The following is a 57,671-nucleotide window of genomic DNA, read 5'->3' on the forward strand; positions in this document are numbered from 1 at the left end:
ATTGCACAGGCGATGGGTGAGCAGGGGGCAGCTACGCAGAATATCGCCAGCAATGCGGCAAAGGCCGCGTCGGAAGCCTTACTTGTGACGAATGAAATGTCGAAAGTCTCGCTTGCCACCGAAGAGACAGGCTCAGCTGCCGAACAATTGCAAAGCCTGTCGGAAGGACTGGCCGGTCAGGCGCGCTCACTGGAGTCGGAAGTGGGCCAATTTGTCGATCAATTACGAAGCGCGTGAGGCAATAGACAAGATGTGAGCCTGATAAGGGCAAACGGAGAGGATCCTTGGTTGCTTCTATCGGCTAATTCAACAGACGAGTATCAACTTGCCCATGTCGTGAGGATAATATTGACGGCTCCGACGACAAACCCCGCCCCAGTTGGCTCTGGGACGGGGTCAAACCGTTTGAACTGACTGATCAAAACAGACCCGTTCGACGAAACGCGTTACTTTACACCGAGCTTTTTCTGCAGGTCGGATGATGAGGTCGTGTACTGAAAGCGCAGCTTCTTGTCAGGGAAGACGTAGCGGAAGACGGCCTGCGCCGCCAGAGCGCCTTCGTGGAAGCCCGACAGGATAAGCTTCAGCTTGCCGGGATAGTAATTGATGTCGCCGATGGCAAAAATTTGCGGCGTCGAGGTTTCAAACTTTTCCGTATCTACCGGGATCAGATTTTCGTGCAGGTTAAGACCAAATTCCGCCACCGGGCCGAGCTTCATGGTGAGACCAAAGAACGGCAGGAAGGTATCGGCGTCGAGGTGGATTTCCTTGCCGTCATTGTCTTCGATGGTGACTCCCGTCAGCTTATGGCCTGTTTCACCTGACAAGGCTGTGGCCTGACCGATGATCAGGTCCATCTTTCCCTCTTCGACCAGCTTGCGCATCTGCGCCACACTGTGCGGTGCGGCGCGGAAGTCGTCGCGGCGATGCATCAGGGTCACGCGTTCGGCGATCGGTTGCAGGTTGAGCGTCCAGTCGAGCGCCGAGTCCCCACCGCCTGAAATAACGATGCGTTTGCCGCGGAAGGCTTCCATCTTGCGTACGGCGTAGTGCACGCCGATGCCCGCACCGATGTTTTCGAAGCCATCAATGCCGGGGATGGGTGGCTTTTTCGGCTGGAACGACCCGCCACCGGCGGCGATCAGGATGCAGCGCGCGATGACCGATGTGCCCTGATCGGTCGTCACCTTCCACTTGGTCGTGCCGTCATCCTGAGTGAGCTTTTCAACGGCCACGGCCATTTCACCAAGATGGTATTTGGCACCGAACGGTGCGATCTGCTCCAGCAGGCGGTCGGTGATTTCCTGACCGGTAATGATCGGCCACGCGGGAATGTCATAGATCGGCTTTTCCGGATAAAGCTCGGCGCATTGACCGCCCACCTTGTCGAGAATGTCGATCAGATGTGCTTTGATGTCGAGAAGGCCCAGTTCGAACACGGCGAACAGGCCCACCGGGCCCGCGCCAATGATCACGGCATCGGTTTCCCAGGCCTGACCGGCTTCGAGGACTTCGATAGCGGGGGACGGGTGCGCGTCACTCATTTTTGTCTCCGGAACGCAAAGATTAGATTTGTTAAACGATGGATGCGCTATATAGAGCGCAGGGTTTAGATTGGATAGTTTTCAATGTCGCGTGACCGTCTGCCGCCGCTGTCGGCGCTTCGGGTATTCGAAGCCGCCGCGCGCCACGAAAGTTTCAAGCACGCCGCCGAGGAGTTGTTCGTTACACCCGGCGCCGTATCTCAGCAAATCCGCTTGCTGGAAGAACATGTCGGAGTCGAGCTTTTCGTGCGCGATGGGCGCCGTGTCGTGCTGAGCGATGCGGGTAAGGCGTCGTCGATTATCCTGAAAGAAGCCTTTGAAAAGATGTTCGAAGCGACGCGTATCATGCGTCAGACTCAACAAAAGGGTCGTGTGACCGTTTCGGTTGCACCAAGCTTTGCCGCCAAATGGCTGATGCCACGTCTGGGTGACTTCTCGGCGGCTAATCCGGACATCGACGTCTGGGTGTCGGCCGATATGACCCCGACCGATTTCGCTGTCTCTGACATTGATCTCGCCATCCGCTACGGCACGGGCAATTACAATGGGCTGAATGTGGAGCATTTGCTTGAGGAAGCGGTCCTGCCCGTCTGCTCGCCGGCGCTCTTTGAGGCCGCACCGATCCGCAAGCCCGCGGACCTCGTCCATCATACCTTGTTGCATGACGTGTCCTCCGACCTTGACCCGTCCGATCCGGACTGGGCCATGTGGCTGAAGGCGCATGGGGCCGATGAGATCGATGCATCGCGCGGTCCGCGCTTTAACCAGAGCCACATGGTGATTGAGGCGGCTGTCGCTGGTCGCGGCGTGGCCCTGGCGAAACGCACGATTGCCGAGGCCGATCTGCGCGCCGGTCGCCTCAGAGGCCTGTTCAACGAGAAGGATGCGCCCATAAGCTTCGGGTACCATCTCGTCTGGCCGCAGACGCGTGAGCCTTCTATGGCGCAGATGCGCTTCATGGACTGGTTGCGGGCACAGGCCCGTGATCTCGGGAACGCCGCCGCACAACCCCAGGACAGACCGGTCTTTGCCGCTCAGGGAATTTAAGCGCCCTGCCCTCACCCCTCACTCCAGGGCGGAATGGGCAGGCCTTTAGATTTCAGGAATTCAGGATTGAAAATCTTGGATGCATAGCGGTTGCCATAGTCACAAAGGACCGTGACAATAGTCTTGCCGGGGCCAAGTGCTTTCGCCATTTTTATCGCACCGGCGACGTTAAGTGCCGCGGATCCGCCGACCAGCAGACCCTCGTGGCGGTCAAGATCGTAGAGAACGGGCAACCATTCTTCGTCCGCGACCTGACAGGTGTAGTCGGGCGTAAACCCCTCCAGATTGGCGGTTATCCGTCCCTGCCCAATCCCCTCGGTGATCGACGTACCTTCGGATTTCAACTCGCCGGTCGTATAGTAACTGAATAGCGCAGCGCCAAAAGGATCAGCCAGACCGATCTTAATCTTCGGATTAAAAGCGCGCAGGCCTAGCCCCATCCCGGCCAGGGTGCCCCCTGAACCCACCGAACAGATGAACCCGTCGATCTTTCCTTCTGTTTGCGCCCAGACCTCTGGGGCGGTGCCGTCGATGTGCGCCTGACGATTGGCGATGTTATCGAACTGGTTAGCCCAGATCGCGCCGCCAGGCTCGCTCTTGGCGAGGTCTTCGGCGAGACGCCCCGAATAACGGACATAGTTGTCGGGATTTGAATAGGGGACGGCATCAACCTCGATGAGCTTGGCGCCCAGCATGCGGATGGCGTCTTTTTTTTCCTGCGCCTGCGTGCGTGGAATAACGATCACCGCTTTATAACCCAGGGCATTGGCAACCATGGCAAGCCCGATGCCGGTATTGCCCGCCGTCCCCTCGACAATCGTACCGCCGGGCTTGAGGAGCCCTCTCGCTTCGGCGTCGCGAATAATCCACAGCGCAGCGCGGTCCTTGATTGATTGACCAGGATTAAGGAATTCCGCCTTCCCAAAGATCTCGCAACCGGTCTCCTCCGACGCACGCTTAAGACGGATCAGGGGCGTGTTACCCACAAGGTCGAGCACGGAAGAGACGGTCCTGGCCACGAAAAAGACTCCTGTTTTCGCCTTTGCGCCTATGGGATTTACCCGGCAATCCAAAGCGATAGATTCTCACCGGCGGGTTTAGCGCGGCTTACAGATGGGCGCGTTTCCTTATATGACAAGGCTTTGGCGCCGGTCAATGTGATGGCCATGGCCTCACGGTCTGGCGGTGAGAATTTGAGGGCCTATTGTCGAAGGGGCTTTGCATTGCGTATAGCAGGGCCTGCCTTTTCTCGCCTTCGGGCGAAAGGTGGGCAGATTAATCATGCGGGACTAAGGAATGGCCGTTTTTACCAAGGTATCTCTTGAAGAGGCCCGCGCTTATTTGAGCCGTTACGATATAGGCGAACTGGTCCATCTGGAAGGCATCGAAGAAGGCGTTTCGAACACCAACTTCAAGGTCGAAACGACGACCGGGCTTTATGCCCTCACCCTCTTTGAAGCCGCAACACCTGAAAAAGACCTCCCTTATTTCATGGACTACACGCTGCATCTGGATCGCAAAGGCTATCCGGCGCCCGGACCAGCCCTGATGAGAGACGGGACAACGATAGGGCGCATCAATGGCAAACCCTGCGCCCTTATTAAATGGCTACCCGGTCGCTGGCCGCGCAATCCTGATACACCCCACGCCGCCTCGGCCGGACAATACCTGGCCAAACTGCACATCTTTGGATCTGACTTCACCCAGACCCGCAATAACGAAATGGGAATAGCCTCGTGGGACGCGCTCATTGAACGCTGCGCGCCCCGCGCCGCCCAGTCAGCGAGGGCTGAGGCCGTCCTGGCCGATTTCCGGGACGAAGTGGCCTGGTTGAAATCACGCTGGCCGGCTGATCTGCCCTCAGGCGCCATTCATGCGGACTATTTCACTGACAATGTGTTGATGGATGACGACGGACAGGTCACTGGCGTCATCGACTACTATTATGCCTGCACGGATTTTTACGCTTACGATCTGGCCGTAGCCCTGAACGCCTGGGGATTTACACCAGGCGGGCAGCCTCTTCCCGGCATGATATCCGCCTTAATCGCCGGCTATCACAAGGAGCGTCCGCTATCAGAAGCCGAAATTGCGGCCCTGCCCCTGTTTGCCCGCGGCTCGGCCGTACGCTTCACCCTGACGCGGCTTTATGACCTTCTGAACCACGACCCGTCGTGGGTGGTAAAGCCTAAGGACCCTGAAGCCTTTTACCGCCGCCTCGACTATCACCGCGCCATAGATTCAGGTCAGGCCTACTTCTGAGTATTACCGCCCCAGCGCCGGATTAAGACCTTCTAAAAGGCGAGAGACGTCACTTAAGACGCGGCCAGAGAGAAATCTAATCCTCCTTCAGGGCCTGCATGACGTCTTTGGCGGATTTCCCGTCCTTGATGGCGTCAATGGCCTTTTGGAAACGCTCCGCAGACTTCCGGTCGTGGGGGTTTCCGACGAAAGGCGTGAGAAGCGTGATGGCTTCAGAGCGGTTCCCCTTTGCGAGGTTCACCTGGGCAGCAAAAATCGCGTATTCTTTGACAGCCGGTGCAAGGACATGGGCGCCGGTGGCTGCGTTCAATACGTTGGCGTCCGGGAAATCGGGGCGGTTCTCGTAACTGCGAGCCAGATAATAGAGGTTAGGGGCACTTAGCCTGTTGTTCTCATAAGCGGCGATGAAGAAGCCCTGCGAGGCTTCAATGAGGTCGTTACGTTCCTGTTCGCTCGCCGTCTGCGCCATCTTTTGGTAAACCCGCCCCATCAGATAGTTTGCCTCCAAGCTTTCCGGATGCTTCAGGACGACCGGGCCAACAATGGCCTCAGCATCCTGCGCGTTGCCGTAAAGCAGATGCGCACGGGTAAGGGCGAACTGATAGTCGATGTCGTCAACGAAACCACCTTTGGCCTTTTCGAGCCGCGACAGGACGACGCGACCCTGGTCAGGCTGCATGCAGGTCGTCAGTAATGACCGGTCGAGCAAATAACTGCTTGTCGCCGAGTTCAGTTTCGTCACTTTAATGCGGCTGTCCGGGTAAGACGGCACGGGCACGGTGAGGAAAGACAGCTGTTGGCGATATCGCTGCAGTGTTGACTCCAGCTGATTGACCTTAAGGCCTGTGGCGGCTTCGAAACTGGCGACCGGGTCGGCACCTTTGCCCACTTCGGCGAAATAGGTGTTCAGGTCCCGGGCGCGCTTCGGATCGCTCAGCATGTAGTGGGCCAGCAACCATGACTGGGCATAAAAACTCTCGACTTCCCAGGCATCGTTTGACTTGTCGCCAGCAAAGCCGAAGCTTGGCTTGAGGACCTTGTCGAATCCTATCCACCGGTCGGCAGACAGGGTTGAGCCACGCATTTTGGACGGTTCGCCCAGAGTGATTTTGCCATTTGCGGGGTAGGCGGTTGCGAGGTAATCGGCAAACCCTTCGACGTACCACGCCGGATAGTACGACTTGGCGTGCTGAAACATGATGTAATGGCTGTACTCATGAAACAGAACGATCAGGCCCTCGTCCTCTTCGGCCACCGAATCCCCATCATTTGAGACCGTGCCGTATGCACTGCTGCCTTCACCGCAATTGAAATAGACCCCGGCGACTCTTTTGGAGAAGCTCGGCCGTACGCGCTGAAGGTCGTCAGAATTTTGCAGCAGATAGACTTCAAAGCGAACCTTTGGCCCGCTATCGCTGCTGCCAAGGAGGAGGTTTGTCAAATTGCGGAAGACTTCCAGCTTCTTGATATATTCGCGCGTCGTCTTTTCCGGAGCGGTGCTGTAGATCGAAAAGTTGTCCGATTCCGCCCTGATCCATGTCTCCGCTCGCACGGGCACAGCGAGAAGGCAGGCGAGCCCCAGTGACAACAAGCCTGATGCGGCTTTACGCAAAAAGGTTGCGAAAATCATGATCTCCCCCCGGTATTTATAGTGTAAACGCGAGCCCCATTTCATTTTCTGAAGGCAAGGCTGACACCTCGTTCGTCTGACGATAACCGGTAACGGCAGCCCTGTGAAGCCCACAGGTTGGCACCCGTGCGTTTTCACCCCTGAGTTGCAGCCTCGCTTCTCTCAGGAAAGACAGGCCCTCAACCGGACCACGCCGCGCTTTACGCAACAGGTATCCAGATTTCCATTTCGCCGTAGCCGGTTTGTGGATTGAAAGTCTCTCCGTAGAATTCAAACTGTGGCGCGTCTGCCAGTTTGACATGCGAAGCCGGCAACCATTTACCAAAGATCGCTTTCCAGGTTTGCCTGATCTCCGAGACATGGCCCGAATGTCTGAAAACGGCGTAGGTCTGAGGCGCAAGGCGCAATACCTCAAGCCCAGATCCGTCCTTCTCATAGTTACTCACTTCCACGGCCGAAAAGTAGTCTATGTGCCCGGCCTGATCACTATGACACAGAACCCCATAAGCGGCACTGCCGCTCTGAAATCTGATGTGGCCGATAAAGGGTTGAAACTCTTGCCACTGCGCAGGAATCTGCGCGCTTGCCTCTTCGCCGTAGGGGCGTTTAAGGCCAACCAGCAAGATCGCCGGACGGTCTGTCATGCGCGGTTCGACGGCATCCGCAGGAAGGGTTTCATTCATCTTCAGGGCCCCCATGAGTTTAATGGCATCGGTTGAGCCGGCCTTTTGAATTGCCTCCGGGGTTACGCCGAATTGAGCTTTGAACGCCCGAGTGAATGCCTCGTGGGAACCATATCCGAACTGAAGCGCCACATCCAAAATGCCGGCGTCCCCCCTCGCCAGTCTTTTGGCCGCCTCGCTCAATCGGCGCATACGGACATAGTGGATCACCGAAATCCCGTAGCAGCTGCCAAATGCGGGCGTGAGATGGAATTTCGAAAGTCCGCAGGACCTGGAAACGTCGTCAAGCGTCAACTCACCCTCGAAATGAGTCTCAATGTACCAGAGCGCCTTTCCGAGAACATCCATCACAAACTCCCCTTTGCCCGTGAGTTTAGCACTCAAAGGCCAGGCTTCATTTGATCAAAATTGCGTCTTCAGATCTTTAGGCATGGGCACAGGCAGCAAGGATATCCGGAACGCCCTGAGTTTCAGTATCGAAGAGGTATCGCGGGCCCATTCTGTGGGCCTCTCAGCTGTGAGGCATCTGACCCCCGGTTTTTCTTTTCCTTCCCGGTATAAGGCAGGTATAAGCAAGACGTGCGCTTCGACGATCGTTTTCTGGAAGAACTGAAATCCCGCTTGCGACCTTCGGAGGTCATTGGCAAGGCGGTAAAGCTGCGCCGTAATGGCCGCGAATGGGTGGGCCTGTCGCCTTTTTCGAAGGAAAAGACACCGTCCTTCTACGTCAATGACGAGAAGGGGTTCTTCCACGACTTTTCATCTGGAAAGCATGGCGACATCATCTCGTTTCTTCAGGAGACAGAGCGCCTCAGCTTTGTGGAGGCCGTGGAGCGGCTCGCCTCGGAGGCGGGCATGGCTTTACCCGTCCAAACGCCCCAAGCCGCGCAGGCCGAGCAGAAGCGACAATCCCTGAACGACTGGATGGAGCTTGCGGCAAGATGGTTCGCTGCGCGTCTTAACGACAATACCCCTGGGGCGAAGGCCGCCCGGGATTACCTCAAACGGCGTGGCCTCAGCGATCAGGACGTTGCGCACTTCGGTCTCGGTTACGCGCCAAAGGAGCATACGGCGTTGAAAGACGCCCTTGTGCAGAAGGGGGCTAAGGTTTCCGAACTTGTCGAATGCGGGCTATTGATCGAGATCGAGGGTAAGGCCCCCTATGATCGCTTTCGCAATCGGCTGATGTTTCCGATCGAAGACGCGCGTTCTAAAATTGTGTCATTCGGGGGGCGCGCACTCGATCCGGATGAAAAGGCTAAATACCTCAACGGGCCGGAAACCCCGCTTTTTCATAAGGGTGCCCTCTTATACGGGCTGCCCAAAGCGCTTAAGATCCTGGGTTCGAGCCAGACAGGACCGGAACTGGTTGTCGTCGAGGGCTACATGGACGTCCTCGCGTGTCAGCGCGCACAGATAGCTGCCGTCGCCCCTTTGGGCACAGCGCTCACCGAAGAACAGATAGACATTTTGTGGCGGCGCCATCCTGAGCCTACGCTTTGCTTTGATGGCGACAAGGCGGGGATGCGCGCGGCCAATCGCGCACTTGATCGCGCCTTGCCAAAACTCAAACCTGGCAAGTCCTTCAAGGTGTGCCTGATTACGGGCGGGAAGGATCCTGACGACGTCCTTCGGGAAAAAGGCGCCCTGGCGCTTCGTGAAGCGCTGAGCGAAACTCAGCCCTTCGTCGAGGTGTTGTTCAAACGCGAATTTGAGCAAGAGCCTCTCGACACGCCCGAACGTAAGGCTGGTTTTCGAAAGCGCCTTCGAGCGCTTGCCGCAACAATTGAGGACAAGGATCTCGCCGAATCCTATCGGCAGGACCTGATGGCGCGCTATGACGCGCTGTTTCAACGCCAGCCCCAGAGCCTGCCGCAGGGCTTTCAAGCGGGTTCGATGCGCGGGCGCTATCCTCGTCGCGATGCCCAGGGGCGCTTGATTGAACCTCCGACCATTGCCACCCCCGAAGGTCAACAGGCCGCTCGCGCCTTGTCAAAGACCCTCGACCCCATGGCTGCCGCCCTGGCGCAGGGACTTCTCGATCACCCCGAATGGATGCACGACCATTTAGACGCGCTCGAATCCTATGGGCTGGGGGACCCTGCACTTGAGGGGCTGGTTCGTGTTTTGGTGGCGTTAAGTTTTTCCACAAGCCCTCTTGACTCAGGCGTTGTGAACCGCCATCTGCAAAATCAAGGTTTCGGCGCATTGTTGAGCGAGATACAAAAGGCGGCCCTCAGATCGGCCTCGCCAATCCTCGCACAGGACAAATCTCTCGCAGATGCGCAAGCCGGCTGGACCAAAGCGTTCAACGCGATCGCGCGTTTGACGGCATTGGACCGTGCGTTGAAGGCAGCTCGTGACGAAGCTTCGACAGAATTTGACGTCGAAATTTTCACACGGACCAAACAGGAACGCGACAGCTTGCGCAAAGCCTTGAAAAGCGGACAGATTTTTGAAGCGGAAAGCGACGTCTAGGTTAAGACTTCGTTGATCTTCTTCGTAAATATAGGTTTGGTGCGGCAAAAATGCCGCATCTGGTTCCAAGGTCTCATGACTGTTGCGTCATGGGCGGAGAGATAGATGAGCACAGCGACGGAAAAACCCGAAGCCGATACGCCCTCTGACGGCCCCCTTCTCGACCTGACCGATGCCGGCGTCAAGAAATTCATCAAGAATGCGAAGGCCCGCGGCTACGTCACGATGGACGAGCTGAACAAGGTGCTGCCGTCCGAAGAGTTCACTTCGGAGCAGATTGAAGACACCCTGGCCATGCTCACAGAGATGGGCGTGAACGTTGTCGATTCCGAAGAGGAAGCGACCGAAGGTGGCGAGATCGCGGTACGCGAGGAAACCGGCGGCGTGGTCGTCGCAGAAAAGACCTCGTCCTATGACCGCACCGATGATCCTGTTCGCATGTATCTGCGCGAAATGGGCTCGGTCGAGCTCCTGTCGCGCGAAGGCGAAATCGCTATCGCCAAGCGCATCGAAGCCGGTCGCGACACCATGATCAGAGGCCTGTGTGAATCGGCTCTGACCTTCGAAGCCATCATGATCTGGCGCGAGGAACTTGAATCGGGCCGCATCCTGCTGCGCGAAATCATCGACCTTGAAGGAACCTATGGCGGTGGCCCGTCCGAAGGCCCGCCCCCGGGCGCGCTTGACGATGAGGGTGAAGAAGAAGATGCCGACGCGCCGATCGCCATGCGCGCGCCAGAGCCTGTCGTGAAAGCTCCAGAGCCTAAGCCGGAGCCGAAGCCGGAGCCTAAGGTTGAGGCGAAGAAGCCGGAACCCAAAAAGAAGGCAGACGGCGAAGAGGACGATGACGATTACGTCCCGATGGATGAGGAAGAGAAGAAGCCTCAGCCGGAAGAAGAAGAGGAAGATGATTTTGACGACGGCGCCGGCCCTTCGGTGTCGGCGATGGAATCGGAACTACGCGAAGGCGTGATGGCGACGCTTGACGCCATTGCCGGTGAGTTCGAAACCTATCGCGGTCTTCAAGAACGCATTCTGGGCGCGCGCCTTGAAGGCTTGCCCGTCGATCCGGCGGATAAGGCGGCCTATGATGAGGTCACCTCGGCCATTACGCGCCACCTCAAGACCCTAAAGCTCAACAATCAGCGTATCGAAGCTCTGGTTGAGCAGCTCTATACGATCAATAAGCGCCTGATGTCGCTGGAAGGTCGTCTTCTGCGTCTGGCCGACTCCTACGGCATTTCGCGTCAGGAATTCCTGCAGAACTACTACCACCGCGAGCTTGATCCTCAGTGGACGGATAAAGTCCGCGAACTGGGTGTGCGCTGGCAGAAGTTTTCCGATAACGAAGCCGGTCCTATCGGCCGGATTCGCGCCGACATCATCCAACTGGCCACCGATATGGGCGTTGCGGTTGATGACTATCGCCGCATCGTCCAGACGGTTCAAAAAGGTGAACGCGAAGCGCGTCAGGCCAAGACCGAAATGGTCGAAGCCAATCTGCGTCTCGTGATCTCGATTGCCAAGAAGTACACCAACCGCGGTTTGCAGTTCCTCGATCTTATTCAGGAAGGCAATATCGGTCTGATGAAGGCCGTCGATAAGTTCGAATATCGCCGCGGCTACAAGTTCTCGACCTATGCCACCTGGTGGATTCGCCAAGCGATAACACGTTCGATTGCCGATCAGGCGCGCACCATCCGTATCCCGGTGCACATGATCGAGACAATCAACAAGATCGTTCGGACCTCGCGTCAGATGCTGCACGAGATCGGCCGCGAACCTACCCCGGAAGAACTGGCCGAGAAGCTGGCCATGCCCCTGGAGAAGGTGCGCAAGGTTCTGAAGATCGCTAAAGAGCCTATCTCGCTCGAAACCCCTATCGGGGACGAAGAGGATTCGCACCTCGGCGATTTCATCGAAGACAAGAACGCCGTCCTGCCTATCGACGCGGCGATCCAGTCGAACCTTCGCGAAACCACCACGCGCGTGCTGGCGTCTCTGACGCCGCGTGAGGAGCGGGTGCTGCGGATGCGGTTTGGCATCGGGATGAACACCGACCATACTCTTGAAGAGGTGGGTCAACAGTTCTCGGTGACGCGCGAACGTATCCGTCAGATTGAGGCGAAGGCCTTGCGCAAACTTAAGCACCCCAGCCGCTCGCGCAAATTGCGTTCATTCCTCGACTCTTAATCGGCGTAAACGCCCAAAACATTTGGCTCCGCTGGCGTCCAGCGGAGCCTTTTTGTTTGTCCCGGGCGTTTTATCTAACTACCCCTGATAGGTGGTCACGCCTGTGAGTTGTGTTACTCTGTGGAAAAAATGCAGGGGCTCAGGGTGGACAAGATAGAACCGCTTCGTAGCGAAGACTCAGACAGAGTGCGCTCAAATTCTCCTATGCCCGAGCCGAAATCTGCCGCATTTACGGCGTTCGCACTTCCCCTTTTGAGCGCATGTGGCGGAGGCGGGGGCGGCGGGAGTGCAACAACCGCCGCCCCCACACCCCCATCCCCGACGACCCTAAGTTACACGCCGTTCGGAGCCGCTCGATTTCTCCTTCAGGCTCAATTCTCGTGTTCGCCCTCAGATGTTCAAAGCGTTAGAAGCTTAGGCTTTGAGGGATGGCTGACCCAACAGTTTTCAGCACCCCAAAGCCAGTCAGCGACTGCGTGGCTAGACTCAAGAAACTTCTACGTGCCTGACGAAAAGGATAAGTATTTCAATCCTGTCCCAGGGGACTGGATGGCGTGGCGAATGCTGATGACGGGTGAGGACCAGTTTCGGAAACGCTGTGCTCTTGCCTTATCCGAAATGCTGGTTGTGTCTTTAAATCCCATTGACGGTTTTTGGCCCCCCTACGTCATCGCCGCATACTGGGATCTTCTGAACGCTCAGGCTTTTGGCAATTATCGCACGCTTCTTGAGGAGATCACCCTTAACCCGGCCATGGGCTTTTACCTTAATACCCGCGGAAACCAAAAGGCAGACCCAGCCACCGGGCGTGTGCCTGACGAGAACTACGCTCGCGAGATCATGCAGTTATTCACTATCGGGCTGACGCAGCTTAATAGTGACGGAACGCCTAAGCTCGATGCGCAGGGCAAAACGCAAGACACTTACAGCCAGTCCGATATTACCAACCTCGCAAAGGTCTTTACGGGCTACGACTGGAATTACGACCGCGTGACCTGGCAATCGGTCCCTTGGTTGACCTACAAGATCCCGTCCCCGGAATTCAGCCGCGACCGAATGAAACTTGATGCGGCGAAACACTCGAATGAGGCCATATCGTTCCTAGGCGTAACCATACCGGCAAATACTGCCGGCACAGAGGCTTTAAAAATAGCGCTCGACACGCTTTTTAATCACCCCAACACGCCGCCCTTTGTAGCGAAGCAAATGATCCAGAGGCTCATTACCTCAAATCCGTCGCCCGCCTATGTGGGCCGCGTGGCTGCCGCTTTTGTCAATAATGGAACAGGCGTGAGAGGCGACATGAAATCTCTATGGCGCGCCATTCTTCTCGATCCCGAGGCAAGAACCTTGTCCGGAGGCGTCACCGCCGGGAAATTGAGAGAACCGATTGTGCGCTTTGCGCAATGGGCCAGAACCTTCCAGGTGTCGAGCCTCACGGGAAAATGGGAAATCTATGACACCTCAAACGGTGATTGGGGCTTAGGGCAAAGTCCCTTGCGCTCGCCCTCTGTGTTCAATTTTTTTCGTCCCGGCTATGTTCCGCCGCAAACAGCTTTGTCCGCCAATCAATTGGTCGCACCAGAGTTTCAGATCCATAATGAAACAACGACGGCTGGATACCTTAACTTCCTGACTTCCATCATCAAGTCGGGATATCAAGACGTAAAGCCAGATTATAGTGCGATCATCGGCATCTCGCATCAGACCCGCGAACTGCTCGACTGGCTCAATCTCTATCTCGCCGCAGGCCAGGTCTCTGGCACCACACTCGATCTCGTTCAGTCAGCCCTTGACGCTCAACCCCTGACCTCAACCTCTTCGGAAACCGCCAAGCTTGATCGCATCTATAGCGCGATCTTACTTGTAATGGCCTCCCCCGAATATCTCGTTCAGAAATGAGCCCGCAGATGAACAGCTCGTCGATCCATAATGTCAGTCGTCGTGTTTTTCTGGCCCGCGCCGGCGCTTTAGGGGGAATGGGCCTTGCTGCGCCTATGGCTATGAGCCTCGCTGCCGCTGGAGAGGCGGCCGCATTCTCCGCTAGTGATTACAAAGCGTTAGTCTGCATTTTCCTCTATGGGGGCAATGACTGTCACAATACGCTTATCCCAACAGATATTCCAAACTATGATCGCTACAGCGCCATCCGCGGCGGGGCCAGTGGGCGAAAGCGAGGAGGGATCGCTTACGGTCTCGACGAGCTTGTGGCGCTAAAACCCGTCGTCAACCAGACTTTGACTGACGACCTCAGCTATGGACTTGCGCCATCGCTCATCAAAACGGCGGCGTTGTTCAACAGCGGCAAGCTCGCAATCCAGCTGAACGTTGGCCCCCTGGTCGTTCCCGTCACCCGCGTTCAGTTTCAGTCGGGCGCTGTGCCACTTCCGCCAAAGCTCTTCTCCCATAATGATCAGCAATCGGTATGGCAGGCTTTGGGCGCAGAAGGTGCAACCGTCGGGTGGGGTGGCCGCATCGGGGATCTCGCCCTTTCGAGCAACACCAATAGTCTTCTGACCTGTATATCGGCATCGGGAAATGCCGTGTTTTTATCAGGCAATGACGCGCTTCAATATCAGATCAGCCCGGGTGGCGCGATTCCGATATGGGCGGCAAAAGGGGCAAGCTTTGGCTCCTCCCGGGCGTCAGAGGTGCTCAAAACCCTCATAACAGAGCCCAGGGCCCACGTGCTTGAAAACGAGTTTACCAAGGTGACAAAGCGTTCGATGGTTATGGAGGACATCGTCAATACGGCCCTCAACCCCATAACGCTCACGACCTCATTCGACACGGATAACAAACCCAATAGCCTGGCAAATCAGCTGAAAATTGTGGCGCGCCTGATCGGTGCACGTAGTGCACTCGGCTCAAAGAGGCAGGTGTTCTTCGTTTCACTCGGCGGCTTTGACACGCATGACGGATTGATGGAAACCCATCCAAATCTTCTGGCGCTCATTGATGAGGCACTCTCAAGCTTTTACGCAGGCACTGTAGAACTGGGGGTTGAAAATCAGGTGACGACATTCACAGCCTCTGATTTTGGCCGGACTCTAACCTCCAATGGCGACGGCTCTGACCATGGCTGGGGTGGGCACCACTTTGTGATGGGTGGGGCAGTCAAAGGCGGACGCTATTTTGGCACCGCGCCCCAAGTGTCGATCACTTCCGATGATCAGGTGGGTCAAGGCAGGCTCTTGCCCTCCACATCCGTAGATCAGATGGCATCTACCCTCGCCCGGTGGCTTGGGGCCTCCGAAAGTGAACTGCCCACAATCCTTCCAAGGATTGGCAATTTCTCGTCGTCAAACCTCGGTTATTTCTCCACCTGAGATTAAACGCATTAGGACGGCCAGGTGTCCGGTGATAGGGCCAAGACATCTCCCGCGAGGTATAAAGAGCCGCAGATGAGGACGCGGGCAGGACCATCATTAATGTGCTGGACCGCCTCCGTCACGCTCGGCGCAGCCTGCGCCTTAAATCCGTTTACGGCCGCCCTGGCAGCCAGCTCAGCGGGAGGAATGACTGCTTCCGATGAAAAGCCTACACACGTGATCTGCGCATCAAGGCCTATAAAATGAGAGAAAAACTCAGTCGCGTCTTTTGTATTAATCAGCCCACAGATCAAATATAACGGCTTAGGATTTCGCGCCTGAAGCCGGTCAATATGGGCGCGCAAGGCGCGCGCCGCGTGCGGGTTATGACCGCCGTCGAGCCAGAGCTCCGAACCTTCGGGAAGCGCCGCTATCAGGGGCCCAGACTTTAAGCGCTGCATGCGCGCAGGCCACACAGCGCCTTTTAGGCCCTGATCCATGGCATCTGAAGACCAGCCCATGAGGCGTGCAGCCTTAATAGCGAGCGCCGCGTTGTCGATCTGGTGCTCGCCTGGCAAACGCGGCAGGCTCAGGTCCAGCAGGGCATCCTCATCCTGAAATACGAGGCGACCATTTTCTTGATGCGCCTCAAACCCCTGCCCGGCCGTATAGAGCGGGCTGCGCGCCTTCAGCGCGGTGCGTTCGATCACGGCTTCAGCCTCATCGGCCTGACGCGCGCTGATGACCGGGCAACCGGGTTTGATGATTCCGGCCTTTTGCTTGGCGATGGTGGTGAGATCGTTTCCTAAAAAGGCCTGATGATCATAGTCAACAGGCGCGATGATGGTCATCTTCGGTGCACGGATGATATTGGTCGCGTCCAGCAAACCACCCAGCCCGGTTTCAAGTAGCAGCACATCGGCCGCAACCTCTGCAAAGGCCATAAAGGCGGCAGCGGTCGTCGCCTCAAAAAAGGTCAGAGGCTCGCCGGCATTGGCCTTTTCGACGCGATCTAACACATCGGCCAGATAATCGTCTGTGATCAGATGACCGGCTAAACGGATGCGTTCGGCAAAGCGCACCAGATGCGGCGAGGTATAGACGTGCACTCGCAAGCCCTGCGCTTCGGCCATGGCCCGAAGGAGCGCCAGGGTCGACCCCTTGCCGTTGGTGCCTGCCACATGGATAACCGGCGGCAGGCGGTCCTGCGGATTACCCAGTGCCGAGCATACCCGAAGCATACGATCCAGCGTCAGGTCGATCTTTTTAGGATGAAGTGCTTTGAGCCGCTCCAGCGGCGCATCAAAGGGTAAAAGTCGGTCAGTCATATGTACTCCCTCCTCCCTACGCCGTGAGGAGGTGGATTGACGCAGAGCGACGAGACGGAGGGGTAAGCCGGTGCGGCTCTTGCGCATACCCCTGCCCCATCTGCGCCCTGCGGGCTGGATGCCCCCCCCACCTTCGGTAGGGAGGAGACGAGAGGCCAATTCTTAGCGGATAGGGGACCTAGAGACTATGACTTTTAGTCCGCGTTCCTATTATGCACCTGAAGTAGCGGCACCATTTTGCGTTGAAGCATACCATCCTTATCCGGACGGCGAATGAACCAGGCCACGGAGCCATAATAAACCCCGAAAAGAATGCCAGTCCCAAAAAGCTTAGGGTCAAAGCGCCAATGATAATAATCCCAGTCTTCGGTATCGAAATCTAGTGTATCAAGGATATAACCTATCCACAGAGCAAGGCCACCGCCCAGAACCATTGCCAGTAGTAGTGTGTGCAAATAGCCCGTCAATCGCAGCTTTTGAATTAGCGCCTGCAAGGGCACAGCGAAAAGCAGCATGAAAATAAAGGCAATCATCGCAAGCATGAGCGTTTCCGACCATAGCCATGAATTTGTCAGCGCCTCCAAAAAACCGGGCATGTGCTGATCTATAGGAAGGTGCTGTCGATCATGCAGTGCTATTCGAAAGGCTGAGACAAGCCCCCAAAGCACACTGCCTGTTATGGCACTGACGAGGCAGGCCATTACTGATTTAAAAAGTTTAAACCAGATACTGTCCGCGTCCATCCGAGGTTCACTCCCCCGTCCCTTGCACCCTGTTACGCGGACAGTGTCAATGACCCTGCCTTCGTTTACCATCCATCAGCATGGACATAAGGGCGCCCAGGACTTCGGGAAGCTCCGCACGCGGGACAACGCGATCAACCATGCCTTTGTCCACCAGATATTCGGCGCGTTGGAAGCCTTCGGGTAGCTTTTCTCGGATGGTCGTTTCGATCACGCGCGGTCCCGCGAAGCAGATCAACGCGCCGGGCTCAGCCAAATGGATGTCCCCCAGCATGGCGTAGGAAGCCGACACACCGCCCGTGGTCGGATCGGTGAGGACGACGATGTAGGGCAGCTGCGCGGCCTTCAGTTCCTGAATGGCCAGCGTCGTGCGCGCCAGTTGCATCAGGGAAAGGGTGCCTTCCTGCATCCGCGCCCCGCCCGACGCCGTGATGGCGACTAGCGGCACCTTACGCTCCACTGCGTAGCGGCAGGCGGCAATAAAGGCTTCCCCCGCGGCCATGCCAAGCGACCCCCCCATGAAGGTAAAGTCCTGAACCAGCACGACGCAGGGTACATCCGACACCTTGCCATAACCGATCTGCATGGTGTCTTTGGCGCCGGACGCTTCCCGCGCGGCCTTCAGGCGCTGCGAATAGGGTTTGCCGTCGGAAAAATGGAGCGGGTCTTCGGGCACGGCGGGCGTATCGAGCGCCTCGTATTCGCCGTTATCGAAGGTAAAGGACAGGCGCGTCTGAGCATTGATACGCATGTGCCGACCCGTCGGCGTCACCCACAGCGACGCTTCGAGGTCGGGGCGGTAGATCATCTCGCCCGTATCGGGGTCCTTGACCCACAGGTTTTCGGGCGTTTCACGCTTGGACACAAATTTGGATACGCCGGGGGCAATCTTGGCGAGCCATCCACCGCTATCGCGGCGGTCCGTGGGTCGGGCGGTATTCGTCAAGGCGCGTCTACTCTTGGCTAATTTATCGGCAATGGCCATGTACGGTCACTAACTCCGGAGGCGCTCAAAAATCTATGCGTTTATCTGAGGTGAGCCCTGCCAAGAAAGGGTTAACAATCCCTTTCAGTGACGGGGGCCTGCAGTCTGAGGGCCTAGTTTCTAGCGTTACGGACAGCCTGAGCCAAAAGGCTCGCGGTTTCCAGCACTTTTGTGCTGGATGGGGAATTTTCAAGTAAAGATTTCGCTATTGCGTCAACGAGCACCGACCCGACAACGCTGCCATCGGCGATGCGGGCGACTTCGGCAGCGCGTTGCGGCGTCTTAATGCCAAAGCCAACGACGACAGGCAGCTTGGCGACCTCGCGCACGTGGGCCACGGCCTCGCTTATGCCCTCCGCATCGGCTTCCTTGACGCCGGTCACCCCGGCCACTGACACGTAATAGACAAACCCCTTCGTGCGTTTTACTAGCGTTTTCAGACGGTTGTCATCGCTGGTTGGCGTGATCAGACGGATCAGGGCGACATCAGCGGCGTCCAGCGCATCAATCAGACGCTCTGCCTCTTCAGGCGGACAATCGACGACGATTACCCCATCCACGCCCGCCTTAGCACAGGCTTCGGCAAAGGCCGGATAGCCCATATTCTCGACGGGGTTCATATAGCCCATCAGAATAAGGGGCGTTTCGGCATCCGCTTCACGAAAGCGTGAAGCCAGTGCGAACACGTCCGCCATGCGCGTGCCGTTCTTCAGGGAACGTTCTGCGGCCAGCTGAATAATCGGGCCTTCCGCCATCGGGTCAGAGAAGGGAAAGCCCAGCTCGATAATATCGGCACCCGCCTTCACGAGCCCTTTCAACAGGTCGAAAGAGGTTTCGAGGTCCGGATCGCCGGCCATAATGTAGGAGACAAATGCCGCCCGGTTCTCCGCCTTAAGCTGGGCGAAGCGGGCGTCGATACGCGCGACTGACACAGTTAGAGATTCCCCATTTGCTGACCGAGCGCCTTGGCTACGGTGAAAATGTCCTTATCGCCCCGACCCGACAGGTTGAGCACTATGACGCCGCCTTTACCGATCTCCTTGGCCAGATCACCCAGGCGGGCGATGGCGTGTGAGGATTCGAGCGCCGGAATAATGCCTTCGAGCCGGGAAGTCAGCTGAAACGCCTCCAGAGCCTCTTCGTCGGTGGCGTAGACGTAACGCGCGCGACCCGTATCAAACAGGTGCGCATGTTCCGGCCCGATGCCCGGATAGTCGAGACCCGCTGAGATCGAATGACCTTCGAGAATCTGACCGTCCTCATCCTGAAGCAAATAAGTGCGGTTTCCGTGCAGCACGCCGGGACGGCCACCGTTCAGCGAGGCAGCGTGGCCATTATAGACATCAAGCCCGTGACCGGCAGCTTCGACGCCGACAATTTTGACGCTCTCATCATCGATGAAGGGGTGGAACATGCCGATCGCGTTTGATCCCCCGCCGACACAGGCTATCACCGCGTCAGGCAGACGACCCTCAGCCTCGAGAATTTGCTGGCGCGTCTCTTTACCGATGATGGTCTGAAAGTCGCGGACCATCTCCGGATAGGGATGCATGCCCGCGGCGGTCCCGATCATGTAATAGGTATCGTGGACATTGGTGACCCAGTCACGCAGCGCCTCGTTCATAGCATCTTTCAGCGTGCCATTACCATTGGTCACCGGGTGCACCTTGGTGCCCATCAGCTGCATGCGGAAAACATTAGGCTTTTGACGCTCAACGTCGAGCGCGCCCATATATACCGTACACGGAAGATCAAACTTGGCACACACCGTGGCTGATGCCACGCCGTGCTGACCGGCACCGGTTTCAGCAATGATACGCGTGCGGCCCATCCGGCGCGCCAGCAGGATCTGACCGATGCAGTTATTAATTTTGTGCGCGCCCGTGTGGTTCAGCTCTTCGCGCTTGAAATAGATTTTAGCGCCGCCGAAATGCTCGGTCAGACGCTCCGCCAGATAGAGCGGGCTCGGGCGACCGACGAAGTATTTCAGGAGGTGAAGATATTCCGCCCAGAAGGCCTGATCCTGCTTCGCCTGGGCCCATGCTTCGCCCAGTTCGAGAACGAGCGGCATGAGGGTTTCGGGGACATAGAGCCCGCCGAACTCACCAAAACGCCCTTTGGCGTCAGGCATGTTGTAGCGATTGGTCAGGATGGCATCATCCACGGTGAAAGATCCTTTTTGGATTAAATCTCTTTTACGGCTTTGAGAAACTGAGAGATCAGTGCTGCGTCTTTTAGTCCCGGTGCCCGCTCAACACCAGAAGAAACATCTACCAACGTCGCTTTGGACTGCGAAACCGCCTCGGCGACGTTCCAGGGGGTAAGCCCTCCGGCCAGTAGCCACGGGCGTGCCGAAGGATAACCCTCCATCAATGTCCAGTCGAATCGCGCGCCAACGCCGCCGGGTAGAGTGGCATCCTTCGGCGGCTTGGCATCGAACAGGAGATGCTCGACCATCTCTTCATAAGGCGCCGCCGACAGCACATCGCTACGGCTCTCGACGCTGATGGCCTTGATTAGCGGGATGCCGAAACGCGTGCGGATGTGGCGAACCCTCTCCGGGCTCTCGTGGCCATGCAACTGGATAAGATCTGGGCGCACCTGCTGGGTAATCGCCTCCAGCAAGAGGTCATCCGGATCAACGAGCACGCTGACGCACTTGGTGGCTTTATTCACATGCGCAGTATAGGCAGTCGCATTTGCAATCAATTGTGCCATGCGATCCAAGTCAAGATGCCTCGGACTTTTTGGAAATGAGATGAAGCCCAGCATGCCAGCGCTGTCATCTATCGCCGTGCGAGCGCTAACATCATCCGTAATACCGCAGATTTTCGCCTTGACCGCCATGAAATGCCTTGATTTTTACGCCAGATGCGACGAGCTTTAAGAAAAATCAAGAATTAGAGACAATTCTTGATTCACATAAGACGCGCCGGATAAACGGCGCACCGTACAGGGGATAGTATATGACGTCCGTTCTTTTGAGCGACCTCTCCAACAGTGCCCACATGAAACTGGCGCTGGTAACGCCGGGTTCGCGCCCGTCGGAGGCCACCCTATATCCATGTAAGTCGATCGAAGAATTCAACGCTTCCATAATCGATTTTCTTGAAGCCAACAACCAGCCGGAACTGATGGCGGCGGCGGTTTCGGCCTGCGGATGGGAAGTGGATGGTGGGTTTTCCATGCCTAATCATGGCTATCGCATCGATCGTCAGCATTTGCGTGACCTTCTGAACATTCAGCGCCTGCATGTCGTCAATGACTGCGTGTGCAAGGCGATGGCGGTTGATCGTCTGTTCAGTTCAGAACTGGTCAAGGTCTGTGGTGGCGAGGGCGAAGACGGTCAGGCGCGTGCACTGGTCGGGGCCGGACGCGGCCTCGGTCTGGCGGGTATCATCCTGGACGATTTGGGGCACCCGACTGTTCTTCCGTGCGAAGGCGGGCATGCGGACCTCGCGATTACGTCGCCGCGCGAGGCCGTGCTCTTTGAGCAGCTCGAACGCAAATACGGCCATGTCTCCCGCGAGCGTGTGGTCAGTATGCAAGGGCTAGCCGAAATCTACGAAATTCTGGCCCACACCGATGAAGGCGGGACTCGCCGCGTCAATGCCGCCGAGGTGGTAGCGCTCGCCCATACCGGTGATGCACTGGCGATGGAAGCGGTCAGCCTCAGTCAGGGGTTTCTGGCCGCCATGGCCTCCGATACCGCCCTTATGCTTGGGGCGCGCGGAGGCATCTATCTGGCTGGCGAATATGTAGAACTGCTCAGCGATCTCATCGACTGGCCCGCCTTTGAAGCCCGCTTCAACGATAAGGGTCGGCTTCGCGGCTATATGCAGGACATCCCGGTCTATCTCATCCGGGCGCGAGATCTGGAACTGATCGGCCTGACAACCCTGTTTAGCTAAAACAAAAAGGCGCGGAACCCTCCGCGCCTTTGACCTATTTCCTCTTCAGCTCTTCAAGAATGCCGGCGAGCAGGTCCTTTTCTGAAGGGCCAGGATCGGCTACCGGCGCGGCGGGCGGCGGGAAGAGGCGGTTGATTGCCTTAACCACCAGGAAGATGGCCGCACCAATAATGACGAACTGAATCAACGTATTGATAAAGATGCCATAGCTGATAGCGACTTCCGGGGCGGTCCCTTCGGCGGCTTTCAGAACAACTTTCAGGTCTGAGAAATCGACACCACCGGTCAGCAGGCCGATCGGCGGCATAATAATATTGTCCACCAGAGACGAGACAATTTTGCCGAACGCGCCGCCTATCACGACACCGACCGCAAGGTCGATGACATTGCCGCGCATCAGGAACGTCTTGAATTCCGAAACAATGCTCATGGGCATCCCCTCCTTATTTTTGTTATTCGTTATCGTCGCCCGACAGGTTCAGACGCTCACGCAGTTCCTTGCCGCTTTTAAAGAAGGGGACGTGCTTTGCAGGAACAGAAACCGCTTCCCCGGTGCGCGGATTTCGGCCCACTCGTGCCGGGCGCGAACGCACTGAAAAGGCGCCAAAGCCCCGCAGTTCGACGCGACCACCTTTTTCCAGCGTCTCGATCATGGATTCCAGAATCAGATTGACGATCCGTTCGACGTCTTTTTGCGTCATATGCGGATATTCGGACGCCAAACGCTCGATCAGTTCCGATTTTAACATCTTATCCCCCGAACATAGGTTCGAAATATATCAGCGCCTGGCGACCCCGTGGTTTTTCGCTCTTTGTCCACGTTGCAACGCAGCCCGGCACCTGCCAGCACATCATCAGATGAGCATGATCGAAAACGAAAGCCCCTTCAAGGGTTTGTTTCAAAAATTAATGCCTCAGTCGTCCCTGGTATACGGAATATCTGTCCAGAAACCCTGAAATGTCTCATGAAAGATGCCGCATCGCACAAAAAAAGCCCCTGCCTTTCAGGTCTTGCGAAACCGAAAGGCAGGGGCGGATAAGAACCTAACGGTCCTTAACCTTACTCTTTGGACGTACCGCGCAGGGCGGCGCCAAGGATGTCACCCAGCGAAGCGCCGGAATCCTGCGAGCCGTACTGCTCAATGGCTTGCTTCTCGTCCGCCATTTCCAGAGCCTTGATCGAGACGGACACCTTGCGAGCGGCCTTATCGACGTTGGTGATCTGGGCATCGACGCGGTCACCAACGGCGAAGCGCTCAACGCGTTGCTCGTTGCGATCGCGCGACAGGTCCGACTTACGGATGAACGCCGAAACCGGAGCATCCTCTTCGCCGAACTTGACTTCGATACCACCCGAGGTGACTTCGGTCACGGTGACGGTCACGGTCTGGCCCTTGCGGAAGGTGTCGCCCGACATCGGATCGCCGCCGAGCTGCTTGATGCCCAGCGAGATGCGTTCCTTTTCGACGTCAACGTCCAGAACCTTGGTCTTGACGACGTCGCCCTTCTTGTACTTGGCGATGGCTTCTTCGCCAGCGACGTTCCAGTCGAGGTCGGAGAGGTGGACCATGCCGTCAATGTCGTTTTCAAAGCCGACGAACAGACCAAACTCGGTCGCGTTCTTCACTTCGCCTTCGATCACCGAACCGATCGGGTGCTTGGACAGGAAGTCATCCCACGGATTGTTCTGAGCCTGTTTAAGGCCCAGCGACACGCGGCGCTTGCTGGCGTCGACTTCCAGTACGACCACTTCGACTTCCTGCGAGGTCGAAACGATCTTACCCGGATGAACGTTCTTCTTGGTCCACGACATTTCGGACACGTGCACCAGACCTTCAACGCCCGACTCCAGTTCGACGAACGCGCCGTAGTCCGTGATGTTGGTGATACGACCGGTGAACTTGCCGCCGACCGGGTACTTGGATTCGACACCATCCCACGGATCGGATTGCAGTTGCTTCATGCCCAGCGAAATACGCTGCGTGTCCGGATTGATCTTGATGATCTGGACGCGGACGCTGTCGCCAACGTTGAGAACTTGCGACGGATGCGACACGCGCTTCCACGACATGTCCGTAACGTGCAGCAGGCCGTCGATGCCACCGAGGTCAACGAACGCACCGTAGTCGGTGATGTTCTTGACAACGCCATCACGGATTTCACCTTCGGCCAGCTGACCAACCAGTTCCGTACGCTGTTCAGCACGGGCTTCTTCGAGGATGGCGCGACGCGACACTACGATATTGCCGCGCGGACGGTCCATCTTCAGGATGGCGAAGGGTTGTTCCTTGCCCATCAGCGGAGCGATGTCGCGCACCGGACGGATATCAACTTGCGAACCGGGCAGGAAGCCCGAAGCGCCGTCCATGTCAACGGTGAAGCCGCCTTTGACGCGACCGACGATCGTGCCCATGACCGGCTCGCCACGGTTGAAGATCGCTTCGAGGCGGGTCCAGGCTTCTTCGCGACGGGCCTTTTCACGGCTGATGACCGCTTCACCCATGGCGTTTTCGACGCGTTCCAGATAGACTTCGACGGTGTCGCCGGTCTTGAGGTTGGCGGCGTCAGAGCCGAATTCCTTCAGGGAAACGCGGCCTTCGGTCTTCAGACCGACGTCGACGATAACGAAGTCCTTTTCCAGGCCGACGACCAGACCGTGTACGACCTGACCTTCGAGCATGTCGCGGCCATGCAGGGATTCGTCAAGAAGGGCCGCAAAATCGTCACGCGACGGATTGTAATCGCTCATGTAATCTCAGTTTGGGTTGGCGCTGAGGCATGGCCGTGACGAAGACGGCGTAAGCAGACAGGACGGCGAAGCGCACGACTTCGGCCACACGGACAGCGGCTTTTGGGGGGACATGTCACATGCCGGAGGGAGTTCCGCAAAGCGCCGTTCGTGATCCTGCCTGAAAAGACGCGCCGATGAGATTGGCTCCGTTATTTAGAGCCGCGGCGGTCTCTCACGATGCGTCGCGCATGTTCGATGGCCGCCTCTATACCTAAATCGGTCGTATCAAGCAAGACGGCATCGTCAGCCATTGTCAGCGGTGCTGACGACCGGGACGAATCGCGTTCATCGCGCAACCTTATGTCGGCCAGCACGTCTTCATAGGCCAGGTCCGGCGCACTTTTGACCAGTTGCAACCAGCGGCGGTGGGCACGCACCTCGGGTCGGGCCGTGACGAAAAGTTTGACCGTAGCATCGGGTGCGATCACCGTACCAATGTCACGCCCATCAAGAACCGCCCCTGCGGACTGATGGGCGAAATCGATCTGAAAACGTTTTAAGGCCTCACGCACTTGGGGGATAGCGGCCACCTGTGAAGCCCATTCGCCGGCCTCGCGTCCGCGAAGTTCTGGATTATCGAAACCTGTCGCATCGAGGGTGCGTGCAATTTCAACCAATTCCGGCACATTATCGACGGTCAGACCTCGCTTTTCACGCTGGTAGCCGACTGCACGATAGATCAGACCAGTATCGAGCATCGGAAGGGCATAATCCTGCGCGATGACCGAGGCTAGCGTCCCCTTCCCGGAGGCCGCAGGTCCATCAAAGGCGATGATGAGCGGTAAAGTCATGAGCTCCCTCTTAACGCCGGACGCTTTTATTTCAAGATGATTGCCGCAAAAAACTGCGGTTTTAAAAAGGGTTAGAAAAACACCGCCTAACCTGGCAACCCTTTCTCTCTGAAGGAGCGGTGTTTTGAAAAGGACCCCACGTTTTGCCGTGGGGATCACAGCCAAGGTCCTGATCTTTCATTTCACCTGTCCAGCGGTTAAAACCAGATCAGCAAAGCACTGCTTTTGCGGACGGCCTAGACAGAGCCGATGATCTGATCCATGGACGCGTCTTAATTGTCGGTGACCCGGGACTCTAATGCCTGGTGGCGGAAAAGGAAGTATTGGATTGCGCCAATCCGAAGAAAAGACCCTTAGTCCTCCAAGAGGATCTGGAGAAAATTCGCTTTCACAATCACCGTCTGTCGCCGCTTAGCATGGCAGCCGACTGACGAAAAAATCGCAGTGTTTGTGTAAAAGGGGTTTTGACAGCCGAGCGATCTGGTGGCAAGGGAGGCCAAAGCTTTATAGTTTTCCACTTTATGAGGACGCTCCGTGGCTGATCCCGCCCTTGGCACCAAACAGATTTGTCCGAATTGCACGGCGAAGTTCTACGACCTGAACAAACGCCCGGCACACTGCCCGAAATGCGCTTTCGAGTTCGACCCTGAAGAGGCGCTGCGCACCCGTCGCACCCGCGCCCGCCCGGTTGCACCTGATGAGTATGAAATGGACGACGAGGCCGAAGATCAGGTCAAGGGCAAGACCCCTGGCGAAGAGGATGAGGACGAAGAGCCGGAAATTGTTACGCCGGAAATCGATGAGGTCGTCGCCGACGACTCGCTCCTTGCCGATGAAGACGATGAACTTGACCCGGCCGATCCTGCGCGCGTTGCACCCGATCCGGTCGACATGGATATCGAAGACGCAGACCTTGCCGACGACGATACCGATGACGTTCCGTTCCTTGAAGACGATGAGGACGATGCATTCGACGAAGACATCGATGGATTGCCCGGCGAAGGAAATGACGACGACATCTAACCCTTAGGGGAGACTGTCAAAAGCCGCGAAGCCTGTGCTTCGCGGCTTTTTATTTGCGCCTTTCCATCGCCCTTCACGGACCTGTGAAAAAATCAAAAAAACTTCGAAAAAGCGCTTGCATGTCAAAATGCCTTGCCCTAGAAGTCGCGACCTCGGTGGCGGTGACGCCGCCATGACCATCGAAATGAGATGGGGCTATAGCTCAGTTGGTAGAGCGCTTGAATGGCATTCAAGAGGTCAGCGGTTCGACTCCGCTTAGCTCCACCATCCCTTCCTTTTTAAGCCGCTGTTGTCTGCGCTTTGAAAAGAGTGAACGGGATGAAGGATCAACGTCTCTTGCCCTGCCAGCTTTGCTAGTTATTCTAGGCCCGGAAGACGAGCCGGGCGTCGCTGTGGCGTTTTGGCTATCAAACACTCAACTTTCCCGACTGATTTAGAAGCGAGCTATCCGAGCGCCATTCAGACTTTCGGCGGAGATGGGTCCGGGTCGCGTCATAGACAGATCATTATCCTGTCCTGATACCGGATTTTGACGCATTCGCCTTTTCCAACCGTTCCCGCGCAATCGATAAGATTTAACTTCCGCGAACGTGCAAATGCGTTGGGCTGGCGTGGTCCGGGATCTTAAGCGTTCAACGCATCCTGCCGGTCATTTTGCGCGCTTAGGCCTCAGAACAGACCTGGATGCTTGCCCACCTACCAAAACATTGTTCTTGACGCCCTTTGATTGCCTTGTTCACATATTGATCTGAAGAAGCGGGGGCGGCATATGAAGCGGCACGACACACCTGAGAAAGACTATGATCTAGAGCGGCTTATTTTCTTTTCGGATGGCGTGTTCGCAATAGCCATTACCCTTCTGGTCATCGAGCTTCATCCCCCTCACGACTGGAATGGCACCGCCTCTGGTCTGATCCACCACCTCGGGGCGAGCATTATCTACTACCTGATCAGCTTCGCCGCTGTTGGCGCCTTTTGGATGTCGCACCGTTTTATGTTTCGTTACGTCCGAAAGTTTAGCGAAACCGCTTCGTGGTTAAATCTCTTATTCCTCGCCCTGATAGGCCTGACCCCTTTGGCCAACATGCTCTTAGGTGCAGGTCGTCTGACGATGGAAGTCATCTGGATTTACATGGGCCTGATGGCCGCGATTTCTTTCGTTGGGGGGATATTATGGACCTATATCTCATTTGCCTCAGGGGTCATTGATCCTGAGCTCTCGACATCTTTCAAATGGATCATGCTGCTGCGCTTAAGTATCGTCCCGCCCGTTATGTGTGGTGCTTCCCTTTGGATTGGAAGTCATTTTGGACCATGGCCAGCAGCGGCCTTTGTCGGAATCTGCACGCTGCTATCTTCGCGTCTGCACTCAAAGCCCTACCGTACGCCGAGGAATGAAAGCGAAACCGGCGTTACACCTTGACGCTTGAAGTGTCTCTTATGCCGAGTTCATCTTCAGAAGGCCCTAACCTGAGAAGGTATAGGACCTAAGCGTGTCGATCTAAGAAGGTCAGGAGGATTTGACGGGGCGCCTGGCGGGCTGCGCACCTTCGATAGAAGCACTGGAGACCACGTCAGCCTTCGCACAAAAGTTGGGTGCGAGCTTACGGCGCGCCTTGCACCAGTCTTTCGACGCGGTCAGGCTTTTGGGATGGGTCTGAACATCGATGGCCAAATCAAGCACACCTAGTGGACCGAGTTGATCGTAATTGGCCGATTTCAGGTCATAAACAAAGTAGCTGACGCGTAACGGATCGGTGTTTTTGGCTTCCGTGGCGCCCGTGACGACGGGCGGAACAACCGTAACATGGATAAACTTGGCGGTGGCCGTGTCCACCTTTTTACTCTGAATAGTGCGCCCAACGGCTTCAGAAACCCGGGCTGTCAGATCGATCAGTCTGTCGCTTCGCCATTCCTTGGAGACGGTACAGTAGACGCTGATCGTCTCCCATTCCGTCTTTCGGGCCTCAATGCAGCGCGAAACATCAATAGGGGCTGGGGCTGCCACGGCGGGTCTAGGTGGTGAGGCTGCCGTAACCGACTTTGAGGCACTTACCTCGACAATCTGAGTGGCGGCGCTCGAGTGCTCCGCTCTCTGTTTCTTGCCGTCGTTGCCTTCTGTCTCCGATGCACACCCACAAATGAGAAGGCCTGCCGGGATCGCTATCGCCCACGACATATGCATGGAGACCTGCTGTTAACTATATACCCGGCGTCGCACGGCCTGACAGAAGATGTCAAGACGAACTCCCTCGCGCCTGCGAATTTGGTTCTGTTTTTTTCAAAACGGGGATGTCTAGTGGTCCAGTCGCATAGCCTCGTCCTCTGTCCCACGGATTGGTTTCTAAGGCGTCACGGCCAGCTGCGGGCCAGACGAATGACACGCTTGTTCTGGGTGCAGCGCAACAACAGGCGATCTCGTTTACCTGCCACACGGGCGGCAAAACGTCTCTGTTCCGCTGGCGGCCATTCTGAATGACCCGACATTGGCCTCGGTGGGTCTTGGTTTAACGGCTCAGCGATCCCATGTCTTAGGAGACGATGAGGAGAAGGCGCTATGAGCCAGATCACTGACAATGCCACCGAAAGCCGCTTTGAGCTTACACGCGATGGCCACACCGCCTATGCCGACTACCATCTGAACGGCGAAGTCCTAAATATCGACTACGTCTTCGCGCCGCCCGAGCTGCGTGGCACGGGCGCGGCGGGTGATCTGATGAAAGGCATTACGGCCCATGCCCGCGCAACCGGCCTAAAGGTGCATCCCATCTGCGGCTATGCAGCAGCCTGGCTAAAGCGCTCTTCCGAAAGTCAGGATCTCCTGATCTAAGGTCGATAGCGCACAGACAGCATCATTGCGCGGCGATTGTCATAGCTGATTATCCCGTCGGCGGTGCGTTGGACGGGTATGTCGGCATCCAGAGCGTTATCAACGCCGAGGCGCAAGCTGAGAGTCTTCGTTACGGATCGTTCTGCGGTCAGCCGCAGTCGGGAGGCTGGAGACAGCCGCTGACGGTTGAGATCATCCTCAAAAGACTCACCGATAAACAGCCAGTCGGCGCCGAGCCGCGTCCGGCCCAGCTGGTAATTCCCGCCCATGGATACGAGGTACGCCGGTGCCTGCGCCGGGCGCTTTCCGGCCAGGGCCGGGTCGCCGTCGCTCATTGCGGCATCGGTCAGCGTACCTGATAAGGTCAGGATCAAACGCTCAGTGGCCTGCCACCGGCCCGACAGCTCCAGTCCTATGGCGCGCACTTCACCGGCGTTCTGACGCTGACGCAATATCCCTCCAGCCGGGACAAAGCCCGCCGTCGGGAATGTGCCCGGTCCGACGCCTATAGTGATATTGCTGATTGGATCCTTCAGGCGGTTATGGAACAGGCCCAGATCGATGCTTATCCCGTTTGCCGCATAGCGCCAGCCCACTTCGACACCATTGAGCTTCTCCGGTTTCAGCGCGCTATTGGCTTCTGTTAAGTCATTGCCGACGCGAAAGGGGCGATAAAGCTCATTCAGAGACGGCGGGCGAAACCCATTATAGACGGCTGCACGCCATTGCTGCGGCCCCGTTTGGCGCGTTATACCAAGACGCGCGGAAACGACCGTGGCTTCCGCATCGGAGGTTCGCAGATCCAAAACCGAGGCACCTGTACTCAGTTCGGTTTCGCGGCGAAAACCGCGGGTCGCCGTCCAGCGATCGGCGCGCACGGCGGCGGTGAGGCTCACCTGGTCCAGACGCTGGCTTGCCTGCACATAAATCCCGGCCAGCTCGGTGCGGCCGCCCGCCTCGCGGTACCGCGTGGCCATCCCGCTGACAAAGCGAAGGCGCTCGCGCGCCCTGCCGTCGCTACGCCGGACGTCGATACCCGCCTCCCATTCGCCCGTCGCGTTCTCATGGCGCCAGGCAGCGTTCAGGCCATAACCTTCGGCAGGCGTAGCAAACTGGTCATTGGCAAGGGTAGTCCCACCCCGTCCGCTTAGGACCGAGACGGAACGGTTGGCGAGGTCGCTGTCGCGGTACCAGAGCTGAAGGCGGTAGCCGTCGCCGGTGTCTGCAGTGGGACGCGTGAGGCTGAAGGCATACTGATGACCGCTGGCACGCGCAGTGGCCCCCGACAAGCCGGTATCACGGCGGCTGTCGTAGCGGCCCGCCATGAGGGTGAGATTGTGCCTGTGCACCTCGGTGCGCCATGTCGCCAATGCGGCTTCGTCGTCGCCGAAGACGCCTTCATCCGCGGCGCCGCGTTGCGGTGATCGAACGGCGGCATCCCCATATCGAAGGGCGCGACTATAGTGCAGACCAACGCCGCCCAGACCTGCATTAACCTGCGCGCCCCAGGTTCCGCTGTCACCCCAATCGAGACCGCCCGAGACCCCGGCTTGTGTCGGAGAAAGGTCGAGATCGACAACGCCGGTTAATGCTCCGGCACCATAGGCTCCACCACCCGCGCCGCGCACCACGCGCGCCCGGTCTATCGCGTCCACCGGGACGCTCGCCCAGATGACCCAGCCGCCAAACGGATCGTTTTGCGGCACACCGTCAAGCGTCACGAGGGCCCGCCCAGCCCCGGATGGCGCGATCGCGCGCAGCGACATGCCCTGGATGGTTGGATTGGCGCTTAGGCTTGACTGCCGGCGAAACAAAGAGGCCTGCGCCTGCGCCTTTAGGGCTTCATCAAGGCTGCTGGCCGCTTCAATGGCAGGCCTGGCTACGGTGAGGGTGGCAAAAGCCGTATCCCCACGAAACGGCTTGAGCCGCCCACGCACAACGATCTCGCTTTCCTGTACGGTAGAGGGCGGCAGGAGTGACAATCCAATCAGCAGGACTAACGGTGATGTGATCAATCCTACCACCGCGTTGGCTTGGGGTTACGGTCGAAGCCCATCTGATGCCAGTAGGGATAGATGGGTTGACGGCGGCTTACCCCATCCAAACGCGCCACCTGATCGGCCGTGAGGTCCCATCCGATGGCCCCCAGATTGGCCTTAAGCTGATCGGCGTTGCGGGCACCGATAACGATGTTGGCAACACCAGGTCGCTGAAGCAGCCAGTTGAGGGCCACCTGCGGGATCGTCTTGTCCACCTCTCGCGCAATTTCGCTAAGCGCCTCGACGACGCTGTAGAGATGCTCGTTATCGACCGGCGGTCCGCTGGCATCACCGCCCTTGGCAATACGGCCCTCAATGGCAGGCTGATCGCGACGGATCTTGCCTGTCAGCCGCCCCCAGCCGAGGGGTGACCACACCATTGTGCCTACGCCCTGATCCAGGGTCAGCGGCAGAAGTTCCCATTCGTATTCGCGGCCAATCAGCGAATAATAACCCTGGTAAGCGACGTAGCGGCTAAGCCCCAGCCGGTCAGATGCCGCCAGTGACTTCATCAGGTGCCAGCCGGAAAAGTTCGACGCCCCAATATAGCGCACCTTGCCGGACGTCACGAGCGTATCGAGGGTTGAAAGGACCTCTTCGACGGGCGTCAACGCATCAAAACCATGCATGAAATAGACGTCGATATGGTCTGTACCGAGGCGCCGCAGACTGGCCTCTACCGCGCGCAGAAGATGATAGCGCGAGGAGCCTTTGTCATTGGGGCCATCGCCCATGGTGAAGGTGGCCTTGGTCGAGATCAGAACGTCGTTGCGGCGTCCCTTGAGGGCTTCGCCGAGAATTTCCTCGGACGCGCCGCGCGAATAGACATCGGCTGTATCGAAGAAATTAACGCCGTGGTCCAGGCACAGATCGATCAGGTTGCGCGCCTCGGCCACATCAGTCGTCCCCCATTTGGAGAACATGTCGCCCTTACCCCCAAAGGTGCCCGTGCCGAAGCTGAGCACCGGAACTTTCAGACCCGAACGTCCCAGTTGTCTAAACTGCATATCCCATCTCCCGATCTCTGAAAGGCGCGAACAAACGGTTGCGTCGCAATATAAAACCTGCACCCAGAGCATATAGGGCGGCGCAGACGGCTTTACAGGCTGGCCCGAATGAATTTATGTTAGCCCTACCGCACCGCCAAAAAGCAAAAACATATCCGAGGATTACCACATGGGCCAGATGATCGAACTCACCCGTCCCGATGGAGGCGCGCTGTCAGCCTACCGTTCGGAAGTCGATCCGGCACGTCCCAGTGTGATCGTATTGCAGGAATGGTGGGGCCTCAATGATCATATCAAGGCAATTGTCGATCGCTTCGATGCCGAAGGCTTTAATGCACTCGCCCCGGACCTCTATCATGGCCGAGTGACAAAAGACGCCGACGAGGCGAGCCACCTGATGACTGGCCTCGACTTCCCGGGCGCCGTACATGAGGATATCGCGGCGGCTCTGACATATCTTAAGGCCATCAACGACAAGGTGGCGGTGATGGGTTTTTGCATGGGCGGTGCCCTGACCATCGCGTCGGCGGCGCGTCTGAGCGGATTTTCGGCCGCCGTCTGCTTCTATGGCATCCCGCCACGTGAGTTCGCAAAGCCTGGCGATATCGCTATCCCGTTTCAGGGCCATTTCGGCAAAAAGGACGACTGGGTTACGCCGGAAGTGGTGGCCAAGATCGAAAGCGACATGCGCGGGGCCGGCCGTCATCCGGAGCTTTACAGTTACGATGCCGACCATGCCTTCTTTAACAAGACCCGCCCGGAGGTCTATGACGAGGCCGCGGCGGACCTTGCGTGGGAGCGCACCATCGATTTCCTGGGCGACAACCTCTGATCCCTACTGGGGGGCCATCTGAGCCTTCCGCGCGGTGAGGGCTGAACCTCCTGAGGCCAGTACGACCAGGGCAATAGCAAGCCATTGCTGCGGGTTTAAGGCCTCGCGCAGCAGGATGAGGCCTGATAGGGCCGCCAGAGCGGGCTCCAGACTCATCAGAATGCTGAATGTGCGCGCCGGAATGCGTTTCAGCGCGAACATTTCGAGCGTGTAGGGCACTGCACTGGATAACAGCGCCACCATCAGGCCCGTCTGCAGTACCTGCGGTTTAAATAGCGGCGCACCTATGGTGATGAGTGCCAAAGGCAAGGTGACGAGACAGGATATCCCGACGCCTAAGCTGACGGCCTGACCTTCGGGAACGTGCCTTGCGACCCTCTTTCCAAGGAGGATGTATAAGGCCCACCCGACCCCCGCCGCTACGGCCAGTGCCACGCCTATCGGATCAAGCGCTCTGCCCCCCGCATGGGGCAGAAGTAACCATAAGCCCACGGCGGCGCAGGCCACCCAGAGAAAGTCGAGTGCCCGGCGCGAATTCCATACGGCGACGCCGAGCGGACCCATAAACTCAATGGCCACCGCAATCCCGAGCGGAATGCGCTGAAAAGACAGGTAGAAGCAGAGGTTCATCAGCCCCAGATTAAGGCCGAACAGGATCAGTGCCTTCCAGGCCGAACGTGCAGGCGGATTGCGCCATGGGCGAAACAGCGCCATCAGGAAGATGGCTGCCAGGGTCTGTCGCAGGGCCGTTGCCCCCAGGGGCCCGATACTGCTGAAGAGCGACTTGGCGAGACCCGCACCCAATTGAAACGACAACATGCCGCCGATGACGCCGGATATAGCCCATAAGGTGTACCGTCCGGCCGCGCCTTCGCTCATTGCCGCGCACCTCCCCACCGCTCGCCTGCAAACAGGACCACACGCCCAACCACCGCACTGACGGCCATCACGCTGACGATCGGCGTCAGGGTTTCGGCATTAAGACCCGACACCACCGCCGAAACCACGGTCGCCAGCCCTATCTGAGTAAAGCTCATCAAGGCTGACCCGGAACCGATGTCACGCGTCAGGCTTCCTATGGCAGTCGCCGACGAGTTGGGACCGATAAAGCCGAGGCAGGACAGGATGAGGAACAGCATACCCACTGTGCCCCAGACGTTCAGCCAGCCGTTCGCAGACGCCAGCAAAAAAATAAGCACGAACACGCACTGGGCACTGAGGGCGACGCGCAGAATCTGTTTGGAAGTGTAGCGCCGGTTAACGAACACGTTGACCTGGCTCGACCCGATAAAACCCACGCTAAGCCCGGCGAAAATCAACCCATAGATCTCCGGCTTGATATGGAAAATATCCATGAAGATGACCGGCGAGGCCGAGACATAGATAAAGAGGCAGCCGAACGAAAATCCTCCGGCAAAGAGGTAAGTGACAAAGGTAGGGTTGCGGTAGATGCTGAGATAAGTCGTGAGGATTGGCAGGGGCTTCAGGGAGACGGAAGCGTCAGCGGGCTTGCCATCGGGTAGCACGGTCAGCACGAGAATGAGGATCAGGCCGACTATCGTTGCCAGAAACGCAAACACCCAATGCCAGTCTAACCAGGTGGTGATCAGCCCACCAAAAGTCGGGGCCAAAAGTGGCGATACGCCAATGGTCAGGATGATCAGGGAAATGATTTTGGCGGTATCCCTGGGTGGAAACAGATCGCGCACCAGCGACATGGCCGCCACTGATGCGGCGCAGCCACCCAACGCCTGAAACAACCGCAGCCAGATCAGCACATCAATGTTGGGCGCCAACACGCAACCGACCGAGGTCAGGACGAACAGGGCTAAGCCGGCATAAAGGGGTGGTTTACGGCCATAGCGATCAAGTAAGGGGCCATAGATCAGTGGCCCCACCGCCATCCCAGCAAAGTAGGTCGACAACGACAAACCAACGGCGGCGCTGCTCGTGTGAAAATCCGCTGCGATCTGACCAAAGGCAGGCAGATACATGTCAATGGCAAAGGGGCTGATGGTCGAGAGCGCGCCCAGCGTAAAGATCACGAGGAAGGGATTTTTCAACGCAGGCGGCGCGGCTTCGGGAGCGGACATGACACACACAAAAAAGCGGGAAGTAGCGGCGGTAATGACCCTACCTCGCCTGCGGGTCAAGTTGTGTCATCAGAGCCGTGCTGAAAAAGAGTAAGACGCATAGGGTCCGCCAAGTGAAGTCAGATCCTCCGAACTTTATCGATTTCTCAAAACGGCAAGGACCTCAACCGGCAAAAACTACGGCCTACGCCTTCAACTCAAGATGCAATTCCCCACGGATCAGGTCAGTCAGACGTTCGCGATCCAGCGCGACAATGGGCATCTTACCATCATATAATTCCTCTACGATCAGACCCTCAGCCTCACACAGATCAAGTACATCGGTAAGGAAATCAGCCTTGTACTGCCCCTTTGCGCAACCAAAGGTGGAAAGACGCGACCCGTAATCCTGCGCGTTCTGTCCGAGCACATGCTCGATCAGTTTTTTGCGCCCGCGAGGGCTGTTAAAGCGATAAAGCGCCGACATCAGCATCTGCGCCGCTTCTGTGGCATCTACGACCGGCGCACGCGACAGGCAATGGTCGCACGTCCCGCAATTTTCGCCGGCGGCTTCACCGAAATATCGGCGCACGCCTTTTCTCCGGCAATCCGGACTATGGACAAAGCGAAAGAAGTCCAGCGCCTTCTTCTTTTGTACAGACAAATCTGTACCGGTTTCCTTTTCCCGCATCGCGAGCCGTCTCAGGGACCAGCCAAGATCCGTCGAGCTATAAAGACAAATGCCGGAGGCCGGTCGGCCATCACGGCCGGCGCGGCCCACCTCCTGCCAGTAGGCCTCCAGGGAGGACGGCGGGTCGGCATGGATCACAAAGCGCACATCGGGCTTGTTGATCCCCATACCGAAAGCAATGGTCGCCACCATGACCTTTGTACGATCCGCCAGAAAATCGTGCAGCCGATCGTCGCGCACCTTGGCTGGCAACCCCGCATGATAGGCGTCGGCCTTGAAACCTTCGGCCGACAGCTGCCCCGCCAGCTTTTCAGCTCCGTCGCGCGATCCGGCATAGATGATGCCGGAGGCGTTCTTTTGCCGGCGCAATATGTCGAGGATCATCTTCTGGGCGCTGCCGGTACGGCGCATCAGGCGCAGACTGAGGTTGGGCCGGTCGAAGCTGTCAATGACCTCAGCCGCATCCTCAATATGCAGCGCCTTCTTGATATCGGCCCGCGTGTGCGGATCAGCGGTCGCGGTAAGGGCCAGCGTGGGCACCTTGCCGAACAGGGCTTTCAGCTTGCCAAGGGCCCGGTATTCAGGGCGGAAGTCATGCCCCCATTGCGACACGCAGTGCGCTTCATCAATGGCAACCAAATTGATCGGCAGACGCGAGAGCTTGTCGAGGACGAACCCCTGAGTCAGAGCTTCGGGAGAGAGATAAAGAAGATCGATTTCACCGTTCTGCGCACGGTCCCAAAGCTGATAGCGTGCCTCCATCGATAAACTTGAGTCGAGGCGTTCAGCCCGCACACCCTTTTTGATCAAGGCCTGCACCTGATCGGCCATCAGTGCAATGAGTGGCGAAATGACGAGCCCGAAGCCCGGTCGCATGAGGGCGGGGATCTGATAGCAGAGGCTTTTACCACCGCCTGTCGGCAGAATGGCGAGGACATCCTCACCATTGAGAATCGCTGCGATTACACGTGCCTGCTGACCTCGGAAGTCATCGTAGTGAAAGACTTTTTTCAGTGTCTCCCGCGCCTGGCGCACCCGCTCAAGACCGGGGCCTGAAAGGCCGTATCCGGCCTCAGGCACTGGGTCATGAGGGTGATCGAGAAGCATCGGCTATGTCCGTTCGACTGAATGTTCGCCCCTTCCTATAAGCTGCTTCGGGCCAGAGGATACAAGGGCCATCAGCGATTTTTTGTCGCCCTTAATTTTGCCGGATTTGCCTCTCATCTTTGAGATGGGGACGACCATGAGAGGATGACGTGTGCCGCGGCCACCGCGGCAGGGAGAAATCTGAGGCGCTATGCGTAAATATAAGGGACGCGCGCGGCGGGCTTTGATATATCCTTAACGAAATCTTTGCATGAAGCAGAAGCGAAAGGCCGCTCACCCGGTTTGGCAGGGCGGTGTCGTGGGGATAATGTATGGCTCTCGCCTTTAATATGAAGCGTCCGCCCGTGAAGGCTATCCTGTATTGGTTGACGGTCCTGACCGTCTGGGCGGTGATATTCACCGTCGGCTTTGTTGCCATATTCGCGCTCGATCTGCCCGACACTTCGTCGTTGTATAAGACCGACCGCGCCCCTTCGATCACCTATCTGGATCGCTCCGGCGCGCTTGTCGCCGTAAGAGGCTCCCAGTTTGCCCCGCCGGTCGACATCGACGAATTGCCGCCTTACGTACCGGCAGCCTTTATCGCCATCGAAGACCGGCGCTTCTATCACCATTTCGGCTTCGACCCTATCGGCGTGGGTCGCGCTTTGATCCGTAACGCCACGCGGAAGGAAGGTGCCAATCTCGCCGGGGGTTCGACTATTACGCAACAGCTGGCGCGCAATCTCTTCCTCTCCAACGATCAGAACGTAAAGCGTAAGATCCAGGAACTGATCCTTTCGGTCTGGCTGGAGATGAAGTTCTCTAAAAAGCAAATTCTGGCGCTCTACCTGAACCGTGTATGGTTTGGCGGCGGTGCAACCGGCATCGAAGCGGCCGCCCAGCGCTATTTCAACAAGCCCGCCAAGGATCTCACCATCGGTGAAGCCGCCATGCTAGCCGGCATGATGAAGGGCCCGTCACGCTACTCTCCCCTTTCGGACAAAGACCGGGCTGTCAGGCGCACTGAGATCGTTCTGAACGAAATGGTCGAGGCAAAGGTTATCACCCCCGAACAGCGTGACGAGGTCTTCAAGACCGGCATTAAAGTCTCGCGCACACTGGCGACGGAACACGCGCAGTATTTTGTCGACTGGCTGCAGTCGGAGCTGGGCGAAATGATCGACCTCAGCCAGATCAAGGACGACGTCATCGTCGAAACCACTCTGGACCTGCCGATCCAGACTGACGCTGAACGCGCCGTCAAGGCGATGATGGAACGCGATGCGAAGAAAAAGGTCGAGCAGGCCGCTTTGGTGTCAATCGACGGCGAGGGCCGCGTGCGCGCTCTTATCGGTGGCGTGTCCTATTCCGACAGCCAGTTCAATCGGGCCATTGACGCGAAGCGTCAGGCAGGCTCAGCCTTCAAGCCGTTCGTTTATCTCACCGCCATGGAAAGCGGTCAGTTCCGCCCCGACACGCCTGTGGTGGATGAACCGATCACCATCGATGGCTGGACCCCTGCCAACTACACCAACAAGTATCTGGGCGATATCACCCTGACCACGGCGCTGGCGCAGTCGATCAACACGGTGGCGGCCCGCGTGGCCGATCAGGTTGGGCGGTCAAATGTTGCCTCCACCGCGCATCGCCTGGGGATCACCTCCAAGATCAATACCGATCCAGCTATGGCGCTTGGCACTGCTGACGTGACCCCGCTTGAAATGGCCCGGGCCTATGCACCCTTCTCAAATGGCGGGTATAAGGTGGCTCCCTATGGCATTGTGCGCATTCGCACGACCAAAGGTAAGGTGCTTTATCAGCATAATGCCGGTGATAGCCGCGTTCTGGTGATCAACAATCCTGCGCTCGGCTATATGAATACGATGATGCGCGAAGTCGTACGGTCAGGCACGGGTTCAGGTGTGCGCCTTTCACAGTTCGATATTGCGGGCAAGACCGGAACCACCTCTGATTACCGGGACGCGTGGTTTGTCGGCTATACAGGTGGGTTCACCACCGCTGTGTGGGTCGGTCGCGATAACAATTCGCAGATGGCCAAGGTCACAGGGGGCGGGACCCCCGCTGCGATCTGGCGCGAATACATGTCGCGCGCTCTGACACGTATTAAGGTCTCGACCATCCCCGCCGGCCCCGGAGCCCTCGATGATGGCGCGACCTCTGCCGTTGACGATCTGCTCGGCACGGCCGCGAGCGCGGAAGCTCCGACAGTAACGATCGAGCCGGCGCAACCCGCTAAATCAGAAACGCCTCAGTCGCTAGACGAGGTATTCGAAGACGCCCAGAAGCGTAATCCATAAACGGCCCATCAGCCGACACGGCAATTGGTAAATGAGGCAAGGGTTAACGGTTTTTCCATACCGTTAACCCTTTTGTCTGGGCGACCTTCTTTTCAGCTATGGAAGACCCATTTTTCCTGCAAATTTGTCGTAAATCCCTCTCGGCGTTCAGAGGTTGTTTAACCTTTGACCGCAGAATCCCAGTGATACAGGCGATAGCTTGTTGGAATCATTAAGGTTTGGGTAAGGATCAATGAAAGCGGCTCTGGGCCTCGGATCGGCGCAATTCGGATGCGACTACGGCATCTCGAACCTGCGCGGCCGCGTGTCCGAAGACGAGGTGCGCCAAATCCTGTCCTATGCGGCGCAATGCGGTCTGAAGGCGATCGACGTAGCACCCTATGAAGGAGACGTCGAACGCATACTCGGCCGCTGCTGGCCCTTCCCTTCGCCGTTCAAGCCACAAATTCGTACCGTTCGCGCCGAGAGAGGTCTCGACTGGGTTGAATCCCGTCTGAAGCGCTCGGTTGAGCATATGGGGCTTGCCCGTGTTGGCGTCGGCATGATCGATGATGCCTCCGACCTGATGGGGCCACAGGGCGATGCCCTGTGGGCACGCATGGAAAAGCTTAAAGCCGACGGCCTTTTCTCGCGGATCGGCATTTCCGCCCGTTATGAAGACTCGCCCGTAGCGCTGGCCAAGCGCTTCAAACCGGACCTCATTCAGGTGCCGACCTCGATTCTCGATCAGCGACTGGTGCGCGAAGGTGCACTTGAAACCCTGTCAGGCATGGGGATTGAGGTACAGGTCCGCTCCGTCTTTCTGCAAGGTCTGCTATTCACGCCGCGCGAAGCCCTGCCGGCCAATCTACAGCCGCTCGGTCCGCAATTATCGCGTATCCGTCGACATCTGCTGGAAACCGCCACTGACCCACTGCACGCCGCCCTCAGCTATGCCCTCAACCTGAAGGGTGTATCTTCGGTGATCGTCGGCGTCACCTCGGCGGCCGAACTACGCGCCGTGATCGCCGCTTCCGACCGCCCTCGTCCGGACCTCGCCTGGCAGGCCTTCGCGATTGAGGATCCGATCGCGCTCAACCCGGCCCTATGGCATGCCGACCTCAGCGAAGACCCGCGTCTGCGCGAACGGCGATCGCTCATCTGCGCCGCCTAGCTACGTTCAGGTTTTCACCACCCCAGGCGCGAACCCCTCTGCACGAAAAAGAAACGGATGGGGCGGGGCCTTTCATGACGCACTCGCGCGACGTTCGGACTTTGCGCAGTTCAAAGCCCACCCTATATAGACGCTCCGCCCCATTACCCTGAGCGCCCCAATGCCCGAACTGCCTGAAGTCGAAACCGTCCGTCGGGGCCTGTTGCCAGCGCTGGAACATGCGCGCCTGAGCGGTGTACGTCTGCACCGGCCCAATCTGCGCTATGCCTTCCCAGAAGGCTTTGCTGCGCGCCTCGAAGAGGCAGAAATCCTGCGACTGGAGCGACGGGCCAAATACCTGCTTTTCTACCTCGACACGCAAGAGGTTTGGGTAACCCATCTTGGCATGACCGGTCGCTTTCAGGTCAGCGACATCGACGGCCAGAGCCTTCCCCTTGACGGTAACTATTACCACGCCCTGCGCCCCGACCCCAAGCACCTCCACGTTCAGGTGCTGGCCAGCAAAGACGGCGTCACCCGTCTCATCGACTTCTACGACCCGCGCCGCTTCGGCTTCATGCTGTTGCTGCGTCCGGACGAACTCTATGCGCAGGGCTGGTATAGGGGGCTGGGACTTGAACCCCTGTCAGACGCGCTGAGCGCCGATGCCCTTTATGCCCTGTTCCATCCGCGCCGCCCGCCGCTCAAAAGCCTGCTGATGGATCAGACGCTGATATCGGGGCTTGGCAATATCTACGTCTGCGAGGCCCTGTGGCGGGCTGGCTTGTCGCCGGATCTGCCGGGTGACCAGCTGAGCCACGCTAAGGCCGCCGAGCTGACCCTCGCCGTACGTGAGGTGCTCGAAGAAGCGGTCGCCGCCGGCGGCTCGTCGATCAGCGATTTTGCGTCTGCCTCAGGGGAGCTTGGTTATTTTCAGCACCGTTTCCGCGTCTATGACCGCGAGGACGAAGCCTGTTTGCGACCAGGTTGCGCAGGCACCATTGCCCGTAAAACCCATTCTGGACGCTCGACTTTTTACTGTCCGGCGTGCCAGAAAAGTTAAGGGGATCGGATACGGAGAAAAAAGAGTCGTTCTGTGGATGATTCTTGCCCCGAAAGCGTTGACCTGTCTGCGCCCTTCAGTTATATCCCGCCCCCTTGAAATTCGTGTCGCGGCCCCCTTTAGAAGGCTGGCGCCGCGGCTCCCTTAACTTATCGTCCCCTGAGGTGATGAATGGCAAACAATCCCGGCGCCAAGAAAGCGATCCGCAAGATCGCCCGCCGTACCGAAGTCAACAAGGCGCGCCGCTCGCGCGTCCGTACCTACGTGCGCAAGTTCGAAGAAGCTCTGGCCGCTGGCGACGCCGCCGTTGCCAAGACCGCCTTCATCGAAGCGCAATCTGAACTGATGCGCGCCGTGTCCAAGGGCGTGGTGCACAAGAATACTGGCGCGCGCAAGGTGTCGCGCCTGGCAGCCGCTCTTAAGAAGCTGGCCGCCTAACTTCCTTTTCCTGAAGACAACAGACATCAGGCGCTGAGCGATCTGCTCCGTGCGCTGATGTTTGCTGTCTGAGGGACAGTGATGCGTCCGGACGATCCCCTCGACCGTCCGCACTTTGGTTTTTCTTTATATTTCAGCGATTTGATATCTTTACCGCAACGTGGTGAAGGGCGTCTTTGCGCGCGCAGGTTTTTTAACCGGTGCGTCAAAATGACAGGTTCTTAACCCTTTGTAAATTTCTCCTTACCGGGGAAGACGTTATCAGAGTCAACAGAAATATCAGCGCTGGTCAGCAAATATCCTCGTTGACCTGACCGCCGGGAAAGCTAAGGTGAAGTCATCTCGCCTTTCCATCCCAATACGGATGAAACGGTGGTGCCGGGCAGAGCCTTGCACCAAACGAGAGTCTGTTGCCAAAATTTCACAAAACCAATGACTTAGGTTTTGCGGAAACGGTAATCAGAACGGGGGTGGACACTGCCTGACACTGCGTAAGGTGTGAACGCCATGGTTTTTTGTAACCGGGGGCGGTCCTCCCTCTTCGGGGCGTCAGGAGTTCGAAAAGGACTCGTGTCGACCCGTCTGAAGCCGTTGCCGTATGCGTAGGATTTGGGGAAAAATGATCGGGGCTTTAATAACATGCCAGGCGTAAACAACTGGTCGCCGATCCAGCCTGAAATGGTATGGACTAAAGTTGCATCTGCCCTCCGTCATGAATTGGGTGAGGGGCCTTATAACTCCTATGTCGCGCCTTCGGCACTGCGTCAGAATCCTCTGGGCGATCCGGTGCTGGTGACGCCGACCTTATATGCGCGCGACTGGTTTGCCCGTAATGCGCTGCGCCGGGCCAATGAGCTTTGGGCGCAGCACGATCCGGATCACCGATCGCTGGAACTGAAATCGCGGGCCGAATTCGACGATCAGTCCAAGGCCGCTGCGCCGACACCGGTGAGCCGTGTGGACAGCGCCGAAGGCGCACCCGTGGCCCCCGTCGTCAGTTTTCAGGACGCCGCTGCCCGCGTCGCCGGGCTTCAGGAGCGCCTGACCTTTGACACCTTCGTGCCGGGTCGCGGCAATGAATTCGCCTATACTATGTCGCGCCAGGTCGCCACGTGGGCCGACGGGCATTTTAATCCGGTCTTCTTCCACGGCCCTTACGGCTATGGGAAGACTCACCTTCTGAACGCCATCGCCTGGGAAGCCAAGGCCCGTCGTCAGGACGCCAAGGTCGTCTACCTGACGGCGGAAAAATTCACCTCGACTTTCGTAAAGTCGCTTCAGGATCGCTCGACTGCCGCCTTCAAGGACGAGTTGCGTGGCGCCGATCTGCTGTTGATTGATGACGTACATTTCATCGGCGGTAAGACCTCGTCGCAAGAAGAGCTGTTTCACACCTTGACCGCGCTGTTGGAAAACAATAAGCGCGTGGTGTTCACGGCGGACCGTCCGCCGTCGCACCTCAACGAAATCGAAGCGCGTCTCAGATCGCACCTGTCCTCCGGGCTGGTCTGCGCTCTGGATGTCGCCGATCAAAGCCTGAGAATGGGCATTATCGAGCGCAAGCTTGATCAACTCGCCAAGCGTCTGGGCGTCGCCCAGAAGCCGCAACATGATGTACTGCAATTTTTAGCAGATCGCGTACCGGGTTCTATCCGTGAGCTGGAAGGGGCCGTCAATACCCTGGCCGCTTCGGCCGGTGCGCGTCTGGGGAGTTTAACTTTGGACGAAGCTATGGCCTTGCTGCAACCCAACCTGAAGGTATCGGCGGAGCGCCGCGTGACGGTCGATGAAATCCAGAAGCTGACGGCGGATCACTTCGCCCTGAAGCAGGCGGATCTTCTGTCGGAACGCCGAACGCGCTCGGTTGCCCGCCCGCGTCAGGTTGCGATGTGGCTGTGCAAGCAGCACACGACGCGTTCCTATCCGGATATCGGTCGCCGTTTCGGCGGACGTGACCACACGACGGTTCTGCATGCCGTCAAGAAGGTCGAGGAACTGCTGCAAAGCGACGAACAGATCGCTAAGGACGTCGAAGCCCTGACCCGTAAACTGCGTGGCTAATTCGCCGGTTTAACCGGTTGACGCCGCTTAATAAACATTTAAGGTCTTGCGAAGCGCCGGGGCAACTGCCCCGGCCTTTTGCTCTATACCTATACAGCCGCAAAGGCTGGCCATAAATTCTGGCCAAAATTCTGGGATGCCAAGATGCAGCTAATCATAGAACGTGGCGCACTCCTGAAGGCACTGGGCCACGTCCAGAACGTGGTGGAACGCCGCAACACCATCCCCATACTGTCGAATGTGCTCTTGTCGGCCGAAGGCTCTCATGTGTCCTTTTCGGCGACTGATCTCGACATGGAAATCGTGGACTCGGCTGAAGCCATCGTTGCGGTGCCGGGTCAGATCACGGCGCCCGCCCACACCCTATACGAGATCGTGCGCAAGCTGCCCGACGGTGCCGATGTTGAACTGCGCTATCAGGCCGGCGACGATCCGCGTCTGTCGGTTCAGGCAGGACGCTCGCGCTTTGCCCTGCCCGTCCTGCCCGCCGGGGATTTCCCGGTGATGTCGGGCGACCATGACGGCGCGACCTATGCCCTGCTGAAAGAGGACTTAAAGCGCCTGATCGACAAAACGCGCTTTGCTGTGTCGACCGAAGAGACACGTTACTATCTCAACGGCCTTTTCCTGCACACTCTGACCGAGGACGGTTCAGGTTATCTGCGTGCCGTAGCCACCGATGGCCACCGTCTGGCCCTGGCCGAAATGCCGGCGCCGGATGGCTCTATTGGCAGCGCCGGGGTGATTATCCCTCGCAAGACCATTGATCAGGCCCGCCGCCTTCTGGACGACGGCACAGGTTATGTCGAACTCACAGTCTCGCCCGCCAAGATCCGCTTTAACTTCGGTACTGCCGCCCTGACCTCGAAAATCATCGACGGCTCCTTCCCCGACTATGGTCGTGTTATTCCGAAGAACAATGACAAGCTGATGCGGATTGATACGGGGGTTCTTTCGCGCGCTGTCGATCGCGTTTCGACCATCTCGGCAGAAAAGAGCCGTTCGGTGAAGATGGCCATTGAACCGGGTCGTCTAACGCTCACCGTTCGCAATATCGAAGCCGGTCAGGCGGTCGAAGAAGCCGAAATCGACTATGATTCTGACGCCCTCGAAATCGGCTTCAATGCCCGCTACATCCTCGATGTAATGGGTCAGATCGCTGGTGAACAGGTGGAGCTGCGCCTCAATGATGCAGCCTCACCGACCCTGGTACTCGACACCGCGGATCAGGGCGTCCAGTACGTGCTGATGCCGCTGCGGGTGTAGGGTCAATTTTTCACCCCGCTCGTCATCTTGGCAATGAGACAAATGGTCAGATCGAAACCCGGGGTTACCGTGTGTTTCGATCTGACTTTTTCATTTAAAGGGCGCGCATGAAAGCCCGCATTCACGCCCTGAGCCTGACCGATTTTCGCGGCTATGACCGGCTTGATGTCGATCTGGCCGGACGGTCGCTGTATCTTTTCGGTCCCAACGGCGCGGGCAAGACGAACTTTCTTGAAGCGATAAGTGTTCTGAACCCTGGCCGTGGCCTGCGCGGGGCGGCCGTCAGCGATCTGGGCCGTCGCCTGCCACAGGAGGTCAGGGGGCGTGCGTGGGGCGTGTCGGTCGAGCTCAAAAGGGCAGAGGACGATATCCGCATCGGCACGGGTTCCGATCCGCGCAACCTTGAAAAGCGTCTGGTGCGCATCGACCAGCAAACCGTACCGGCGGGGCGTCTGCTCGACCATATTCGCCTCGTCTGGCTGACCCCGGCGCAGGACCGTATCTTCCTTGAAGCGCGTGCCGAGCGGCTGCGTTTTTATGACCGGCTGGTTTTCGCCGCCACACCTTCACACGCCACGACGGTGAATGCTTATGAAAAAGCCCTGCGTGAGCGCCTGAGATTGCTGGTTCAGGGACCTGCCGACGCCGTGTGGCTCGATGCACTCGAAGAACGACTGGCGCAGACGGGCAGTGAAATGATTGCGGCCCGCCGCGCTGCCCTGGCCGATCTTCAGGCCGAAATCGAGGCGCACGAAAGCGCCTTTCCTAAGGCTGATCTTGGACTGATCAACGAAGCGTCTGACGCCCACGAACCCGACGCCCTGAATAACGCCTTGCGCGAGGGATTTGCCCGCGCCCGCGCCCGTGATTCGGCGGCAGGTCGCTCGCTTTTCGGGCCCCACCGCACTGATCTCGGCGTCTTTCACCGCGAAAAGGACCGTCCGGCGGCGGACTGTTCCACGGGGGAGCAAAAAGCCCTCGTTCTGAACCTGATTTTGGCGCAGGGGTCGAGACTTTCGCGTGTCAAAAGCGCACCGAATCCTGTAGTGTTACTTGACGAAGTCGCAGCCCACCTCGACCCGATTCGCAGGGCGGCGTTGTTTGATGAAACCGATCGTCTGGGCCTGCAAACCCTGTTTACAGGTACCGACGAAAGCCTCTTCGACGGATTGTTCGGGCGTGCGCTTGGGGTTCGTGTCGAAGGGGGCCATTGGGTAGAATTTAGGGACTAGGCATGGCCGAAAACGAAGAGCATCCGGAAATCGTCGAAAACGCCTATGGCGCAGATTCGATTAAGGTTCTCAAAGGGCTGGATGCGGTGCGCAAGCGCCCAGGCATGTATATCGGCGACACGGATGACGGGTCGGGCCTGCACCACATGGTCTATGAAGTCGTCGATAATGCCATCGACGAAGCCCTGGCCGGGCACGCTACGCGCGTGGAGGTGATCCTCAATGCCGATGGGTCCTGCTCGGTGTCCGACGACGGGCGCGGGATGCCGGTCGATATCCACGCCGAAGAGGGCGTATCAGCGGCCGAAGTCATCATGACGCAGCTCCATGCGGGCGGCAAGTTCGACCAGAACAGCTACAAGGTCTCCGGCGGTCTGCACGGCGTGGGTGTCTCGGTCGTCAACGCCCTGTCCGATTTTGTTGAGCTGAAAATCTTCCGTAACGGGAAGACGCACGAGGCGCGCTTTGAACTGGGTGAAACCGTGCGTTCGGTTGAAATCACCGGCGATGCACCGCTGCGTGAGAACGGCAATCCACTGACCGGCACCATCGTCACCTTTTTGCCGTCGCTGAAGACCGGACCGGATACGGGCACCTTTACCTTCATTGATTTCGACCGCAAGACGCTCGAACACCGCCTGCGTGAGCTGGCTTTCCTCAATTCGGGCGTCCATATCCGCTTCGCCGATCTGCGCGAGGCTGAGCCCTATGACATCATCCTGCATTACGAAGGCGGCATTGTCGAATTCGTAAAGCATCTGGACAAATCGAAGTCGCCCATCATCAAGGAACCGATCGCCGCACGCGGCCTGCGCGATAAGGTCGAGGTCGATCTCGCCCTGCAATGGAACGACAGCTATCACGAGACGATGCTGTGCTTCACCAACAACATCCCGCAGCGCGACGGCGGTACCCACCTGGCCGCCTTCCGTGGTGCCCTGACGCGGGTTATGTCGGCCTATATGGAGTCCTCCGGCCTCGCCAAGAAGGAAAAGGTCTCGGTATCGGGCGAAGACGCGCGCGAAGGCTTGACCTGCGTCCTGTCGGTTAAGGTGCCTGACCCCAAATTCTCGTCACAGACCAAGGACAAGCTGGTCTCCTCGGAAGTGCGTCCGGCCGTTGAAGGTATCGTGTTTGAAAAGCTGTCGCAGTGGTTTGAGGAAAACCCGGTCGAAGCTAAGCAGATCGTCTCCAAGATCATCGAAGCCGCAGCTGCCCGTGAAGCGGCGCGCAAGGCCCGCGAACTCACCCGCCGCAAGTCGGCGCTCGACATCAACTCCCTGCCGGGCAAACTGGCTGACTGTCAGGAACGGGATCCGGCCAAGTCTGAACTGTTTATCGTCGAGGGTGACTCGGCTGGCGGCTCGGCCAAACAGGGGCGCAACCGCGAAAACCAGGCCATCCTTCCGCTGCGCGGCAAGATTCTGAACGTCGAACGCGCCCGTTTTGACAAGATGCTGTCCTCAGAAATGATCGGCACACTGATCACCGCCTTGGGCACCGGAATCGGGCGTGACGACTTCAATATCGAGAAGCTGCGCTACCACAAGATCATCATCATGACCGATGCCGACGTGGACGGTGCGCACATCCGCACGCTGCTTCTGACCTTCTTCTATCGTCAGATGCCGCAAATCATCGAAAACGGTTACCTCTATATCGCCCAACCACCCCTTTATAAGGTCGCGAAGGGCAAGTCGTCGCGCTACCTTAAGGACAATCCGGAAATGGACGCCTTCCTGATCGAGGAAGGCACGTCGGAAGCGGTACTGGAACTGCGCTCGGGTGAACGCATCGCCACGCATGATCTCGAAGCGCAAGTGCGGGTCGCCAAGACCTTCAAGGGCGGGGTCGACCGTCTCGCCAGCCGTGCCCCGGCCTTTGCCATAGAACAGGCCGCTCTGGGTGGTCTGTTCGGAGAGACGCCCGATCTGGCGCTGGTCGCAAAGCGCCTCGATCGCCTTAATGAAGATGGCGATGGTCCGTGGCGCGTCGAAGCTAATACGACGAGCCACGGCGGCTACGTGTTTACTCGTGTCCGTCGCGGCGTATCGGAAAAGATCGTGCTGGATGACGGGCTGATTCACTCTCAGGACGCCCGCCGCCTCAACGACCGTGCGCTGGAACTGGGCGATCTGTTTGCTGAGGTTTCGACCTTCCGTCGCAAGGATAAGGTGGCCGACATTCGCGGTCCTCTGGATCTTGTCGCGGCCGTTCTCGATGCCGGACGTAAGGGCCTGACCATTCAGCGCTACAAAGGTCTGGGTGAAATGAACCCGGATCAGCTTTGGGAAACCACCCTCGACAAGGACGCCCGCACGCTGCTTCAGGTGAAGGTTAATCTCACCGACGAAGCCGACGACCTGTTCGTCAAGCTGATGGGCGATCTCGTCGATCCGCGCCGCGAGTTCATTCAGGACAATGCGCTCGATGCCGAAGTGGATGCGTAAGGACAGGCAGGGGCTCAGCCCCTGCCCGCGTGGTTATGACTAAGATCATCGCCCTCGCTACAGCCGTAGTGGTAGATCCACACCGCAAACTGGCACTGGTGGTGCGCAAACACGACTCTTCGACTTATATTCAACCGGGTGGCAAGATCGACGCCGGTGAGACCCCGATTGAGGCTTTGCGGCGCGAATTACGCGAAGAAATCGGACTGGAACTCGCAGAAGACGAAGCTGTCTATCTGGGGCATTTCACGGCTCCGGCGGTCCATGAGATGGGCTTTAGAGTCCACTCACAAGCCTTCTGGATCGAAACAGACAAACCCGTCTGTGCAGCATCAGAAATTGCTGAAATAAAATGGATTGATCCGGTGCAAGCATTAAACTTCCCGCTCGCGCCACTCTCCCGACAGCTCATGACTTTGGCAGCCCAGCGTTTAAATCAAGCCTGACCATCGAGGGCGATCGTTTGACCGAAAGCCCGTTTCGGTTCATGCGGCAGGCTTGCCGGCCAACACGCCGCGTCCATGGGGTGCTATGAAGACGGTGCCCCATTCTAACGGGTCACCAGAGAGCGCCCGCAACGCGCCATACTGATGCTTATCATCGTTGATACGGGTCCACGTCGTGCCCTCATCATCCGACCGCCAAATCCCTTCGCGGCCCCTCACCTTGCCCCATAGATAAACGGCAGGATACCCATTCTTGGTTTTCGCCGCACCGAAACCCAGGGTCCAGGCCTCGTCCACACCCACTACGGGCTTCAGGCTTGCGCTTGCCTCACGTGAGTGAAAAAGCCCATTAGGGAGCGCGACCCACAGATCTCTCATGCGCGTGGGCACGACAAAAAGCTGTGCTGTCTGCCAGGATTCTATCTTTGGAAGCCCGGAAATGATGGGCTTAAAGCTGGCACCACCGTCGACGCTAATCAAAATGACCCCGGTGAAGCGATCGAGAACGTAAAAGACCCCGTCGGCAACCTTGTCTGACACCGGCAACAACGCCTGATCACGACCGTTTGGCCACCCCACGCTCTCTTTCCAGCTTCGCCCTCGGTCTGCAGAATAAAAGGCCGCCTCTCGCTCGGGGACCCACAGAAGGGAGGTCGCCTTCGCCGATATAGCGATACTCCCTGGCCCTTTCCAGGGCTGGCCTTGCGCGGGATTTCGGTAGGGCGTGGATGGAAGTGCCGACCAGCTCGCACCTCCCTCTTCAGATATCATGGCAAAGCGCCCGCTATTGGTCGTCCTCACCACTACGTCGGGGGCCTGCCCGGCATAGTCAACCGACCAGTTCGTCTCACTTGCTGGCACAAAGAGACCGTTTTTGGGCGTTTTGGTTATATCATCCCAGGCGGCCCCCCCAACATCGCCCATGGCAACAAATAAGGTCGCACCTGCCGTAGGCGACGTCATCTGGAGAGTGGCTGTCTCCTCGAGATTATTGACATTGAAGGAAAACCGAACGGGCTCTGTAGCTATCTTTGTTAAATTTTCGCTCATCCAAAGGCCATAACCTGTGCCGTAGATAAGCTCATCAGGATTGAATGGATTGATCTTCAAATCAGAAATCCAATGTCCCATCCTATCCTCGCCCTTCAAGTAGTTTGAGAGCCAGGGATAGTTTGAGGTGTCGTGCCTGGCGCGCTCGCCTAAGGCGCGCCACGTTTGTCCGTAGTCGATTGACAAGAAGATATCATCACCCGGCCACCAGCGATTGAGTGTAGAGACGCACACCATACCGCCCGGCCCGACATCCACACCAGAGAAGCCAAAGCGCGCAGCGGCGTCTGGCCGGATGGGTGATATGTCGCTCCACTTTCCGGATTTGGCATCGCGTTTCCAGACGCTCCCTCCGGTCGCGTTGCTGGGATTGATCGCAGCCGCTTGCCCGTCGCCTTGGGCAAACGTCACATAGAGGGTTCCGTCACTGGCAAAGACGGCATGCTGAGGCACCTGAGCAGGCGTTGCAGACACTTTCGACCAGGTCGCACCCTGATCAAGGCTCACATAAAGCCCGGCTTCGGCATCCGCGACGCCTACAAAAATTGCTGCTGACCGGGGATCAATAACGACGAGGCTCAGATGAGTGCCCGGCCCCGTCACCTGGGAGAAAGACTGGGCGGCGTCCTTACTTTTCCAAAGCCCATTCTGATTGGATCCGTACCATAAAACTTCGCTGTTCTTGGGGTCGACAACAAGGCGATCCCCGGTTCCGCGTCCATCTGAATTCCCCCCTACCTGGATGGGCAGTTCCGTCTTTCTCCAGCTGCGCCCCTGGTCAGACGACGCTAGGATGGCACCCTTGCGAGCCCAATCGGCGAGGTAAAGACCGCACGCCGCATAGATTCTGTCGGGATTAGATGGATCTATGGCCATGCTCAGCACACCCATCAGATCGGCATCGTCCCGCCCCAGGTGATCGAGCAATGGGACCCAGCCTTTGTCTTGATCGGCGTATCGGTACATCCCCCCAATGTCTGTGCGGGCATAAAGAATCCCGGCCGTTTTTGGGTGATAGAGAAATCCATCGACAAACCCGCCTCCCCCGAAAGGGATGGTGGCCCACGTATAAGGTGAGGGCTCTGCAGCGCTGGCGTCGCTGGGTGCCAAAACCATGGCGCCCGAAGTTAGCAACATTTCACGACGGTTCATCTTTTCCCCCGTTTGGCTCCCGGCCCCGAGCCGAAATGCCCAAAGCTTTCATGCACGCTATGGGCATGACGCATCCGCCCTGGTTTGCATTGTATTATAATAGCACTGTCTACCGTAGCGATGTGAGTTTGCCAAGCCCTCTAAAACCCGAGAGGCCACGCAGCACTTTTGCCCGATCACAGCGAAGTTTCCCGGCTTTTGGGTCGAAAAGCAAAAAAAGCCCGGTCCAGCGCTAGGCTGGTCCGGGCTGACACCTGGACAAATGTATTGTCCTCAGCACTTTTATTATATGACTTCTAACCGTCAGGCGCGGATCGGATAAAGGTTTGTGTAGTCCTACTTTGCGTCGCGCGCATCGCGCTTAGCCGCCACACGCAGGCGCAAGGCGTTGAGCTTGATAAAGCCGGCCGCGTCGCGGTGATCGTAAGCCACCTTACCCTCTTCGAAGGTCACGAGGTCCTGATCATAGAGGCTATAGGGGCTTTCGCGGCCGATCACCGTGACATTGCCCTTATAAAGCTTCACAGTCACGCGGCCCGTGACCTTAGCCTGCGAATAATCGATGGCCGCCTGAAGCATCTCACGCTCAGGCGAGAACCAGAAGCCGTTGTAGACGAGCGAAGCGTATTTCGGCATCAGCTCGTCCTTCAGGTGCATGGCACCACGGTCGAGCGTGATCGATTCGATACCGCGGTGAGCTGCCAACAGTATGGTGCCGCCAGGGGTTTCATAGACGCCGCGCGACTTCATGCCAACGAAGCGGTTTTCAACGAGGTCCAGACGACCGACGCCATTGTCGTGGCCCAACTGGTTCAGTTTGGTCAGCAAGGCCGCTGGCGACAGGGCTTCGCCATTGATGGCGACCGGATCACCCTTTTCAAAGTCTATAGTGAAAACCTCAGCCTTGTCCGGCGCGGCTTCCGGGGAGATGGTGCGCTGATAGACGAACTCAGGGGCTTCAACCGCCGGGTCTTCCAGCACCTTACCTTCTGACGAGGAGTGCAGCAGGTTGGCATCGACCGAGAAGGGCGCATCACCACGCTTATCTTTGGCAATGGGGATCTGGTGCTGTTCAGCGAAGGCGAGGAGTGACTCGCGCGACGCGAAGTCCCACTCACGCCACGGGGCGATGACGCGGATGTCGGGCTCCAGGCCATAGTAGCCGAGCTCAAAACGTACCTGATCGTTACCCTTGCCCGTCGCCCCGTGGCAAACGGCGTCAGCGCCAACCTTGCGAGCGATTTCAATCTGTTTCTTGGCGATCAGCGGGCGCGCGATTGAGGTGCCCAGCAGGTACTGACCTTCATAGACGGTGTTGGCGCGGAACATCGGGAAGACGAAGTCGCGAACGAACTCTTCGCGCAGGTCTTCAATGTAGATGTTCTCCGGCTTGATGCCGAGAAGCTCGGCCTTTTTACGCGCGGGCTCAAGCTCCTCGCCCTGACCGAGGTCGGCGGTGAAGGTCACGACCTCAGCATTATATTCGGTCTGAAGCCACTTCAGGATGATCGACGTATCGAGGCCGCCGGAATAGGCGAGAACGACTTTCTTGACGGGCTTTTCAGTAGGGGAGGTCATGAGGCAACCACTCCGGTCAGGGGGGTGAAAACAGTTGCTCGCGCCTTTAAGACCCCTCCCCTCAAGATGCAAGGATTAATGCAGAAGCGAACGCGCCATCCTATGCCATTGCGCTCTGGTGATGCCATTTCTCTGATCTGTCGCCAGAGGGTGGTCCATCTGTGTTACCATGAAAAGTGGTACCCTGCCCGGCTCGCGGTCCTGAACCAAAAGCGGAAGGTGAAGAACTGGATCATAAGGCCGGATGGGGCTGCATAACCAACCGAAACTCGGCGGATCGTCACCCCGATCCGGATCGTTCCATCGGTCTTGCCTGCGATTAAAGTTCTTTTCGCCGAGGGACGACCAGACCGAGAAGGTCAGGGGCGTCGCATGATTTATAATAGGGATTTCTATATGTCCCCTGACAAAAAAATGCGCGTCGTCCACGACGCACCAACTGTCAGAAATCTCGACACGCGCTTGAAACATCTCCTCCGAAACCAATGCGCGCCAAGGCGCCTCAATCCCGAAACACACAGGCATATCATCATGTGCCTGGCCGCAATGGCGGCACTTCCATTTGATACCGAACAACCAATCCCCCCCGAAAGAAAGGCCCCGTCCGGTACGCCGGACGGGGCTAAACTTACCTAAACACTGACCTGCGTCCCAAGCTCTACCACACGCCCGGGCGGGATATGGAAGAACTCCGTCGGGTTGGTGGCGTTGCGCATCAGGAAGATGAACAGGCGATCCTGCCAGAGAGGCATACCCGACGTCGCCGAGGCCACGACGCTGCGGCGACCGAGGAAGAAGCTCGTGGCCATAATGTCGAACTTCAGGCCCTGCTTACGGCAGATACCCATGGCCTTGGGCAGGTTCGGGCTTTCCATGAAGCCATAGTGCACCGTGACGCGCTTGAAGTCCTCATCGAGCTTTTCAATGGTGATGCGCTCGGATTCGTGCACGCGCGGGATGTTGCGCGTATCAACCGTCAGGATGATATTCTTCTCATGCAAAATCTTGTTGTGCTTGAGATTATGCATCAGGGCCACGGGCGCGACTTCAGCGTCGGAGGTGAGGAAGATGGCTGTGCCCGGCACGCGATGTGGCGGTCGCGCCTTCAGCATTTCGATCAGGTCCGTCAGCAGAACACTGTCGCGACGAGACTTTTCGAACAGGATGCCCGACCCCCGCACCCAGGTCGCCATGACCGTGAACAGACACGCACCGATCAACACCGGCAGCCAGCCGCCGGAGAAGAAGCGCAGCATATTGGCGCTCAGGAAGGATAGGTCGAGGATCATGAAGGGGACAATGAAGGCCAACACGCGCGACCAGCCCCACTTCCACATCTGACGCATGACGATGGCCGCCATCAGGGTGGTCACCACCATGGTCCCGGTCACCGCCAGACCATAGGCGTGCGCCAGAGCCGATGAGGTCTGGAACGTGACCATGACCACGACCACGCCGACCAGGAGCATGGTGTTGAGTTGCGGCACGAAAATTTGGCCTTCCTGCGTTTCCGAGGTGCGCTTGACATTCAGGCGCGGCAGAAGGCCCAGTTGAATGGCCTGCTGGGTAAGGGAGAAGGCCCCGGTAATAACGGCCTGAGATGCCACGACCGTGGCCATACCGGCCAGCAGCACCAGCGGCAGGCGCAGGCCGAGAGGCGCCATTTCAAAGAACCAGTTCAGTTCCTCGAACGGACGGCCGGAGGCCAGAGAACGGTCAAGCACCGTGAGCGCCAGCGCTCCCTGCCCCAGATAGTTTAGCGCCAGACACGGCAGGACGAAAAATAACCAGGCCGCCTGAATGGGCCAGCGCCCGAAATGGCCCATATCTGCGGTCAGGGCCTCGGCTCCCGTCACGGTCAGAAAAACCGCGCCCAGGACGATAAACCCGGCCATTCCGTGTTCCGAGAGGAACTGCACCGAGTACCACGGATTGATTGCCGCCAGGATTTGCGGATTGGCCATAAACTGACTGATGCCCAGAACCGCCATGGAGGTGAACCAGACGGCGCAGATAGGGCCAAACAACAGGCCAACCTTGGCCGTGCCGTGGCTTTGAAAAGCAAACAGGCCAATCAGCATGACCCCGGCGATCATCAGAACCAGCTGATTCGAAATGCTGTTTTCAAGCGCCGGAATGGTACGCAGGCCCTCAACCGCCGACAGGACCGACATGGCCGGGGTGATCACTGCGTCGCCGTAAAATAGGGCCGCGCCGACGATGCCGAGCGTAAAGACGATGGCCGTGCGCTTACCTATGGCTTGTTGCGCCAGCGCCATCAGCGACAAGACGCCACCTTCGCCCTTGTTGTCGGCACGCATGATGAAGCCGACGTATTTAACCGTCACAACCAGAATCATCGCCCACAAGGCCAGCGACACGACCCCGAAAATTTCCGGACGCGTCACGCCGTCGCCCGCCGCCGCGTGCAGGGCTTCCTTGAAGGCGTAAAGGGGCGACGTCCCAATGTCGCCGAACACCACGCCGATGGACCCCAGCGCCAGCGCCCAGAAGCCCGCATGCTTGGCGTGGCCTTCGGTGGGATGGGGTTGTGAGGGTTTGTGCGCGGACGCAGCATCCGCTCCGGTCTTGTCGCCGGTGGAGACCGAAGCGTCCGGGGAGGGACGGGCCTCGGCAGGGGTATCCCCGATCATGCAATATCTCCTGAGAGACCACACAGGAGGGTCCTCGCTTGAACGGCGGGCCTCTTACGCCCATTTCTAGCCAGATTCAATCCACATTGCATCAGGCCTCCGCTCAGGCGCGCCGATTCCACTAGGAATGGCAGTCAAATTATCGTAATTACGGAGAGATCATGTCCGACAGTCAGAGATTTCCCGTCGCCGCGCATACCCTGGCCTATCTGGCCCACAAAGGGGCCTATTCGCGCGAACAGGCCGTGTCCTCGTCTGTACTGGCGGCCTCCATCCCCACCAATCCGGTCGTTATTCGCCGTATGACCACGCAACTGGCCAAGGCCGGGCTGGTCGATACCTGTTCGGGCGTCGCCGGCGGCACGTGGCTTCTCAAACCGGCCGAAACCATCCCGCTGGATCAGGTGCTTCACGCTGTACACGGGTGCGCCCATCTGGGGTCGGCCCCGCCGGGGGCCGATGGTTGTCCCGTCGGACAGGCCATCCCCAAGGCGGTCTCGGGCGCAATGAAGGCGGCCAATGAAGCGGCCACGGAAACCCTTTCGAAAATTACCGTCGCCGATCTTATCCGGAATATCTGATGCGCAGACTGGCCCTCATTACCGGCGCAACTTCGGGCATTGGCCTGGCCTTCGCCCGCGTCTATGCCAGCCACGGCTGGGACGTCGTGGTGACGGGCCGTCGACAGGAGCGTCTGGAAAAGCTTGTCGAGGAAATTCGTCTGCGCTTTGGCGTCGAAGCCTATTTTGTTGTCGCTGACCTGAGCGAGACGGGCGCACCGCAAAAGCTGATCGACTATGTAGGTTCGCTCGGCCGAAAGGTCGATGGACTGGTGAATAATGCCGGCTATGGCCTGCCTGAGGGCTTTATAGGCAATGCCTTTTCGTCGCATGAGGCGTTTTTGCGGGTGCTGATGCACGTCCCAACCGAGCTGGCCTATCTCGTCCTGCCGGGTATGATTGAGCAAAAATTCGGCCGCATCGTCAATGTCTCATCGCTGGCCTCCTACCTGCCCGCCTCACCGGGCGACACACTCTATGCGCCGGTTAAGGCGTATCTGACGCGTTTTTCGCAAGGCCTGCACCTTGAAGCGCGTGACCACGGCGTTCACGTCAGCGCCCTTTGCCCGGGCTATACCTTTTCGGAATTCCATGATGTTACCGGATCGCGCGAGCGCATCAGTCAGTCGACACCGGAATGGATGTGGATGGGGGCCGATGAAGTCGCCCGCGAAGGCTATCAGGCCGCCGAAGCCAACCGCGCCATCTGCGTGCCGGGCGCCCCTAATAAGTTTCTGTCCGCACTCTTGAAGATTATTCCCGATGACTGGGCTCTGGAGCTGATCTCAAACCATCTGCGTAAGATGGTGCGCTAAATCGGGCTCACCAGGCAAGCTTAAGGGAATAATCTCTGAACCCGCCATTAAAGATTTTCCTTGCCAAACCCCGGGGCACACTGGTGGTCTCAGGCGACCGGTTCTTCATGAGCCGCTATAGGGGTGCGCTGCCGCCGGCACGATGATGTCATGAGTTACCGTTGAAATCGCCGAAA

At 57.9% G+C, this 57,671-nt stretch carries 48 protein-coding genes and 1 tRNA gene (2 of these 49 only partly in view); 24 read left to right on the top strand and 25 right to left on the bottom strand.

The genetic code is table 11. From position 1 onward, the window contains the following. Positions 1–237, top strand: partial view of a methyl-accepting chemotaxis protein gene (locus tag PQU94_RS01185; protein ID WP_272739672.1) — the 3' portion only. Its footprint begins 1,227 nt before the window's first position; 237 of the gene's 1,464 nt are visible here — the last part of the coding sequence; its start codon lies beyond the left edge, outside the window; it ends in the stop codon at positions 235–237. A 209-nt stretch (positions 238–446) separates the two neighbouring features. On the opposite strand, the gene PQU94_RS01190 is transcribed toward PQU94_RS01185, so the two are convergent. After that, complete coding sequence (locus PQU94_RS01190; RefSeq protein ID WP_272739673.1) at positions 447–1,544, bottom strand: NAD(P)/FAD-dependent oxidoreductase; 1,098 nt, start codon at positions 1,542–1,544, stop codon at positions 447–449. A gap of 84 nt (positions 1,545–1,628) precedes the next feature. Here PQU94_RS01190 and gcvA point away from each other — a divergent pair, with 84 nt between their 5' ends. Continuing rightward, positions 1,629–2,591, top strand: coding sequence for a transcriptional regulator GcvA (gene gcvA / locus PQU94_RS01195; protein ID WP_272739674.1), 963 nt, complete (start codon positions 1,629–1,631; stop codon positions 2,589–2,591). 11 nt (positions 2,592–2,602) lie between these two features. On the opposite strand, the gene PQU94_RS01200 is transcribed toward gcvA, so the two are convergent. Further along, positions 2,603–3,610, bottom strand: coding sequence for a cysteine synthase A (locus tag PQU94_RS01200; RefSeq protein ID WP_272739675.1), 1,008 nt, complete (start codon positions 3,608–3,610; stop codon positions 2,603–2,605). A gap of 277 nt (positions 3,611–3,887) precedes the next feature. Here PQU94_RS01200 and thrB point away from each other — a divergent pair, with 277 nt between their 5' ends. After that, positions 3,888–4,853: a homoserine kinase gene (gene thrB, locus PQU94_RS01205; RefSeq protein ID WP_272739676.1), complete on the top strand. Its 966-nt coding sequence runs from the start codon at positions 3,888–3,890 to the stop codon at positions 4,851–4,853. A 76-nt stretch (positions 4,854–4,929) separates the two neighbouring features. Here thrB and PQU94_RS01210 read toward each other — a convergent pair whose 3' ends face one another. Together PQU94_RS01210 and PQU94_RS01215 are read right to left on the bottom strand one after the other, a co-directional pair. Beyond that, the gene (locus PQU94_RS01210) at positions 4,930–6,483 is read right to left on the bottom strand and encodes a tetratricopeptide repeat protein (protein ID WP_272739677.1); all 1,554 of its coding nucleotides are present in this window, start codon (positions 6,481–6,483) and stop codon (positions 4,930–4,932) included. 200 nt (positions 6,484–6,683) lie between these two features. Continuing rightward, positions 6,684–7,514, bottom strand: a complete 831-nt coding sequence (locus tag PQU94_RS01215) for an AraC family transcriptional regulator (RefSeq protein ID WP_272739678.1) — start codon at positions 7,512–7,514, stop codon at positions 6,684–6,686. A 231-nt stretch (positions 7,515–7,745) separates the two neighbouring features. On the opposite strand from PQU94_RS01215, the gene dnaG reads away from it, so the two are divergent. From dnaG to PQU94_RS01235, 4 genes are all read left to right on the top strand, one after another. Beyond that, the gene (gene dnaG / locus PQU94_RS01220; RefSeq protein WP_272739679.1) at positions 7,746–9,644 is read left to right on the top strand and encodes a DNA primase; all 1,899 of its coding nucleotides are present in this window, start codon (positions 7,746–7,748) and stop codon (positions 9,642–9,644) included. A 105-nt stretch (positions 9,645–9,749) separates the two neighbouring features. Beyond that, positions 9,750–11,837: an RNA polymerase sigma factor RpoD gene (rpoD, locus tag PQU94_RS01225; RefSeq protein ID WP_272739680.1), complete on the top strand. Its 2,088-nt coding sequence runs from the start codon at positions 9,750–9,752 to the stop codon at positions 11,835–11,837. A gap of 204 nt (positions 11,838–12,041) precedes the next feature. Then, positions 12,042–13,739, top strand: a complete 1,698-nt coding sequence (locus tag PQU94_RS01230; protein ID WP_272740042.1) for a DUF1800 domain-containing protein — start codon at positions 12,042–12,044, stop codon at positions 13,737–13,739. Between the two features lie 8 nt (positions 13,740–13,747). Next, entirely contained in the window at positions 13,748–15,166 is a 1,419-nt protein-coding gene (locus PQU94_RS01235) for a DUF1501 domain-containing protein (RefSeq protein WP_272739681.1), read from the top strand. An 11-nt stretch (positions 15,167–15,177) separates the two neighbouring features. On the opposite strand, the gene PQU94_RS01240 is transcribed toward PQU94_RS01235, so the two are convergent. The 6 genes from PQU94_RS01240 to PQU94_RS01265 form a co-directional block, all read right to left on the bottom strand. Beyond that, positions 15,178–16,476 carry a bifunctional folylpolyglutamate synthase/dihydrofolate synthase gene (locus PQU94_RS01240; protein WP_272740043.1) on the bottom strand — a complete coding sequence of 433 codons (1,299 nt, stop codon included), beginning with the start codon at positions 16,474–16,476 and terminating at the stop codon, positions 15,178–15,180. 194 nt (positions 16,477–16,670) lie between these two features. Continuing rightward, a complete protein-coding gene (locus PQU94_RS01245) occupies positions 16,671–17,219 on the bottom strand; it encodes a hypothetical protein (protein WP_272739682.1) in 549 nt (182 codons plus the stop codon). A gap of 46 nt (positions 17,220–17,265) precedes the next feature. After that, a complete protein-coding gene (locus tag PQU94_RS01250) occupies positions 17,266–18,204 on the bottom strand; it encodes an acetyl-CoA carboxylase carboxyltransferase subunit beta (RefSeq protein WP_272739683.1) in 939 nt (312 codons plus the stop codon). 113 nt (positions 18,205–18,317) lie between these two features. Beyond that, positions 18,318–19,136, bottom strand: coding sequence for a tryptophan synthase subunit alpha (gene trpA, locus PQU94_RS01255; RefSeq protein WP_272739684.1), 819 nt, complete (start codon positions 19,134–19,136; stop codon positions 18,318–18,320). A 2-nt stretch (positions 19,137–19,138) separates the two neighbouring features. After that, complete coding sequence (gene trpB, locus PQU94_RS01260; protein ID WP_272740044.1) at positions 19,139–20,335, bottom strand: tryptophan synthase subunit beta; 1,197 nt, start codon at positions 20,333–20,335, stop codon at positions 19,139–19,141. Positions 20,336–20,388: 53 nt separating this feature from the next. Then, positions 20,389–21,051, bottom strand: coding sequence for a phosphoribosylanthranilate isomerase (locus PQU94_RS01265; RefSeq protein WP_272739685.1), 663 nt, complete (start codon positions 21,049–21,051; stop codon positions 20,389–20,391). A gap of 119 nt (positions 21,052–21,170) precedes the next feature. Here PQU94_RS01265 and PQU94_RS01270 point away from each other — a divergent pair, with 119 nt between their 5' ends. Next, the gene (locus PQU94_RS01270) at positions 21,171–22,115 is read left to right on the top strand and encodes a glucokinase (protein WP_272739686.1); all 945 of its coding nucleotides are present in this window, start codon (positions 21,171–21,173) and stop codon (positions 22,113–22,115) included. A gap of 34 nt (positions 22,116–22,149) precedes the next feature. Here PQU94_RS01270 and mscL read toward each other — a convergent pair whose 3' ends face one another. The 4 genes from mscL to cmk form a co-directional block, all read right to left on the bottom strand. Next, positions 22,150–22,545: a large-conductance mechanosensitive channel protein MscL gene (gene mscL, locus PQU94_RS01275; RefSeq protein WP_272739687.1), complete on the bottom strand. Its 396-nt coding sequence runs from the start codon at positions 22,543–22,545 to the stop codon at positions 22,150–22,152. A gap of 22 nt (positions 22,546–22,567) precedes the next feature. Further along, positions 22,568–22,864 (bottom strand): integration host factor subunit beta, encoded by a 297-nt coding sequence (locus PQU94_RS01280; protein ID WP_013479844.1) that lies wholly within the window; start codon positions 22,862–22,864, stop codon positions 22,568–22,570. A gap of 311 nt (positions 22,865–23,175) precedes the next feature. Beyond that, positions 23,176–24,864 (bottom strand): 30S ribosomal protein S1, encoded by a 1,689-nt coding sequence (gene rpsA, locus PQU94_RS01285; RefSeq protein ID WP_272739688.1) that lies wholly within the window; start codon positions 24,862–24,864, stop codon positions 23,176–23,178. Positions 24,865–25,055: 191 nt separating this feature from the next. Then, positions 25,056–25,697 carry a (d)CMP kinase gene (gene cmk / locus PQU94_RS01290; protein WP_272740045.1) on the bottom strand — a complete coding sequence of 214 codons (642 nt, stop codon included), beginning with the start codon at positions 25,695–25,697 and terminating at the stop codon, positions 25,056–25,058. A 534-nt stretch (positions 25,698–26,231) separates the two neighbouring features. Between cmk and PQU94_RS01295 the strand changes: the two genes are divergently transcribed. The 3 genes from PQU94_RS01295 (at position 26,232) to PQU94_RS01305 (ending at position 28,143) form a co-directional block, all read left to right on the top strand. Next, a complete protein-coding gene (locus PQU94_RS01295; protein WP_272739689.1) occupies positions 26,232–26,720 on the top strand; it encodes a TIGR02300 family protein in 489 nt (162 codons plus the stop codon). 191 nt (positions 26,721–26,911) lie between these two features. Then, positions 26,912–26,987: transfer RNA gene (locus PQU94_RS01300), tRNA-Ala, on the top strand. A gap of 502 nt (positions 26,988–27,489) precedes the next feature. Beyond that, positions 27,490–28,143 (top strand): TMEM175 family protein, encoded by a 654-nt coding sequence (locus tag PQU94_RS01305; protein WP_272739690.1) that lies wholly within the window; start codon positions 27,490–27,492, stop codon positions 28,141–28,143. 87 nt (positions 28,144–28,230) lie between these two features. Here the strand turns inward: PQU94_RS01305 and PQU94_RS01310 are convergent, their stop codons facing one another. Further along, positions 28,231–28,728, bottom strand: coding sequence for a hypothetical protein (locus tag PQU94_RS01310; RefSeq protein ID WP_272739691.1), 498 nt, complete (start codon positions 28,726–28,728; stop codon positions 28,231–28,233). A gap of 549 nt (positions 28,729–29,277) precedes the next feature. On the opposite strand from PQU94_RS01310, the gene PQU94_RS01315 reads away from it, so the two are divergent. Next, a complete protein-coding gene (locus PQU94_RS01315; protein ID WP_272739692.1) occupies positions 29,278–29,550 on the top strand; it encodes a GNAT family N-acetyltransferase in 273 nt (90 codons plus the stop codon). On the opposite strand, the gene PQU94_RS01320 is transcribed toward PQU94_RS01315, so the two are convergent. Both PQU94_RS01320 and PQU94_RS01325 read right to left on the bottom strand, forming a co-directional pair. Then, positions 29,547–31,565 carry a TonB-dependent receptor gene (locus PQU94_RS01320; RefSeq protein ID WP_272739693.1) on the bottom strand — a complete coding sequence of 673 codons (2,019 nt, stop codon included), beginning with the start codon at positions 31,563–31,565 and terminating at the stop codon, positions 29,547–29,549. The two genes, PQU94_RS01315 and PQU94_RS01320, sit on opposite strands and share 4 nt — an antisense overlap. 2 nt (positions 31,566–31,567) lie before the next feature. After that, the gene (locus tag PQU94_RS01325; protein WP_272739694.1) at positions 31,568–32,596 is read right to left on the bottom strand and encodes an aldo/keto reductase; all 1,029 of its coding nucleotides are present in this window, start codon (positions 32,594–32,596) and stop codon (positions 31,568–31,570) included. Positions 32,597–32,765: 169 nt separating this feature from the next. Between PQU94_RS01325 and PQU94_RS01330 the strand changes: the two genes are divergently transcribed. Next, on the top strand, positions 32,766–33,428 hold the full coding sequence (locus PQU94_RS01330) for a dienelactone hydrolase family protein (RefSeq protein ID WP_272739695.1): 663 nt from the start codon (positions 32,766–32,768) through the stop codon (positions 33,426–33,428). 3 nt (positions 33,429–33,431) lie between these two features. On the opposite strand, the gene PQU94_RS01335 is transcribed toward PQU94_RS01330, so the two are convergent. From PQU94_RS01335 to PQU94_RS01345, 3 genes are all read right to left on the bottom strand, one after another. Continuing rightward, positions 33,432–34,307, bottom strand: coding sequence for an EamA family transporter (locus tag PQU94_RS01335; RefSeq protein ID WP_272739696.1), 876 nt, complete (start codon positions 34,305–34,307; stop codon positions 33,432–33,434). Next, positions 34,304–35,521, bottom strand: a complete 1,218-nt coding sequence (locus PQU94_RS01340; protein WP_272739697.1) for a multidrug effflux MFS transporter — start codon at positions 35,519–35,521, stop codon at positions 34,304–34,306. The genes PQU94_RS01335 and PQU94_RS01340 overlap by 4 nt, the downstream gene beginning before the upstream one ends. Before the next feature lie 184 nt (positions 35,522–35,705). Beyond that, positions 35,706–37,298, bottom strand: a complete 1,593-nt coding sequence (locus PQU94_RS01345; protein WP_272739698.1) for a RecQ family ATP-dependent DNA helicase — start codon at positions 37,296–37,298, stop codon at positions 35,706–35,708. Between the two features lie 311 nt (positions 37,299–37,609). Between PQU94_RS01345 and PQU94_RS01350 the strand changes: the two genes are divergently transcribed. From PQU94_RS01350 to PQU94_RS01390, 9 genes are all read left to right on the top strand, one after another. Then, on the top strand, positions 37,610–39,598 hold the full coding sequence (locus PQU94_RS01350) for a transglycosylase domain-containing protein (RefSeq protein ID WP_272739699.1): 1,989 nt from the start codon (positions 37,610–37,612) through the stop codon (positions 39,596–39,598). 232 nt (positions 39,599–39,830) lie between these two features. Further along, a complete protein-coding gene (locus PQU94_RS01355) occupies positions 39,831–40,751 on the top strand; it encodes an aldo/keto reductase (protein WP_272739700.1) in 921 nt (306 codons plus the stop codon). Positions 40,752–40,911: 160 nt separating this feature from the next. Continuing rightward, entirely contained in the window at positions 40,912–41,793 is an 882-nt protein-coding gene (mutM, locus tag PQU94_RS01360) for a bifunctional DNA-formamidopyrimidine glycosylase/DNA-(apurinic or apyrimidinic site) lyase (protein ID WP_272739701.1), read from the top strand. A 171-nt stretch (positions 41,794–41,964) separates the two neighbouring features. After that, on the top strand, positions 41,965–42,231 hold the full coding sequence (gene rpsT / locus PQU94_RS01365; RefSeq protein WP_013479861.1) for a 30S ribosomal protein S20: 267 nt from the start codon (positions 41,965–41,967) through the stop codon (positions 42,229–42,231). 639 nt (positions 42,232–42,870) lie between these two features. Beyond that, positions 42,871–44,292 carry a chromosomal replication initiator protein DnaA gene (gene dnaA / locus PQU94_RS01370; RefSeq protein ID WP_272739702.1) on the top strand — a complete coding sequence of 474 codons (1,422 nt, stop codon included), beginning with the start codon at positions 42,871–42,873 and terminating at the stop codon, positions 44,290–44,292. 144 nt (positions 44,293–44,436) lie between these two features. After that, entirely contained in the window at positions 44,437–45,558 is a 1,122-nt protein-coding gene (gene dnaN / locus PQU94_RS01375) for a DNA polymerase III subunit beta (protein WP_272739703.1), read from the top strand. A 107-nt stretch (positions 45,559–45,665) separates the two neighbouring features. Beyond that, entirely contained in the window at positions 45,666–46,790 is a 1,125-nt protein-coding gene (gene recF, locus PQU94_RS01380) for a DNA replication/repair protein RecF (protein ID WP_272739704.1), read from the top strand. Between the two features lie 2 nt (positions 46,791–46,792). Further along, positions 46,793–49,240, top strand: coding sequence for a DNA topoisomerase (ATP-hydrolyzing) subunit B (gyrB, locus tag PQU94_RS01385; protein WP_272739705.1), 2,448 nt, complete (start codon positions 46,793–46,795; stop codon positions 49,238–49,240). Between the two features lie 35 nt (positions 49,241–49,275). Then, a complete protein-coding gene (locus PQU94_RS01390) occupies positions 49,276–49,686 on the top strand; it encodes an NUDIX hydrolase (protein WP_272739706.1) in 411 nt (136 codons plus the stop codon). A 39-nt stretch (positions 49,687–49,725) separates the two neighbouring features. Here the strand turns inward: PQU94_RS01390 and PQU94_RS01395 are convergent, their stop codons facing one another. From PQU94_RS01395 to PQU94_RS01405, 4 genes are all read right to left on the bottom strand, one after another. Further along, on the bottom strand, positions 49,726–51,888 hold the full coding sequence (locus PQU94_RS01395) for a beta propeller repeat protein (RefSeq protein WP_272739707.1): 2,163 nt from the start codon (positions 51,886–51,888) through the stop codon (positions 49,726–49,728). 336 nt (positions 51,889–52,224) lie between these two features. Beyond that, positions 52,225–53,466 carry an argininosuccinate synthase gene (locus PQU94_RS01400; RefSeq protein WP_272739708.1) on the bottom strand — a complete coding sequence of 414 codons (1,242 nt, stop codon included), beginning with the start codon at positions 53,464–53,466 and terminating at the stop codon, positions 52,225–52,227. A gap of 75 nt (positions 53,467–53,541) precedes the next feature. Beyond that, positions 53,542–54,042, bottom strand: coding sequence for a DUF2199 domain-containing protein (locus PQU94_RS18130; protein ID WP_368407051.1), 501 nt, complete (start codon positions 54,040–54,042; stop codon positions 53,542–53,544). Positions 54,043–54,098: 56 nt separating this feature from the next. Continuing rightward, positions 54,099–56,120, bottom strand: a complete 2,022-nt coding sequence (locus PQU94_RS01405; RefSeq protein ID WP_272739709.1) for a potassium transporter Kup — start codon at positions 56,118–56,120, stop codon at positions 54,099–54,101. Positions 56,121–56,281: 161 nt separating this feature from the next. On the opposite strand from PQU94_RS01405, the gene PQU94_RS01410 reads away from it, so the two are divergent. Continuing rightward, on the top strand, positions 56,282–56,701 hold the full coding sequence (locus PQU94_RS01410; RefSeq protein ID WP_272739710.1) for an Rrf2 family transcriptional regulator: 420 nt from the start codon (positions 56,282–56,284) through the stop codon (positions 56,699–56,701). Then, positions 56,698–57,495 (top strand): SDR family NAD(P)-dependent oxidoreductase, encoded by a 798-nt coding sequence (locus PQU94_RS01415; RefSeq protein WP_272740046.1) that lies wholly within the window; start codon positions 56,698–56,700, stop codon positions 57,493–57,495. Before PQU94_RS01410 ends, PQU94_RS01415 begins: the two co-directional genes overlap by 4 nt. A 105-nt stretch (positions 57,496–57,600) precedes the next feature. On the opposite strand, the gene PQU94_RS01420 is transcribed toward PQU94_RS01415, so the two are convergent. Continuing rightward, positions 57,601–57,671 carry the 3' end of a MarC family protein gene (locus PQU94_RS01420; protein WP_272739711.1) on the bottom strand. It continues 661 nt past the right edge of the window, so only the last 71 of its 732 coding nucleotides appear in the window; its start codon lies beyond the right edge, outside the window; it ends in the stop codon at positions 57,601–57,603.

This window comes from Asticcacaulis currens, from assembly GCF_028550395.1.
Lineage (GTDB): Bacteria > Pseudomonadota > Alphaproteobacteria > Caulobacterales > Caulobacteraceae > Asticcacaulis > Asticcacaulis currens.

Excerpts from the sequence above, each read along its gene's own strand:
- PQU94_RS01315 (WP_272739692.1), top strand. The coding sequence starts at position 29,278 with ATGAGCCAGATCACTGACAATGCCACCGAAAGCCGCTTTGAGCTTACA.
- recF (WP_272739704.1), top strand. The coding sequence starts at position 45,666 with ATGAAAGCCCGCATTCACGCCCTGAGCCTGACCGATTTTCGCGGCTAT.
- dnaA (WP_272739702.1), top strand. The coding sequence starts at position 42,871 with ATGCCAGGCGTAAACAACTGGTCGCCGATCCAGCCTGAAATGGTATGG.
- PQU94_RS01405 (WP_272739709.1), bottom strand. The coding sequence starts at position 56,120 with ATGATCGGGGATACCCCTGCCGAGGCCCGTCCCTCCCCGGACGCTTCG.
- rpsA (WP_272739688.1), bottom strand. The coding sequence starts at position 24,864 with ATGAGCGATTACAATCCGTCGCGTGACGATTTTGCGGCCCTTCTTGAC.
- PQU94_RS01345 (WP_272739698.1), bottom strand. The coding sequence starts at position 37,298 with ATGCTTCTCGATCACCCTCATGACCCAGTGCCTGAGGCCGGATACGGC.
- trpB (WP_272740044.1), bottom strand. The coding sequence starts at position 20,335 with ATGCCTGACGCCAAAGGGCGTTTTGGTGAGTTCGGCGGGCTCTATGTC.
- PQU94_RS01190 (WP_272739673.1), bottom strand. The coding sequence starts at position 1,544 with ATGAGTGACGCGCACCCGTCCCCCGCTATCGAAGTCCTCGAAGCCGGT.
- PQU94_RS01350 (WP_272739699.1), top strand. The coding sequence starts at position 37,610 with ATGGCTCTCGCCTTTAATATGAAGCGTCCGCCCGTGAAGGCTATCCTG.
- PQU94_RS01335 (WP_272739696.1), bottom strand. The coding sequence starts at position 34,307 with ATGAGCGAAGGCGCGGCCGGACGGTACACCTTATGGGCTATATCCGGC.
- thrB (WP_272739676.1), top strand. The coding sequence starts at position 3,888 with ATGGCCGTTTTTACCAAGGTATCTCTTGAAGAGGCCCGCGCTTATTTG.
- PQU94_RS01230 (WP_272740042.1), top strand. The coding sequence starts at position 12,042 with ATGCCCGAGCCGAAATCTGCCGCATTTACGGCGTTCGCACTTCCCCTT.
- PQU94_RS01215 (WP_272739678.1), bottom strand. The coding sequence starts at position 7,514 with ATGGATGTTCTCGGAAAGGCGCTCTGGTACATTGAGACTCATTTCGAG.
- gcvA (WP_272739674.1), top strand. The coding sequence starts at position 1,629 with ATGTCGCGTGACCGTCTGCCGCCGCTGTCGGCGCTTCGGGTATTCGAA.
- PQU94_RS01400 (WP_272739708.1), bottom strand. The coding sequence starts at position 53,466 with ATGACCTCCCCTACTGAAAAGCCCGTCAAGAAAGTCGTTCTCGCCTAT.
- PQU94_RS01340 (WP_272739697.1), bottom strand. The coding sequence starts at position 35,521 with ATGTCCGCTCCCGAAGCCGCGCCGCCTGCGTTGAAAAATCCCTTCCTC.
- PQU94_RS01265 (WP_272739685.1), bottom strand. The coding sequence starts at position 21,051 with ATGGCGGTCAAGGCGAAAATCTGCGGTATTACGGATGATGTTAGCGCT.
- PQU94_RS01390 (WP_272739706.1), top strand. The coding sequence starts at position 49,276 with ATGACTAAGATCATCGCCCTCGCTACAGCCGTAGTGGTAGATCCACAC.
- PQU94_RS01235 (WP_272739681.1), top strand. The coding sequence starts at position 13,748 with ATGAACAGCTCGTCGATCCATAATGTCAGTCGTCGTGTTTTTCTGGCC.
- PQU94_RS01240 (WP_272740043.1), bottom strand. The coding sequence starts at position 16,476 with ATGACTGACCGACTTTTACCCTTTGATGCGCCGCTGGAGCGGCTCAAA.
- PQU94_RS01270 (WP_272739686.1), top strand. The coding sequence starts at position 21,171 with ATGACGTCCGTTCTTTTGAGCGACCTCTCCAACAGTGCCCACATGAAA.
- PQU94_RS01410 (WP_272739710.1), top strand. The coding sequence starts at position 56,282 with ATGTCCGACAGTCAGAGATTTCCCGTCGCCGCGCATACCCTGGCCTAT.
- rpoD (WP_272739680.1), top strand. The coding sequence starts at position 9,750 with ATGAGCACAGCGACGGAAAAACCCGAAGCCGATACGCCCTCTGACGGC.
- PQU94_RS01210 (WP_272739677.1), bottom strand. The coding sequence starts at position 6,483 with ATGATTTTCGCAACCTTTTTGCGTAAAGCCGCATCAGGCTTGTTGTCA.
- PQU94_RS01245 (WP_272739682.1), bottom strand. The coding sequence starts at position 17,219 with ATGGACGCGGACAGTATCTGGTTTAAACTTTTTAAATCAGTAATGGCC.
- PQU94_RS01250 (WP_272739683.1), bottom strand. The coding sequence starts at position 18,204 with ATGGCCATTGCCGATAAATTAGCCAAGAGTAGACGCGCCTTGACGAAT.
- PQU94_RS01325 (WP_272739694.1), bottom strand. The coding sequence starts at position 32,596 with ATGCAGTTTAGACAACTGGGACGTTCGGGTCTGAAAGTTCCGGTGCTC.
- PQU94_RS01355 (WP_272739700.1), top strand. The coding sequence starts at position 39,831 with ATGAAAGCGGCTCTGGGCCTCGGATCGGCGCAATTCGGATGCGACTAC.
- PQU94_RS01395 (WP_272739707.1), bottom strand. The coding sequence starts at position 51,888 with ATGAACCGTCGTGAAATGTTGCTAACTTCGGGCGCCATGGTTTTGGCA.
- PQU94_RS01305 (WP_272739690.1), top strand. The coding sequence starts at position 27,490 with ATGAAGCGGCACGACACACCTGAGAAAGACTATGATCTAGAGCGGCTT.
- rpsT (WP_013479861.1), top strand. The coding sequence starts at position 41,965 with ATGGCAAACAATCCCGGCGCCAAGAAAGCGATCCGCAAGATCGCCCGC.
- mutM (WP_272739701.1), top strand. The coding sequence starts at position 40,912 with ATGCCCGAACTGCCTGAAGTCGAAACCGTCCGTCGGGGCCTGTTGCCA.
- PQU94_RS01330 (WP_272739695.1), top strand. The coding sequence starts at position 32,766 with ATGGGCCAGATGATCGAACTCACCCGTCCCGATGGAGGCGCGCTGTCA.
- mscL (WP_272739687.1), bottom strand. The coding sequence starts at position 22,545 with ATGAGCATTGTTTCGGAATTCAAGACGTTCCTGATGCGCGGCAATGTC.
- dnaN (WP_272739703.1), top strand. The coding sequence starts at position 44,437 with ATGCAGCTAATCATAGAACGTGGCGCACTCCTGAAGGCACTGGGCCAC.
- gyrB (WP_272739705.1), top strand. The coding sequence starts at position 46,793 with ATGGCCGAAAACGAAGAGCATCCGGAAATCGTCGAAAACGCCTATGGC.
- cmk (WP_272740045.1), bottom strand. The coding sequence starts at position 25,697 with ATGACTTTACCGCTCATCATCGCCTTTGATGGACCTGCGGCCTCCGGG.
- PQU94_RS01280 (WP_013479844.1), bottom strand. The coding sequence starts at position 22,864 with ATGTTAAAATCGGAACTGATCGAGCGTTTGGCGTCCGAATATCCGCAT.